Source organism: Cupriavidus necator N-1, assembly GCF_000219215.1.
In the GTDB taxonomy this organism is placed as follows: Bacteria; Pseudomonadota; Gammaproteobacteria; order Burkholderiales; family Burkholderiaceae; genus Cupriavidus; species Cupriavidus necator.
Genome location: NC_015723.1, coordinates 2,603,616 through 2,658,115 on the forward strand (window position 1 = coordinate 2,603,616; position 54,500 = coordinate 2,658,115).

Sequence of the window (54,500 nt, forward strand, 5' to 3'; positions counted from 1 at the left end):
ACGAAGGCCGCTTCCAGCAGCTGATCTTCCATCCCAATGCCAACTCCGAGATCCGCGACATGATCTCGTCGATCCTGGCCGGCTACGCGTGGGACCGCAGCAACCCCTTCGTGGCCGAGCCGCGCCGCCGGCTGGCGGTGCTGGAAGAATTCTGCCGCGTATGATGCGCCGCATCCGCATGCGTTCCGCATTCGCGCCCGCGCCCGCGCCCGCAGAGGACTTTTTTCAAGGACACCAGGTATGACCAATCCGACCGTGCTCGTTACGGGCTCGTCGCGCGGCATCGGTCGCGCCATCGCCCTGCGGCTGGCCCGCGACGGCTACGACGTGGTGGTGCATTGCCGCTCGCGCCGCGACGAAGCCGACTCCGTCGCCGACGCGGTGCGCGCCTGCGGCCGCAAAGCCCGCGTGTTGTGCTTCGACGTGGCCCGGCGCGAGGAAGCCGCCGCCGCGCTGCTGGCCGATATCGCCGCGCATGACTGCTACTACGGCGTGGTATGCAACGCCGGCCTGGCGCGCGACGCGGCCTTCCCGGCCATGAGCGGCGCCGAATGGGACGAGGTGGTGCATACCAACCTCGACGCCTTCTACAACGTGCTCAACCCGGTGGTGATGCCGATGGTGCAGCGGCGCCAGCCCGGGCGCATCGTCACGCTCTCGTCGGTCTCGGGCCTGGTGGGCAACCGCGGCCAGACCAACTACAGCGCGGCCAAGGCCGGCATCATCGGCGCCACCAAGGCGCTGGCGATCGAACTTGCCAAACGCGCCATCACGGTCAACTGCGTGGCGCCCGGCCTGATCGACACCGACATGGTCGAGCAGCACGTGCGCAACGAGGCGCTGCGCATGATCCCGGCGCGGCGGCTCGGCACGCCCGACGAAGTGGCCGCGACCGTGGCCTTCCTGATGTCGCCCGACGCCGGCTATATCACGCGCCAGGTGATCTCGGTCAACGGCGGGATGTTCGGATGAAGCGCGTCGTCGCCAGCGTGGTCCGATGAACGGCGTCAGCATCTTCTTCCTGCAGGCGATGCTGGTGGTCGCGCTGCCCTATCTGCTGTGGCGTGGTGCCGGCCTGCGCTCGGTGTTTCCGCTGGTCGGCGTGCAGGTGCTGGCCGGCATCGTGCTGGGGCCATCGGTGTTCGGGCAGCTGGCGCCGCAGGGCTGGACCGCGCTGTTCGGGCCCGACCGCCTGCCGATGCTGTCCGGCCTGCAGTGGCTGGCGGTGACGCTGTTCTGCTTCCTGACCGGCCTGCACCTGCGCGAAGACAGCGTGCCCGCGCACTGGCGCGCGACCCTGCAGATCTCGCTGGGCAGCATTGCCGCGCCGTTCGCGCTGGGAGCCGCTGCCGGCTGGTATATGACCACGGCCGGCTGGCCGGTCGCCGGGGAACTGGCCAGCCCCTACTGGTTTGCCTGCGCCATGGGCATCTGCACCGCCGTCACGGCGCTGCCGGTGCTGGGTGCGCTGCTGCGCGAAATGCGCCTGACCGGCACCCGCCTGGGCCAGCTGGCCTTGCGCTGCGCGGCCGTCAACGATGCCTGGGTGTGGCTGTTCCTGACCCTGGTGCTGCTGCAGCATGGCGGCCAGGACGGCGCCAGCGCCCTCACCGTGGCGGCACGCGCCGGTGCCTACCTGGCGTTCATGTTCCTGGCGGTGCGCCCCGCCCTGGCATGGCTGCTGCGCCGCCGCGCGCCGGAGACCGAGCTGCTGCTGGCGACGGCGCTGTTCCTGGTGCTGGCCTCGGCATTCCTAGGCGAACTGGCCGGGCTGCACCATGTTATGGGCGGCTTCGTCGCCGGGCTGGTATGGCCCGCACGCGAGGCGCAGCGTGTGCGCCAGCAGCTTGAACCGGTCACGGTGGTGGTGCTGCTGCCCTTCTTCTTCCTGGCCGCCGGGCTGCGCACCGAGATCTCGCTGGACAACCCGATGACGCTGTGGATCGCGGCGCTGTCGCTGGCCATCGCGATCGCCGGCAAGATGGCCGGCGTGGCGCTGCCCGCGCGCCGCGCCGGCATGGGCTGGCGCGAATCGCTGGCACTGGGCACGCTGCTGCAGACCAAGGGCCTGGTCGAGGTGGTGGTGCTAACCGTGCTGCTGGACGCGCGCATCATCAGCACTGCGGCGTTTTCCGGGCTGTTGCTGATGGCGCTGGCCAGCACGCTGCTGGCGCGGCCGTTGACGATGCTGGTGGCGCGGGGCCGGTTGCATTAAGCGCTATCCGGCCGCTCACACCGGGTTGACATCCTCCTCGTCCTCAGCCTTCGGCTGCCGCCTTACGGCGGAAAGGACGAGGATTCCTACGGCGCTACGTGATGCTCTACGTAGTCACTTCGGTGGGTTCCTGCTTCGTAGAGCGGCTTGACTACGCCGACTCTCCACAGGCTGCAACGCGGTGCCCCCGCGCCAAAATGTTGATCGCGCCGACCACGTCGGCGTGATTCGCATAGCCGCATGCCACACAGGCGAAGCTCGCCTGGCTCTGCCGGTTCTCGGCAGATACATGCCCGCAGCAAGGGCACGTGCGACTGGTGTGCTGTGGCGGCACAGCTATTAGCCAGCCGCCATTCCACGCTAGCTTGTATTCCAGTTGACGCCCGAACTCGTACCAACCCTGATCGAGGATGGCCTTGTTCAGGCCGGACTTGGCCCTGACGTTCTTGCCCGGTTGCCCGCTTGAACCGGCCGCTGACTTGGACATGTTCCGTACCTTCAGGTCCTCGATACACACCATCGCTTGATTTTCGCTGATCGTGGTCGTGGCTTTGTGCAGGTAGTCGAGGCGGGCGTTACCGATGCGTGCGTGGATACGCTGGATTCGGGCCTTGGACTTCTTCCAGTTGTTGCTGAATTTCGTCTTGCGGCTCATCGCCCGCTGCGCACGGCGCAGTCTGGCTTCGTGCTTCCTAAAGCTGTTGAGCGGCGCGAGGAAAGTGCCATCGCTCATGGTGGCAAAGCGAGCGATGCCCATGTCGATGCCGATGGCGCTGGTGGCTTTCGGCACAGGTCGCTCGACCTTCCGCTCAGTCTGGATCGAAACAAACCACTTGCCGCCCGAAAGGCTGACGCAGGCATTGCGTACCTCACCGAGTACGTCGCGGCTGTTCCTGTATCGCAGCCAGCCCAGCTTGGGCAAAAAGATACGCGAGTTGGTCTGATCAAGCTTGATTTGCTTCTGGTCGGGATAGCGGAAACTGTCGCCCAGACCCTTCTTCTTGAAACGCGGGAAGTCGGCCCGTTTTGCGAAGAAATTTGTGTAGGCCCGCTCCAAGTCCTTGAGCGTCTGTTGAAGAGGATGGACTGGTGCATCGGCCAGCCATGCTGTTTCCGTGCTGTTGCGCCACTCCGTGAGTTGCTTACACAGACCGGCATAGCTGAGCTTCTTTTCGCCTTGATCGTAACGCTGTTTCTGCAACGCCAGCGCCTTGTTATAGACAAACCGGCACGATCCAACATAACGGCGCATGTTGCGCTGCTGCTCGCCGTTCGGCATCAATTCGTATTTGAAGGCTTGAAGACGCTGCATGGCCCAATCATACTCTTGGCCTATGAGCGACGACAATGACATTCGGCAGAGGACCTGCGCGACATATTTACCGGCGTTTGCGCAGATTTCGAAGCTGAACTGGTGGAGTTCGATGGGGAGGACGATCACGTTCACCTTCTTGTGAACTACCCGCCAAAGGTCGCGGTGTCCGCACTGGTAAACAGCTTGAAAGGGGTATCCAGCCGTATGATCCGAAAGAAGAACTACCCGAGCATCAGCAAGAAGCTATGGGGCGGTGCGCTGTGGTCGCCGTCTTACTTCGCAGGGAGTTGCGGCGGTGCGCCCATCGAGATCATCCGCCAATACATTGAGCAACAACAGACGCCGCATTAGCCGCCGAAAGGACGCCGACGGCGTCCGCGCTATCCTTCCCCGGCCTAAAGGCCTGAGGATTACCCACAAATCCGGTTGTAAACTGGATTGAGCGGTGTTAACTTTCGCCCATCCTATTTATGTTGTTGCAGCGGATTGGCGATCAGAGACGACACGGCAGACTGGGCTAGCGAAGAATTCGCAGAGGCGAGTCTCGGCGATGCTCGCCTGTCGCAGCGACTGGTCGCGCTGGCCCGGCAGCTGGCCATCAGTCCACACACTTCGCTCCCCCAGGCCCTGTCACCAGCTGAACTGAAGGCGGCCTACCGCTTCTTCGATAACGATCAGGTCGATACCAACGGCGTGCTGGCGCCGCATATTGCACAGACGTTGCACCGCATGGAACAGTTGCCAGTGGTGCTGGCAATACAGGATACGACCGAATTCAATCTGACGCACCTGCACGCCACAGAGGGCTTAGGTCGCTGTACCGGTGGCAATGAGCGTGGTTTCCTGATGCACAGCCTGCTGGCAGTCAGTCCAGAGGGGCTGCCGCTTGGGGTGCTGGGCATGAAGACGTGGACACGCGCTGAAGCAACCAAAGGTAGTGCTGCGCAGCGCAAGTCCCGACCCGTCCACGAAAAAGAAAGCGCTAAGTGGATCGAGGGTCTTGCCCATCTGTCTGCGCTGAAGTCGCGCTGTGCACAGACCCAACTGGTAGGGATCGGAGATCGCGAAAGCGATGTGTATGAACTGTTTGCTGCCGAGCGACCAGACGGAGTGGACTGGCTGGTGCGCGCAGCATGGAATCGCTGTGCCCGCCATCCCCAGCGCTATCTCTGGCAAGCGGTATTGGACACCCCTGCGACAGGCTACACCGAGTTGCTGATTCCGGCCAGAGGTGCACGCACCCTACGCACGGCCCGCCTGACGCTGCGATACGCGCCCGTTCGCCTGCAACCACCTCAGACGCGGGCTGGCTTGCCCGAGCAGAATGTCTTCGCTGTGCATGTCATCGAGGACGAACCGCCCGCCGGTATCGAGCCGCTCGAATGGATGCTACTCAGTTCGGTGCCCACGCACTCGCCTGAGCAGGCTCTTGAGCGGCTTCAGTGGTATGCGCGGCGCTGGACCATCGAGACCTGGCACCGTGTGCTCAAGAGTGGCTGCCGTATCGAGGCCCGCCAATTCGGTACACTGGAACGCTTCGTGCGGGCCACCTCCCTGTTTGCCGTAATCGCCTGGCGCATTCTGTACACGACTCTACTGGCTCGCCTTGATGGCGAGTTGCCCTGCGAGGTAGTCCTTCAGCCCATCGAATGGCAGGCTCTGTATTGCCGCGTACACCGAACCACCCGGCCACCGGACAAAGCGCCATCGCTGAATCAGGCAGTACTGTGGATCGCCACGCTGGGTGGCTACCTGAATCGCCGCAGTGATCCTCCGCCCGGCGCCACGGTTATCTGGCGAGGCTTCTTCGTCCTCCACGAGATTACCGAAATGTTCCGCATCTTCAGTTCAGGTCCATAGGATGTGGGTAAAGCTCAGGCCTAAAGGCCGAGGCTTGCCGCGCACCTGGTCAACCCCGGCAACCCCGCAATCGCCTGCGCCAGGTAGTCCAGCAACACCCGCACCCGCGCCGGCTGGTAGCGCCGCGACGGATAGACCAGGAAGGCTTCCTGCGCCGGACCGCTCCAGCGTGGCAACACGTGCTGCAAGGCACCGCTGTCGAGCAGGTCCTGCACCAGCCATGCCGGCGTCATGCCAAAGCCGACGCCGGCCAGGAAGCTCTCGCGCATCGCCAGCGAGTTGTTGACGCGGTAGCGGCAGGGCGCGCTGACCGGCGCCTGCCCGCCGGGCCCGTCGAGCACGATCTCGTCGCCAGCGGCCAGCCAGGTGAAGCGCAGGATCTGGTGCCGCGCCAGGTCGGCTGGCTGCCGGATACGCGGATGGCGTGCGAGGTAATCGGGCGAGGCCACCAGCAGCCGCGGCGACACCGCGATGCGGCGCGCGACCACGTTGGGCGGCAGCGAGGCGCCGAGGCGCACCGCGATGTCGACGCCCTCCTCCACCAGGTCGACAAAGCGGTCGTCGAACAGCAACTCCACCTCCACCTCCGGATAGCGCTGCTGGAACGCCAGCACCAGCGCATTAAGCCGCAGCACGCCGAAGCTGGCCGGCGCGCTGACGCGCACCCGCCCGGCCGGGTGCCCGGACATGCCACGCGCATCACTGACCGCCTCGCCGTATTCATCCAGCACGCGGCGCGCGCGCTCATAGAAGCGCCGCCCCGCCTCGGTCGGCGACAGGCTGGTGGTGCTGCGCTCCAGCAGCCGCACGCCCATGTCTTTCTCCAGCGCGGCCACGACCTTGCTGATGGTCGGCTGGGTCGACTGCTGCTCGCGCGCCACCGCCGACAGGCTGCCCAGCTCCACGGCGCGCACGAAGACCTGCATTGCCCTGATGGTGTCCATGCCGTTCCTTGTGCCCATTCATTCCATCGCGGAATGAGCGATATGCCATTCTGCCTGCTACCTGTCATTTCTGGAATGCCCTACCTTGGGCGTCATCCCGGCACCAACGCCGGTCCACGAGCCGAGGCAAACCCATGTTCCGCATTCCCCGCATCCTGCGCTGCCTGACTGCGCTGACGTTCTCCGCCACCCTCGCCAGCACCGCGGCACTGGCCAGCCCCTTGCAGGACCCAACCTGGCTGACCAGCTGGATGGCAAGCCAGCAGCCGGTGTGGCAGCCCGGCGCCCAGCCGCTGCCGACCGGCGTGCCCACGGTGCTGTCCGGCCAGACGCTGCGCCAGGTGGTGCGGCTCAGCGTGGGCGGCAAGCGCGTGCGCGTGGTGCTGTCCAACCCCTACGGCCGCCACCCGGTCGCGGTCGGCGCGGCGCAACTCGCGCGCCATGCCGGCGGCGGCAGCATCGATGCGGCGGGCAGCCGCGCGGTGACGTTCGGCGGCAGCGCGTCGGTGATCATCCCGGCGGGCCAGTCCGTGGCAAGCGATCCGGTCGCCATCGACGCCCCGGCGCTGGGCGAACTGGCACTCAGCCTCTACCTGCCGCAAGCCACCGCGATCGAGTCGTTCCATTGGGATGGGCGCCAGACCGCGTGGCTCGCGGCCGGCAACGCGACCACGCAGGCCACGCTGCCTGCGCCGCAGTCGTTCAGCGCGCGCATCCTGCTCAGCGAGGTGCAGGTCGATGCGCCCGGGTATACCGGTGCCGTGGTGGCCGTCGGGGATTCGATCACCGAAGGCAACGGCTCCACCCCCGACACCAACCGCCGCTGGCCGGACGTGCTGGCACAGCGTGCGGCCGGCAACGGCGTGGCTGTGCTCAATGCGGGCATCTCCGGCGGGCGGCTGCTGCGCGATGGCATGGGGGTGTCCGCACTGGCGCGGCTGGATCGCGACGCACTGAGCCAGCCGCACGTGCGCACCGTGATCGCGGCGATCGGCATCAACGATATCGCCTGGCCGGGCTCCACCTTTGCACCGGGCGATGCGGTGCCGCAGGCCGCCGAGTTGATCGAGGGCTACCGCCGCCTGATCGCGCGCGCCCATGCGCGCGGCGTGCGCGTGATCGGCGCCACCATCACGCCGTTTGCGGGGGCGCTGCGCGATACGCCGATCCGCGGCTATGACAGCCCGGGAAAGGAAGCGGTGCGGCTGGCGGTCAACGACTGGATCCGCAACGGCGGCGCGTTCGATGCGGTGGCGGATTTCGACGCCGCGGTGCGCGATCCCGCGCGCCCGCAGGCGCTGCTGCCGGCGTTCGACAGCGGCGACCACCTGCATCCCGGCGACGCGGGCTATCGCGCCATGGCGGCGCAGATCGGGCTGACGCTGCCTGAGCTTGCCCGTCAGTCCCGGTCCGGCGCACCCGGCGGGAAGAGCCGGCGATAGGGCCGTGCCTCGTCCACCGCGCGCGCGAACGATGGCCGCGCCAGCAGCCGGTTGCGGTAGGCGCGCACGTTGCCGCACGCATCGGGGATCGGATGCACCCAGTCCGCATAGAACAGCGACGGCGCGGCCGAGCAATCGGCCAGCGTAAAGGCGTCACCCGCGGCCCATTCCCGGCCGGCCAGCGTTGACTCAAGCCACGCGTAGGCCGAATCGAGCAACTTGCGTGCCTCGGCCACGCCATAAGCATCGCGGTGCTCCGCCGGGCGCAGGTAGTCGGCCACGATGCGCTGCATCGGCGTCATCACATACTGGTCGAAGAAGCGGTCGAGCATGCGCACTTCCAGCGCGGCGTCGGGCGACTCCGGCAGCCAGCGCACGGGGCCGCGGTGATGCTGGTCCAGGTAGTCGATGATGATGCTCGATTCGAGCACCGTGCGGCTGCCGTCCACCAGCATCGGCATGCGCTTGAGCGGCCACAGCCTGGCGAGTTCGTCCATGTTCTGCGCGTGTTCTGGCGACAGCATCCTGAACTCGAAGGGAATGGCGTTCTCGTACAGCGCAACGAGAACCTTCTGGCAATAGGATGAAAACGGGTGGGCGTAAAGCTCCATCGTGGTCTCCGGTGGTGATCTTCGGTGGTGGTCGGCGCGCGACTACTGCTGCGCCGCAAAGCGATCGGTCGCGGCAATCAGCTGGTCCATGATGCCCGGCTCGGTCCACGCATGGCCGGCGCCTTCGATCAGGTGAAAATCGGCATTGGGCCACGCCTGGTGCAGCGCATAGGCATAGCGCACCGGGCACGGCATGTCATAGCGGCCGTGCACGATCACGCCGGGGATGTGGGCCAGCTTGTGCGCGTCACGCAGCAGTTGCCCGTCTTCCAGCCAGCAGCGGTGCGTGAAGTAGTGGTTCTCCAGCCGCGCGAACGCCAGCGCAAAGTGCCCGTCGTCATGCTTGGCGCTGTTGCCGGCGTCCGGCAGCAGCGTGATGGTCTCGCCTTCCCACACGCTCCATGCGCGCGCCGCTTCCACCTGCTTGTCCTGGTCGTCACCGGTCAGCAGCTTGCGGTAGGCGGCCATCATGTTGCCGCGCTCGGCCTCGGGCACCGGCGCCTGGAAACGCGCCCACTTGTCGGGGAACATCTCGGACACGCCGTATTGGTAATACCAATCCAGCTCCGCCTGCGACACCGTGTAGATGCCACGCAGCACCAGCTCGCTGACGCGCTGCGGGTGCTTCTGCGCGTAGGCCAGTGCCAGCGTCGAGCCCCATGAGCCGCCGAACACCAACCAGCGCTCCACGGCGGCCAGCACGCGCAGGCGCTCGATATCGTCGACCAGATGCCACGTGGTGTTGGCCTCCAGCCCCGCATGCGGCGTCGAACGCCCGCAGCCGCGCTGGTCGAACAGCAGCACGTCATAGCGCGCCGGGTCGAACAGCCGCCGGTGGTCCGCGGAAATCCCGCCACCCGGCCCGCCATGCAGGAACACCGCCGGCTTGGCACCGGGCGTGCCCACTCGCTCGTAGTAGATGACATGCCCGTCGCCGACATCCAGCGTGCCGGTTTCATAGGGCTCGATTTCAGGATAGAGGGTGCGCAGGGCAGGCATGGATATGGGTCTACGGAGATCGGGAGCCACAGTGTACGCCGGAGGGAACGGCAAACAGTAGCCCAGCCCTTAACCGGCGAACACCGTCTTCACCCAGTCCCTCAGCAGCCGCGTGGCGGGACGCTCCGCGGCGCGCTCGCTGTAGACAAGGTCATAGCGGAAGCTCTCCAGCGACAGCCCGAACGGCTGCACCAGCACGCCCGAGGCCAGCTCTTCCGCGACCAGCGTCAGGCTGAGCAGGCCGACCCCCTGCCCCGCGATGGTGGCCTGCACGGCGTGGATCTCGTCGGTAAAGCTGAGGCCGGCATGCGGATCGGTGACCTCGACGCCGGCGTGCGCCAGCCACTGGCGCCAGACCGGCGCGCGCTCGTTATCGCGTGCGCCGGCGCCCCACTCGAAGTGCACCAGCGTGGCGTGCTTCAGATCCTGCATGCTGGCCAGTTTCAGGCCCGGGCTGCAGACCGGCGCAAACCGGTCGCAGAACAACGGCTCGACCACCAGGCCCGGGTAGTCGCCGCTTCCGTAGCGGATGGCAGCGTCCGCATCGTTGTCCAGGTCGACGATCTGGTCCGACGCATCCAGGCGCAGCGTCCAGTCAGGGTAGGCCGCGCGGAACTGGCCGGCACGTGGTGCCAGCCGCTTGGCCATGAAGGCAACCGTCGATGTCAGCGTGGCAACGTTGGTCTGTCCGCTGCGCTGCACCGCCAGCACGGCGCGCTCCATCCCGTCCAGGCCGTCCCGCACCGCGGGGAACAACTGATGCCCGGCAGGCGTCAGGCGCACCTTGCGGGTCTGGCGTTCGAACAGCTTCACGCCAAGGCTCTCTTCCAGCAAGCGGATCTGGTGGCTGACCGCCGTCGGCGTGACGTGCAGTTCGTCCGCCGCGTGCTTGAAGCTGGCGCGCCGGGCGGCGGCTTCGAAGGTGCGCAGGGCACTCAGGGGCGGCAGTTTGCGCAAGCCTCCTCCTTAGATGAGATGTATTCATGTATCGACTGAAAAGCGACCATTTGTCGCGGCCTCGTCCCGCTCCGATACTCAACCTATCGGATGGCCCCTCAGGCGATCAGGTGAATTCTACTAAATCATCTACCGGAGTCAGCAATGCCACTGGAACAAGTCCACACCAAACCCGACCCCTATGCCCCCTATTTGCTTTCGCAAGCCATCCGGGCCGGCGGCTTCCTCTTTGTTTCCGGCCAGGCCGGGGTGGGCGACGATGGCGCCATCGTGGGCCGTGACGACTTCGATGCCCAGGCCGAGCAGGCATTCAGCAACCTCAGGCGCGCGCTGCAGGCGGGCGGCTCGGGGCTGGACCGCGTGGTGAAGGTGACGATCTTCCTGACGTCGATGGCACACTTCCCGAAGATCGTCGAACTGCGCCGCAAATGGTTCTCTGCCCCCTATCCGGCCGACACCATCGTCGAGGTCTCGGCGCTCTACTCGCCGGACGCGAAGATCGAGATCGAAGCCATCGCCCTGGCCACAGAGGCTGCGCGATGACCACGCCCGCCACCCCCTCGCTGTTCGATACGCTGGCGCTGAACGGCGTGCTGCTGCGCAACCGGCTCGCGGTGGCGCCGATGACGCGCATCAGCGCCACCGCCGCAGGCGTTCCCACCGAGGCCATGACCCGCTACTACGCAGGCTTCGCCCGCGGCGGCTTTGGCCTCATCGTCACGGAGGGCATCTATACCGACCGTGCCTACGCCCAGGGCTATGCGGGCCAGCCCGGTCTGACGGACGCGCAGCAAGTCGCCGCCTGGCGCCAGGTCGTTGCCGCGGTCCACCAGCAGGGCGGGCGCATCGTGGCGCAGCTGATGCATGCCGGTGCGCTGTCGCAAGCCAACCGCTTCCGCGACGACACGGTCGGGCCCTCGGCCGTGCAGCCCAAGGGGCAGCAGATGACCGTGTATGCCGGCAAGGGTCCATACCGGATGCCGCGCACCATGGAGGAGGCAGACATCCTGCAGGCCATCGAAGGCTTTGCGCAGGCCGCCCGGCTGGCCCGTGACGCGGGTTTCGACGGCGTTGAAATCCACGGTGCCAATGGCTATCTGCTGGACCAGTTCCTGACGGGCTATACAAATCAACGCCAGGACGCCTGGGGCGGCAGCATCGCGCAACGCATGCGCCTGCCGCTGGAAACCGTCCGCGCGGTGCGCGTTGCCGTGGGTACGGGCTTCCCCGTCGGCGTGCGCATCTCGCAAGGCAAGGTGAACGATTTCGTCCACAAGTGGCCGGAAGGCGCGGAGGGCGCGGCCGCCGTTTTCTCCGCGCTTGGGGCGAGCGCCGTGGACTACCTCCACGTGACGGAGTACGAGGCATGGATGCCCGCCTTCGCGGACGACGGCGCGACGCTGGTGCAGCTTGCACGCCGTGCCGCGCCCGGGCTCGCGATCGTGGCCAACGGCAGCCTGCATGAGCCATCGCGCGCGACCGGCCTGCTGGACGATGGCGCCACGCTGGTCGCGCTCGGTCGCGGCGCCCTTGCGAATCCGGACTGGCCGGTGCTGGTGCGCGAGGGTCAGCCGGTACGGCCATTCGATGCGGCCGTTCTCGCGCCGCTGGGCAACATCAAGGATGCCGAGCTGGCGCTGCGCGAAGCAGGCCGCCAGGCGGTGACGCCGGGCTGACGGTCACAACCGCCACGGCCTCCACCTCGACCTTCAGCCCGAAATGCAGCGGGCCGGTGGGCACCACGGCCCTGGCCGGCCGCGCGTCGCCAGCCCATGCGGCGTAGATCGCGTTGAAGGCGGGCCAGTTGTCCATCGTGTCCACGTAGACGCGCACCTGTACCAGCGCCGCGATGCTGCTGCCGGCGGCAAGCAGTGCGGCCTCGACGTTGGCCAGCGCCTGTTGCGCCTGTGCGGCGAACGACGCGTCGACCAGCTTGTGCCCGTCCGGTGCAATCGGCAACTGGCCGGAGATAAAGACCAGGCCGCCGGCGACCGTGGCATGGCTGTAGTGGCCGCCTGGTGCGGCGAGCGAAGCGGGACTGACTGTGCGTACCGCCCCGTGTTCATCGTTGTGCTTACCAGCCATGCAGACGGCTCCATTCGGTGGCCGCGCCATCCTCGGCAATGGCGTGGTAGGTGGGAAACTGCGCCCCGGTGGCGCAGGCGTGGTTGGGCAGGATGCGCAGCACCGTGCCGACGGGCAAGCGTGCAGCGATATCCGGATCAGCCGTGCCTTGGCGCGAGCTCCTGGTTGGCGCCGCTGAGAACGTAGCCGGGCATGACGGTGCCGTCGATGGCGCAGGCCTGGCCGTAGCCGAAGTCGTGCTTCTGCTTCTGCGTGCCACGGTCGCGGCTCATGGCCATCCAGCCGGCATCGACGATGGCCCAGCCCTTTTCCGGCTGGTGTCCGATCACGGTGGTCAGCACGCTCAGCGCCACCTCGTCTTCGGTGCAGACGCCGACATTGCGCATGACCAGGTCAAAGAACACATAGACCCCCGCGCGCACCTCGGTCACGCCCTCCAGGCTGGCTGCCGACAGCGCGGTCGGGGTCGAGCCCACGCTGACCTCCGCGCACGGCAGGCCCGCCTCGCGCAGCCGCGTGGCGGCGCGCACGCAGCCGGCACGCTCTTGCTCGGCCATGGCCGCAAGCGCCGCGAGCGTGTCCAGGTCATAGCTGGAGCCGGCGTGCGTCATCACCCCGCCCAGGCGCACATCGCCATCATGCAGGACGCGCGCCACGTCGATCAGCGCGGGGTCGTCGGGGAGGATGCCGGAGCGGTGGCCATCGGTATCGATTTCGATCCAGACCTCGAAGGCCTCGCGGTGTGCGTTGCAGAAGGCGACGATGGCGCGGGCGGACTCCACGCTGTCGGTCAGGATCTTGAGGTCGCAGCCGCGGCGGCGCAGCGCCAGCGCCTGGGGCAGCTTGCTCGCCACCGTGCCCACGCCGTAGAGGATGTCGGTGATGCCGGCGTCGAAGAAGTGCGCGGCTTCCTTCAGCGTGGAGACGGTGATGCCGCTCGCGCCCGCATCGATCTACGCGCGCACAACCGGCGTGCATTTGCTGGTCTTGGCATGCGGACGGAAGCGCACGCCGAGCGCATCCATGCGCGCCTGCATGCGGTGGATATTGCGCAGCATGCGCGGGGTGTCGATCACTGCCGCAGGCGTTTCCAGGCTGCGCAGCGTGGCGGAGGAATCAGGATGTTGTCGTTGGTGAGGCGACACTGGGCCTGGCGCTGGCGACCCGCACCGCCAGGCGGCTGAGCCTGACGCCGGAGGGTGAGCGCTTCGCGCGCGAGGGTGCGTCCCTGCTGGCACAGCTCGACGCCTTGCCTGAATCGTTCCGGCGCGAGGACAGCCGGCTGACTGCACGCTGCGCATTGCCGCGCCGTTCGGGTACGGGCGCCACCATGTGGCCCCGCTGCTGGCGCGCTTCGCCCAGTTGCATCCCGGCCTGCGCCTGCAGCTTGACCTACGCGAAACGCCCTGGCCCGACCGGCATGACTCGGACGCCGTCATCCATATCGGCGCCGTGCGCGACTCGTCCTGGATTGCGCGCACGCTTGCGTCCAATACGCGCTGGCTATGCGCCAGCCCTGCCTACCTGCGCCAGCGCGGCACGCCCGCCGTGCCGCGCGACTTGCTCGAGCATGCCTGTATCTGCATCCGCGAGAATGACGAGGACGTGACGCTTTGGCGCTTGCGCCGGGCTGGCACCCGGCGACGTGCATCAGCGCGCGAGAGCGTGCGCGTGGTGCCGGCCTACACCAGCAATGACGGCAGCGTGGCGCGGGCCTGGGCCGAACAGGGGCTGGGACTGGTGCTGCGCTCGGAATGGGACGCCGCCGACGCGGTGGCGCGCGGCGTGCTGGTGCGCGTGCTGGTAGACTGGGAATTCGACAGCGCACCGGTGACGCTGCTGGTTCCTTCGCGACGGGGACGCACGGCCCGCGTGCAGGCGCTGATGCAGTTCCTGGAAGAGGCACTGGGAAGCGGCAAGCAGGACCAGGTGCCAGCACGCCGGGCCCGTCCACCAGGCTGACGCCTTTTCCCGCTACCCCGCCGCATGATCCCTGCGCCAGTTGGCCGGCGCCATCCCGAACTGCGCCGAAAACCACCGTGTAAACGAACTGGCCGACCCATACCCCAGCAACTGCGACACCCGCAGCAGCGAATAGCGCGGATTCTCCACGTACCGTCGCGCCAGTTCGCGCCGCACGTCGTTCAGGATCTCCGTGAAGGTCTCGCCCGCGTCGTCGAGCTGGCGCTGCATGGTGCGCAGGCTCAGGCCCAGGCCTTCCGCCACGGCTTCACAGGTGGCGCGGCCCATCGGCAGCATCAGGTAGATCGCGGCGCGCACTTCATGGCCGATGGACTGCGGGTTGGCGCGGGGCAGCGTGTCGATGAACTGCTGCGCGTAGCGTGCCATGACCGGGTCCGCCGTCGGGTTCGGCGCGTCGAGATCGGCGGCGCGGCAGATGATGCCATTGCTGTCCGCGTTGAATTCCAGCGGGCAACCGAACAGGCGGCGATGGATGCGCAGGTCGGCCGGCGCCGCATGCGTGAAGCTCACGCCGATCGGCTGCCAGCGCGGGCCCAGCAGCAGCGCGCACATGCGGAAGACGACACCGATGGCCAGCTCAGTGGCCTGCCGCGAAGGCGCGTCGCTGAGCACTTCCTGCCGGATGACCACCGCGCTGCCGGCATCCTCAAGCAACAGCGCCACCGAATCGTTGACCAGGTGCCGGTAGCGGATGGTGGTGGCCAGCGCGGCACGCAGCGTGGGCTGCTGGCTGATCAGCAGGCTCATCACGCCAAAGTCCGACAGCTGGCGCGACTCCGCCATGCGCAGCCCGAAGGTCGGGCAGGCCGACGCCTGCGCGGCGGCTTCCAGCAGCGCCACGCAGGCGCTGACCGGGACGCGCTGGTCGGGATCGTCCAGCCAGGCCCGCCGCAGCCGCGCCTGGCGCAGCAACGGCTGCGGGTCCAGGCCGAGGTCGCGCGAAACCTCGAGGAAGTTGGTCAGTGCGGCAGCACGTATCAGGGTTTCCAAGCCAGAGTTGCCTTGCGATGAGATGTCAATCGGGGGCGCGGTCTGCCCGCCGCAGCAGCGATCATAGGGCCGCATGGCATGAAATGCAAAGTCATCGGGAGTTAATGCAACGCCGGCCGGGGCAGCAATCCCTACAGTTCTCTGCATGTGCAGCGTGTTCCGCACCAACGAGACTCCAGGAGACAAGACAATGGCAAATGTTGTCCGCATATACGAGACCGGCGGCGCTGAAGTGCTGCGCTACGAACACATGGAAGCGGGCGAGCCGGGCCCGGGACAGGTCGGTCAACGTGCGGCTGTCGGCGCAGCGGATCCTGTACACGCTGAACGATTCCGGCGCCGAGGTGGTGCTGCTCCATCCGGACTTCCTGCCGGTGATGGAAGAGATCCGCTGCCAGTTGACCAGCGTGCGCAGCTTTGTCCTGCTGGCCGACGGCCAGCACGTTCCGCCGACATCACTGCCGTTCGGCGGCGAGTATGAGGCCCTGCTGAGCGCGGCCTCGTCCGACTTCGACTTCCCCGAATTCGACGAGAACACCCGCGCGGTCACCTTCTACACGACGGGCACCACCGGCGATCCCAAGGGCGTGTGCTACAGCCATCGCGACATCAGCCTCGGATGAGGCTGCCCTTTTGCGTTGCCGGGAACGGACTCAGGGTTGGATATTGAACGCCTTGACGATGCCGGCATTGCGCTCGAACTCCGCGCGCACTGATTCGCTCAGTTGCGGCAGGGGCTGCGCTGACAACGGCTCATAGCCGAGCGCCTCCATCCGGTCACGCACCTTGGCGGAAGCCGCGGCCTTGTAGGCAGCCGCGTGGATCTTCTCGGCCAGTTCGGGCGACAGCTTCGACGACGCAATCACGCCCACCCAGTTGCTGAAGTCCATGTCGGGGTAGCCCAATTCCGCAAAGGTCGGCACCTGCGGCAGCAGCGCCGAGCGCCTTTTCGACGCCACGGCATAGACCTGCACCTTGCCGGCACGAATCATCGGCAGCGAGGTCACCATGCCGTCGTACATCACCGCGATCTGATTGCCCATCACCTGCGTCAGCGCCGGCGCGGAACCGGCAAAGGGCACATGCTGCAAGTCGATCCCGGCCTTCTGGTTCATGATCATGCCGGCGTAGTGCGAAGCGGTGCCGGCGCTGTACGAGGCAAAGCTGAGCTTGCCCGGATTGGCCCGGGCGTAGCTGACCAGGCTCTTCAGGTCCTTGGCCGGCAGACCAGGCGCGCCAATCATCACCATGCGCGAACGCGCCACGGCGGCGATGGGCCTGACGTCTTTCAGCGGGTCGAACCCCTGCTTGAGCACATGCGGGATCTCGGTCAGCACATTGCTGGCGGTGACCATGATGGTCTGGCCATCGGCGGGCGCAGCCAGCATGGTGGTGATGGCAATGCCGCCGCCGGCGCCCGGCTTGTTGTCGACCACCACGGGGTGGCCAAGGTCCGCCGACAGCTGGTCTGCCAGCAGGCGGGCGAGCACGTCCATGGTGCCGCCCGCGGGGGCGGGCACCAGCATCCGGACCGGCTTGCTGGTCCAGGCCATGGCAGCGGGGGCCGCCAGCGCCAGGCCGGCAGCCACGGCGGCGATGCGCAGCAGGAATGTAGGGTGGGTGGGCATGTTGTCTCCCTTATGTAGTATGGATCTTCTGTCCAGCGTTGCCGGCATGGCGTCACCGTGTGGTGAGCGCGATGCCTGGCAGGTGTGGGGAAGCGGGAGACGCGCGGGCCAGCGCCCGGAGCATTGCCTCCAGCAAGGCACGCGGCGGCCTGGCGCCGGCGATCGGCGGCGCACCGTTGATCACGAAGCGCGGCACGCCCAGGCCGGGATTGGGTAGCGGCACCTCCTCGCCATGCAGCGGCGGCAGCCACGCCAGGTCTTGCGCAATGGCCGGCGCCGCCGCTTGCGGCATCGGCATGCACAGGCGATCGCTGCCGCGTGCAGCACGCGCGGATCGCCGAGGTCCTCACCGCGCAGGAAGTACCCTTCAAACAACCAGTCGATCAGCGCGGATGCGGCCGCTTCGCCACCAGCCTGGCGCGCATACCGGATCAGGCGATGCGCAAGCACGGTGTTCGGCAGCACCTCGATGCGGTCGGGTTCCAGCGTGATGCCGGCCTCTCGCGCCGCGGCGCATACCTGCGCCTGCCGCAGCGCCACGGCTTCGGCGCTGCCAAGCCGCGCCAGTCTGAACTTGCGATTGGGGGATGCCGGCCGGCGGCAGCGTCGGAAACAGGGGACAGCTGCGCCATTCGACCGTGACCGCTACATCGGGCCGTTGCTGGGCCAGCTGCGCCAGCGCTGTTTCAAGATGGCGCTTGCCGATCATGCACCAGGGGCAGACCAGGTCGAACCCGACCTGGATGAAGAGGGAGGCGGGCTGGCTCATGACAGAGCGCCCGTAGCGGCACGCTGCCCGCGGCGGGCCGGCGCCGCCGCCAGCACTTGCGCGCGTTCGGCTTCGCTCATCTGCGCCCAGCGCCCGATTTCCAGCCGTGTCCTGGCGCAGCCCTGGCAATAGCGGTTGGCGAGGTCCATGCGGCAGATGTTGATGCAGGGATTGATGAGGGCGTCAGGGTGATGCATCACGAACTCCGGTAGTGCATGGCAAGGGCCGGCCGGTATGCCGGCCCCGCGGCCAGGGTCAGGCGGCTGCGCGCAGCGGCAGGTTCTTCTGCCCCGCCTTGCGGTTGGGCGCCATGCCATTGGCTTCCAGCGTGGCGTCAGCGCTGTCGTACCAGGTGCCGATGCGGTAGATCTCGCGGGCTTCCTTGCACGATGCGATCTCGCGGCCCAGTTCATGCGCCACGCGCACGCACTGCTCGATCTGCTGCACCGAGGTCATGCGGTTGCCGTACTGGTCGATGATGGTGTCTTCGATGCCGCAACGCGGGTGCAGGCCCATCGCCATCGCCATCATGTTGAACGGCAGCACGTTCTTCAGCAGCGACTCCGCGGTCAGCGTGCAGCCGTCCGGCGCGCGGTGCACGAAGTTGAAGAAGTTGAACGGGTTGGGGCCATCAAAGCCGCCGCCGATGCCGATCCAGGTCAGGTTCAGCGGGCCGGTGTAGACGCCGGCGCGCACCAGCCGTTCCAGCGTTTCCAGCGCGTGCATGCCGGTCAGCTGGAAATGCGGCTGGATGCCCGACGCCTGCAGCCGGCGCAGGTGCTCCTCAACCCAGCCCGGACCGGCCGGCACCGTCATCTCGCGATAGGCGGCCTGATAGGCCGGGTGTTCCAGCGAGGTGCCCTTCAGGTATTCCGGATAGAGCAACTCCATGATGTTCATCTGCGTGGTGTTGATCGCCACGGTCACCTGGTCGGGCTTGGGCTCCAGCTCTGCCAGCATGTGGCGGGTGTCGTCGGACAGCCACTTGGCCGCCTGGCCGTCGTCTTCCGGCGCAAACGAGATCGAGCCGCCGACCTGGATGATCATGTCCGGCACCGCGGCGCGCACGCCGGCGATCAGCTCGTTGAACTTGGACAGTCGCTTGGAGCCCTTGCCGTCGAGTTCGCGCACGTGCAGGTGCAGCACCGTGGCGCCGGCGTTGTAGCAGTCGACGGCTTTCTGGACCTGTTCTTCCATGGTGACGGGGATGTCCTCGGGAAAGTCCTGCGGCATCCACTCCGGGCCATACGGGGCCACGGTGATCACCACCTTGTCCATGTTCTCGGGGTGCAGGGAATCGTCAAGGAATTGCACGGATGGCTCCAGTTGGTTAGTGATTGGAGTATCGGCGAACGACTGCTCGCAATTTGACGATCCGGGACATTAGATTTACATTTCGGGAGACTCAGGGAAAGCACGGAATCTGCCCCCATGTCCTACTATCTGCGCAGTGCCAGCCTGACCAATTACGTGGAAGTCGCGCGTTCGCTGGGGCTGGATCCATACCAGCAGCTGAGGGCGGCAAAGATCAACCGCTCGGTCCTGCTCGATCCCGATATCCGCATTCCCGCGGCGTCGGTGGGCGGCTTGCTGACTGAGCGCGTTTTCGCGGTGGTTCAGCGAGCGTATTGGATGCAGCGTGTCGGCGAGGCGTGCGCAGGCGGCGCAATAGAAAAGCCGCCGGCGCACAAGCGGCGCGGCGGCGAAGACGAGCATCGGGCGGGCCGCTAAGCCCGGAATCGCGGTAGGAATGCCCATTACTGAGCACCCCCCGCACAGATCCGTACGAGCCCGATTCGGGCATACGGCTCCTACCTCGGGTGTTTGACGTCAAAGCGCCGGTCGGGCCATGGATGAAGGATTCGAGGCTGTGGGAGCCAGGCATCCGCGATCCGCTCGACCCGCGTCCACGTCATGTGATCCTTTTGGCTGCGGCGCCGGAGCGCCCGCCGCCAGAGGTCAACAATGTGGTAACGGAAGGCGCCGAGTGCTCGCGAGTTCGTTGGTACTGCGTGGTACGCGAAGTATCCGCGCACCACCTGCCTGAGCCATTTTCCTTGCGCAGGAATCGGTTCGTGCATGCGCCGCCGCAGGTCCTCCTTGATCTGCCTGAGCTTCGCCCGCATGCGATCACCTCGGGTCTTCCTCTGCAACTGGAAGGCACCCCGACGCGATCGTCCGCAGATAAAGATGAAACCCAGGAAGGCGAAGGTCTCCGGTCGGCCAAGACCTCGACGCTGGCGGTTGGCCGCTGCGTTGCGACCAAACTCCAGTAACCTCGTCTTGTCCGGATGAAGCACAAGCGAGAACTCCTCCAGCCTCTGTCGCATCGCGTCCCAGAAGCGCCGCGCGTCAGCTTCGTGCTCGAAGCCAACCACAACATCATCTGCGTACCGCAGAATAATGACGTTGCCTTTAGCTTCCCGCCGTCGCCACCGGTTGGCCCAGAGATCAAACACGTAGTGCATATACACGTTCGCGAACAGTGGCGACGCCACTGACCCCTGCGGTGTACCTGTTTCACTGACGTTCAGTTCTCCATTCTCCAAAACGCCCGCCTTGAGCCATTTCCGCACAAGACGAATGATGCGCTCGTCGCCGATCCGATGCTCCACGAATCGAACCAGCCAGTCCTGGCTGACCGAGTCAAAGAAACTCCGGATGTCGGCGTCTAAAATCCAGTTCACCGGGGTGCGGATGATGGCCGTTGCCAACGCGTCCAGCGCATCATGCTGACTGCGTCCGGGTCGGAACCCGTACGAGAAACCGAGAAAGTCTTCCTCGTAGATCGCATTTAGCACTTCAACCACCGCGCGCTGGACGACTTTGTCTTCCAGTGCGGCAATCCCCAATGGGCGCTGCTTGCCGTCCGGCTTGGGTATGTACTGCCGCCGAACGGGCAGTGCCCGATACGCTCCGCTGAGTACCTGCGTGTGCAGACGCTGAAGATGCTCTTCCAGTCCCGCTTCGTAGTACCGCCACGTCATGCCATCCACTCCTGGTGCCGCGTTGCGTTTGAGCGCATAAAACGACTCCCGAAGCCGGTCGACCGTGACGTGGTGCAGAAGCGCGGTGAACCGCTCCTTCTTCCGCTGCCTTGCAGCTTGACGTACACGTACCAATCCCTGTGGCACGCTTACCCGGTTCTGTGCCCGGCACGTGTTGGATTGACCCGTGTTCCCCTTGGTCCCCGCCCTTCGCTCCACCCACTCCGCAGTCGGTCTCCCGGCGTTGTTCGCAGGTTTCTTCGCTACTACGGCGGAGTCTGACTTCTCCCGTCCGTTCATCATCGGCTACGGCTCCTCGCCTTCCCGATGCGGACCAGCCCATGCTGCGACTGGCCAGACGCGAGACCTCCCGGTTCCCGCGCAAGGAGCGTCCGTGCGTGCCAGGGTCTTTGACCACGCCGGGTCGTCGAGGCACTCGCGTTCACGCGCCCCTTCATGTTGCCTTCCGCGTTCTGAACCGCGTCGGCACCCGGAACAACACAACTATCGCGGCTCAATGGCTGGCCCACACGCTCCCCTACCGACGCTTCGCCGACCACCTCACGGTAGCCTGCGCACGGCTCGGGGCCGATGTGGTTCGCTATTCCTTCATCGTAGTGGACTTTCACCACCTACTCCTTGCCGGTCTCCCGGCGCACTCAGAACTTGTGCCGCATCCCCAAAGCCACGCCAACCATGCTGCGCTGCCCGTTGGCCGCGGCATAGCTGTTGCCCAGCGACAGGCTGTTGGCATAGACCGTGGCAAGCGACTCCAGCATCAGGCCGGCATTGCGAGCATAGGCCGTCGACAGGTACACATCCGTGCGCCGCGAAAACGCATAGTTGGCGACAAAGGCAACCTGCCACGGATTGGCCACTTCCGTATTGCCAAACAGGCTCCTGACATTGTCGTAGTTGTACTCCAGCGTCAGCCCCACGGCCGGGGTGACCTGATAGTTGGCGCCGATCCAGTAGTAGTCGTCCCGCTGGATCACCACGTCGGCGGCATTCTTGTTCTGACCCCAGCGATAGCCACCCATGATCTTGGCCGGGCCAAAGGCGTAGCTGGCCGCCACGACGGCCTTGCGCACGGTGCCATTGCTGGTGCCGATGGTGGGGTTCCACTGGTCATAGCCGATGGTGGCGCCGAACGGCCCGGTGGCATACGCCAGCGAGGCCCCGTAGGCGGTGTCGCGCCGGAACTGTCCGGGCACTTCGCCATTGCCGCCGATCGGGGTGGCAATACCAACAGTCTGCGGCAGCGCCAGCCCGACGCCGAACGACCAGTGCGCCCGCGCCGTCAGCGGGCCGAACTGGCCGGTGTACTTGACCGTGTTGTCCTCGCGGAAATTGGCGCCCGCCTGCAGCACCACCGGTTCATATTGCGTGGCGTAGGCGGTAGGCGAGAAGTTCGCCAGCGCTTCAAAGATCGACGTGTACTGGCGGCCCAGGCTGAGCTGGCCGATGCCGGCGTGCTGCAGGGCGACAAAGGCCTGGCGGCCGAACAGGCGACCGCTCTGCTGCATGGTGCCGTTGTCCAGGCTGAAACCGCTTTCCAGCACGAACGACGCCTGCCATCCCGCACCAAGATCTTCCGCGCCGCGCAGGCCCCAGCGCGACCCGGACAGCCCGCCCGACGCCATCCGGAACACCTTGTCGCCCGGCCCTGGGTTGAAGCCGTTAGTGGCAACGGGCACAGCGCCGACGCGGTTCACGTATTCGACGTTGACGTCCGCCACGCCATACAGCGTGACGGACGATTGCGCGGCGGCCGCTAGCGGGCAGCCCAGCATCAAGGCCATCACGGTGCTTCTGGTTTTCATTCATCTCCTCCTTGGTTGCCCGGCCTTTGCGGCCGGATTCTTTTGTTGTGCCGCGGACGCGGCGGGTCACGAATCGTGCGTGACCAGGGTGCCCAGCTCCGCCAGCAAGTCATGGGCACGCGGCCACGGGCCGTAGCCCGCGGCAGGGTTGAGGTGGCCGACGTTGCCCAGGTCCACCAGCCGGCTGCCCCATGCGGCGGCCATCTCCGCGACACGCGCATGGCTGGCCAGTGGGTCGTTTCCGCTGGCAGCAACCAGGCTGGGGAACGGCAAGGGCGCGAGCGGCGTCGGCAGCCAGCCCCCCTGCACCAGCGTGTCCTGCGCCGGATAGCCGGGCGGCAGCGGCTGCGAAAAATCCGGCGGCGTCACCAGCAGCGCGCCCAGGATTCGGCGCTGGTGCCGCGCCGCCCAGTGCACGGTGATCATCACGCCGGCGCTGTGCGCGACCAGCACGACCGGCTTGTCGATGTCCGCCAGCGCGGCATCGAGCGCGGCGAGGCGGGCCGCGCAACTGAGCTTGTCGTGCTCCAGCGGCGGCACGCAGCGGACGTCGCGCCCCTGCGCCTGCAGTTCGGCTTGCAGCAGCGTTTGCCAGTGCTCGGCGACGTGGTCGCGCAGGCCCGGCACCATCAGGACAGTGTGGGTGGGTGTAGCAGTCATGGTCGGATTGGAAGGAGTCAGGCAGGAACAACGTCAGGCACAGCGTGGCCATCCAGGCGGCGCAGGTCCGCCGCATAGCGCCGGCGGCCGAGGCAGAACAGCAGGGCCGCGGCCGCACCGGCAAGCGGAATCCATTGCAGCGCGCCGGTCAGGCCGATGTGGTCGGCCAGCACGCCGGTGAGGAACGGACCCGGTGCCAGCCCCAGCAGGTTGTTGATCAGGGTCAGCGTGGCAAACGCGGTCGCATGGATGGCAGGCCGCGTCAGGTTGGCCACCATCGCGCTGGCTGGGCCGGCGGTGCCGCCCACCACCAGCATGCCCGCGCCGATCAGCACCAGCTGCGCATGGCCCGCGGGCAGCCGGAACGCCGTCATCAGCAAGACGCAGCAGATCACGCTGTAGGCGATGGCCATCTGCCATTTGCGCGCGGGCACGCGCCGCGCCACGCGGTCGGTCAGCGCTCCGCAGGCCACCATGCCCACGCCGGCCATCAGCACCAGCATTGCCGCAGCCACGCCGGCGCGTCCGGTCGCCATGCCGTAGTCGCGCGACAGGAAGCTGGGCAGCCAGCCCAGCAGCGCCGCCATCACCAGCAGCTGCAGCGCACTGCCGGCGCAGGCGCAGAGCATGGAAGGCACCGTCAGCAGCTCGCGCACGATCCGGCGCGGCTCCAGTTGCCGGGCCGGGACCGCCGCGTCGCCGTTGGCCGCGCTCACGCGTTGCTGGAGCCCGCGCAGCCGATGCTCGCTGATGGTCAGGTAGTAGAGCGCCACCATCACCAGGCCGAAGCCGGCGATCCCGGCAAAGGCAATGCGCCAGCCAAAGTGGGCCGACAGGACACCGCCCAGCCCCATGCCAAGCACCGAGCCGAAGGCACCGCCGGCAATGAAGGCCGCGCTGAGGCTGGCGCGCAGATGGCGCGGGAACACCGACACCACTACCGCGATACCCACGCTGCCATACGCCGCCTCGCCGATGCCAACGCAAAGCCGCGCCAGGAACATCTGGCCGAAGCTGTCCGCCACCGCGCAGCCCAGCGTGGCCAGGCTCCACAGCGCCGCCATCAGGATCAGGCTGCGCACGCGTCCCCAGCGGTCGGCCAGCAGCGACAGCGGAATCGCGAGCACGCCCACCATCAGCGCCACCACGCCGCCGAGCGCGCCCAGCTCCGTATCACCGAGCTGCCATTCGGCCTTCAGCAGCGGAAACACCGCGTTGAGCACCTGGCGCGACATATAGTCCGACAGCAGCAGCGCGAACGTCAGCGCAAAGACGAGCCACGCATAGCGCGGTCCGGCAGCAGCCGGCAGGGCCGGCGTGGCCGACTCTGCGGCAAGGGCAAGGCGGGGTCTGGACATGGGCGTCTCCGGAAGCAGACCGGCGGTCTTCGCGCCGCCGTGCGTTCACAGCCCGCCGCCGAAGGGTGACGAGCGCAGGCAGTATCTGGCGATCGGGACCGTGCGGTTTGATATTCCGGGACGTACGTTTGACATTCCGGGACAGCTGGGGAAAACGCCGAGACAAAAAAAACCGGCACCCGAAGGTGCCGGTTTCTCGCTGGCCCGCCGTCAGGCGAGGCGCGGCGAAGCTCAGTCTTCCAGCTTCGGCAGCGAGGCGCTGACCTTGGTCGACAGCAGGCCGCTCTTGGCATAAGTCTGCAGCTTCTCGCGCGTGTCGACGATATCCAGCGTGCGCATGGTCAGCTGGCCGATCCGGTCCAGCGGCGTGAACATCGACTCGCCCTTCTCCATGGTCAGCCGTTCCGGCTTGTAGGTCAGGTTGGGCGAGGTGGTGTTCAGGATCGAGTAGTCGTTGCCGCGGCGCAGTTCAATGGTGACTTCGCCGGTGATGGCGCCCGCCACCCAGCGCTGGGCGGTTTCGCGCAGCATGATGGCTTGCGGGTCGAACCAGCGGCCCTGGTACAGCAGGCGGCCCAGGCGACGGCCGTTGTCGCGGTACTGCTCGATGGTGTCTTCGTTGTGGATGCCGGTGATCAGGCGCTCGTAGGCGATGAACAGCAGCGCCAGGCCCGGGGCTTCGTAGATGCCGCGGCTCTTGGCTTCGATGATGCGGTTCTCGATCTGGTCGCTCATGCCCAGGCCATGGCGCCCGCCGATGCGGTTGGCCTCCATGAACAGGTCGACGCTGTTGGCGAAGGTCTGGCCGTTCAGCGCGACCGGCTGGCCTTCCTCGAAGCGCACGGTGACTTCTTCGCGCTTCACTTCCACGTCATCGCGCCAGAACTGCACGCCCATGATCGGCTGGACGATGCGGATGCCCGAATCCAGGTGCTCCAGGTCCTTGGCCTCGTGGGTGGCGCCCAGCATGTTGGAGTCGGTCGAGTATGCCTTTTCGGCCGACATCTTGTAGTCGAAGCCGTTCTGGCGCATGAACTCCGACATCTCGGCGCGGCCGCCCAGTTCGTCAATGAACTGCTGGTCCAGCCACGGCTTGTAGATCTGCAGGCCGGGGTTGGTCAGGAGACCGTAGCGGTAGAAACGCTCAATGTCATTGCCCTTGAACGTGCTGCCATCGCCCCAGATGTTGACGCCATCTTCCTTCATTGCGGCAACCAGCATAGTGCCGGTGACAGCACGGCCGATCGGGGTGGTGTTGAAGTAGGTGATGCCGGCAGTCGAGATGTGGAACGCGCCGCACTGCATGGCGGCGATGCCTTCAGCCACCAGTTGCGTGCGGCAGTCGACCAGGCGGGCTTCCTCGGCACCGTAGGCCTTGGCGCGGCGGGGGATGTCGTCGTAGTCGGGCTCGTCGGGCTGGCCCAGGTTGGCGGTGTAGGCGTAGGGGACGGCGCCCTTCTGGCGCATCCAGAGGAGCGCCGCGCTGGTGTCAAGGCCGCCGGAGAAGGCGATTCCGACGCGCTGGCCGGAAGGAATGTGCTGAAGGATGGTAGTCATCGCCAGAAAATCTAAGTGAATTTGTCGGCTCTTGGGCGGGCTTCCAATACGCGCGCCGGGGCGGCGGGAAGCACGGCGACGCGGCCGGCCGAGTCACGTGCCGAGTCAGTGCCAAACGCGAATTGTGACACGGCAGCGCCCACGCGCCAAACGCCGGGACTGGCGGGGGCGTCGGCGCCACCTGCATCCGGGCCCGCCGGACCATTCAAATCCCGCGAACGCGCCTTTCAAAACTCTCGACTGGTTCGCGCCTGGGCCCCTCCCTATACTCCGCCGCACTGTTGTCTGAAAGCGGAGTCGTCATGCTGCATCGCGCCCTGGAAGGAGTCCGGGTCCTGGACTTGTCGCGCATCCTGGCCGGTCCCTGGTGTACCCAGAACCTGGCCGACCTGGGCGCCGAGGTGACCAAGGTCGAGCACCCGGAGCGCGGCGACGATACCCGCGGCTGGGGCCCGCCCTACCTGGAAGCGCCCGAGGGCAGCGGAGACACGCAGCGCCTGTCTGGCTACTTCATCTGCTGCAACCGCGGCAAGCGCTCGGTCGCGATCGACTATGGCACGCCCGAGGGCGCCGCGCAGGTACGTGAGCTGGCGCGCGAGGCCGACGTGCTGGTCGAGAACTACAAGGTCGGCACGCTGCGCCGCTACGGGCTGGACTACGACACGCTCAAGGCGATCAATCCGCGCCTGGTCTACCTGTCGATCACCGGCTTCGGCCAGAGCGGGCCGATGGCGGACAAACCCGGCTATGACTATGTGTTCCAGGGCATGGGCGGGCTGATGAGCTACACCGGCCAGCCCGACGGCACGCCCGGCGCCGGGCCGCTGCGCACCGGCGTCGCCGTGGTCGACCTGAGCACCGGCATGTATGCCACCTCCGCCGTCCTGGCCGCGCTGTACCAGCGCCAGGCGACCGGGCTGGGTGCGCACCTGGATATCGCGCTGCTCGATGTCGCGGTGGCGATTAACGCCAACCAGGCTGCCAACTACCTGGTGTCGGGCCAGAACCCGCAGCGCAGCGGCAATGCCCATCCCAACTGCGCGCCCTATGAAGTGTTCCGCTGCGCCGACGGCCACCTGATCCTGGCGATCGGCAATGACAGCCAGTTCGCGCGCTTCTGCGCCGTGGCCGGCATGCCGGATCTTGCGCAGGACCCGCGCTACGCCACCAACTCCGCGCGCATTGAGCACCTGCCCGCGCTGCGCGCCGTGCTGACCGATCTATTCCCCACACGCACGCGCGCTGCGTGGACCGATGCCTTCGATGCGGCCGGCGTGCCCTGGGGGCCGATCCACACTATGGATGAAGTCTTCGCCCACCCACAGGTGCAACACCGCGGGCTGATGCAGGTGGCCGAACACCCCGTCATGGGCAAAGTGCCCATGGTGCGCAACCCGATGCTGGCCGGGCACGACCTGCCGCTGCCACCGCCGCCGCTGCTGGGCGAACACAGCCCGGCAGGCTGAACGGCGCGCAGCGACCCACAAGACCGAAAACACTGACACGGAGACACCGATGAAACCAACCTTCACCGCCATCGCGCTGCTGGCTGCATGCGCAAGCGGCGCCGCGCATGCAAGCGCGTATCCCGACCGGCCGATCAAGATGATCGTCCCCTATGCCGCCGGCGGCACCACCGACATCATCGCGCGCATCGTCGGCACGCGCCTGGGCCCGGTGCTGGGGCAACCGGTGGTGGTCGAGAACCGCCCGGGCGCCGGCGGCGCGGTCGGCAGCGCCTACGCGGCCAAGCAGCCGGCCGACGGCTACACGCTGGTGATGGAGGTGGAGAGCTCGCACGCGGTCAACCCCAATGTCTACCTGAAGACCGCCTATGACCCGGTCAAGGACTTCGCTCCGGTCAGCAACCTGGCCGACGTGCCCAACGTGCTGGTGGTCAACCCGGCGTTCCCGGCCACGGACCTGCAGTCGTTCATCAAGCTGCTGAAGGCCAACCCCGGCAAGTACTCGTTCGGCTCGTCCGGCAACGGCGGACTGAGCCATATGAACGGCGAGCTGTTCATGAACGCCACCGGCACGCGCATGCTGCACGTGCCGTACAAGGGCCTGGGCCCAGCGCTCAACGATGCGGTGGCGGGCCAGATCCAGGTGGTGTTCGACAATATCCCATCGTCGTCGGGCCTGATCCAGGGTGGGCGCCTGAAGCCGCTGGCGGTCGCCGCGAAGCAGCGCCTGAAGGTGCTGCCCAATGTGCCGACCTATGCCGAGGCCGGGCTGCCGGCGATGAACAACCCGTCGTGGTTCGGCCTGGGCGCACCGGCGGGCACGCCCGCTGCCATCCTCGACAAGCTCAACGACGCGGTGCGCCAGGTATTGGCCGAGCCGGAGGTGATCGCCGCCATCGAGAAACAAGGCGCGGTCCCGGCACCGACATCGCGCAAGGCCTTCGGCGACCTGATCCGGGCGCAGAATGCGCACTGGAAGCAAGTCGTCGAGGACATCCACTTCACCAAGCTCCAGTAAGCCACAAGGAACGACATGAGCGCACTTCAGCAAGAACCGCACGCCGGCGTCGAGATCGACGCGCGCGGCATCGCCACCGTCACCATCCGCGAGGCGGGCTCGCTCAATATCCTGAGCACGCCGGTGATCGCATCGCTCACGCGCGCCATCGAAGCGCTGGCCGGCAATGACGCGGTACGCGTGCTGGTGCTGCGCGGCGCCGGCGAGAAAGGCTTTGTCGGCGGTGCCGACATCAAGGAAATGGCCGCGCTGGACCGCGCCAGCGCCGAGGCCTTCATCAGCGGCCTGCGCCGCCTGTGCGACGCCGTGCGCCACCTGCCGGTGCCCGTGATCGCGCGCATGCCGGGCTGGTGCCTGGGCGGTGGGCTGGAACTGGCGCTGGCGTGCGATATCCGCATCGCCGCCGACAACGCGCAGCTGGGCATGCCGGAAGTGAAGGTCGGCATCCCGTCGGTGATCCACGCCGCGCTGATGCCGCGCCTGATCGGCAATGCGCGCACGGCATGGATGCTGCTGACGGGCGAGATCTCCGATGCCGCCGAGGCGCTGCAGTGGGGGCTGGTGAGCCGCGTGGTGCCACTGGCGGAGCTGGACCTGGAAATCGAACGCGTGGCCGCGCTGCTGGCCGGCTTCGGCCCGGTCGCGGTGCGTCAGCAGAAGCGCCTGCTGCGCGAGTGGGAAGATGCGCCGCTGGAAGTGTCGATCAACAACAGCGTGACCGAGTTCGGCAGCGCCTTCGACACCGGCGAGCCGCAGCAGCACATGGCCACCTTCCTGAACCGCAAGCGCTGAAGCGCGGGGAAGTGCTTACGGCGCCGTGGCCGCGACGGCGCCGCCTTCGCGCGTGGCCACCACGCGCGGATCGTTCAGCAGGAACTGCGCAAAGGCCTCGGCAAACGCCGGCAGCTTGCCGTCGGCGCGCACGATCAGGTTCAGTTCGCGCAGGGCCCACGGCTCTGCCAGCCGCACCCCCACCACGCGCGCCTCACGCAAGGCCTGCGCCGCCACGCTGCGCGGCACCAGCGCCACCCCCACGCCGGCCTCGGCCAGCGACAGCACCGCATCGAAGCTGTGCGCATGCAGCCGCACGTTGGGCCCCTTGCCCGCGCGCTGCGCCATGTCGCGCAGGAACAGGAAGTTGCTGCTGGTGCGGCTCATGCAGACAAAGTCGAAGGCCAGCGCCGCGCCGAAACGCACTTCAGGCTCGCGCGCCAGCGGGTGATCCGCGGCCACCGCAAGGATCAGCTCGTCGCGCGCATAGCGCACCGAGCGCACGCCGGTGGCTTCGCCGCCCGCCTGGAAATCTCCCGCCAGGATGCCGACATCGGCTTCGTGCGCCGCCACCGCCGCCAGGATCGACTGGCTGGCGCGCTCCTCCAGGTCGATGTTCACATCCGGGTTGGCCAGCAGGAAGCGGCTCACGCTCGGGATGATGAAACCGTTGAGCGAACTGCTGTTGGCCAGCAGCCGGATATTGCCCTTCAGCCCGGCAGAAAAGCGTCCCACCTCGCCATGCATGCGCTCCACGCCAAGCAGCAGTTCGCGCACATGGACCAGCAGGGTTTCACCGGCGGGCGTCAGTTCCATGCCGCGCGCGGTGCGCACGAACAGCGGCGTGCCCATCGCGTGCTCCAGGTTCTTCAGCCGGTAGCTCGCCGCCGACGCGGTGATATGCGTGGCCGAAGCGCCACCTGACAGGCTTTGCGCATCGGCAATGGCCTGGAACAGGCGCAGGTCGGTCAGTTCGTAACGCAAGGCAACTCCGCTTAGGTCGGGACGGTCGAAGGGATTGGCGCTGGTGGTGTCGCGGCCATTCTAGTGCAGCACTGTGGGCTCCCGCCCGCCACCCGGTCCGCACACACTCCACTCACTTGATGTGGACGTCGTCCATTTTCTTTGCTAAGGTATTGTGGACGGCGTACACAAGAGCGTGCGCCAGTTGCCAGCGCGCCGCCTGACTCGCGCGCCATGCCGATATCCACGGCCGCCCGAGCGGCGGCCTACCTACAGGAGTTGTCATGCAAGTCCAACCCTATCTGTTTTTCGAAGGCCGTTGCGATGAAGCCGTTGAGTTCTACAAGAAGATTCTCGGCGCCAAGGTCAACATGCGGATGACGTTCAAGGAAAACCCGGAGGCCGACAAGGCCAGCCCGGGGTGCCAGCCCGGCGCCGGCACCGAAGACAAGGTCATGCACATGGAGTTCCAGATCGGCGACAGCGTGATCATGGCCTCCGACGGCCGCTGCTCGAACCAGCCCAACTTCCAGGGATTCGGCCTGTCGATCAACTACCCGGACAAGGCCGCGGTCGAAAAAGCCTTCAACGGCCTGAAGGAAGGCGGCCAGGTGGTGATGCCGCTGGACAAGACCTTCTTCGCCGAGCAGTTCGGCATGGTCACCGACCGCTTCGGCATCATGTGGATGCTGCTGACGGCACCGAAGTAAGCAAGATGTAACGCCGTTTCCCGGCCGGCGGAGCGCCATGTGGGCCGATAGGCTTACAATGCGCCGCCTGCCGGAGAAACCACGCCATGGACGATCGCATCAACGAACTCGAAATCAAGCTCGCCTTCCAGGAAGACCTGCTTGATACCCTGAACAGCACCGTGGCGCGCCAGCAGCAGCAGATCGACCTGCTGCAGGAACAGTTCCGCGCGCTGTACCAGCAGGTGCGCAGCGCCGCCACCACCGCGGCCGAAGCCGATCCCCAGCAGGAAATCCCGCCGCACTACTGATGGACGCGGGCCGATCGCCGATGTGACGGAACGCCACCCCGCCCGCGCGGTCTGACAGGCTGACCCATCCATCGCTGCCCTCGACAGGCGCGCCCCATCCGCCACATGCGTGTGAAACCTTCCCTGCTGATTGCCGCCGCCTGCGTCGCTGGTGCCTCCTCGGCGCTGGCCGGCTACAACATCTGGACCGGCGAGTACTCCCTCTCCCGGCAGGAACTGCAGACCGCCCTGGACCAGCGCTTCCCCGCCACGCTGCGCTACGCCGAAGTCGTCAGCGTGCAGCTCAGCCATCCCCGGCTGGTGCTGGACGAAGCCAACAACCGCGTCACCACCCACGTCGACGCACGCCTGACCAACGCCTTGCTGCCCTCCCCGCCGGTAGACGGCAAGCTCGCGCTGAACAGCGGCGTGCGCTATGACCCGGCCAAGCGCGCGGTGCTGCTAGACAACCCGACCGTGCAGCAGGTGGAAGTTGCCGGCATGGGGCAATACCGCGAACAACTCAATGCGATCGGCGCCGTGGTTGCGCAGCAGCTGCTGAAGGACTATCCGGTCTACACCTTCAAGCCCGAGGAGCTGCGCGTCGGCGGCAAGGATGTGGAGCCGGGGGCGATTACCGTGGGCAAGGATGAAGTGCGGGTGGAGGTGAAGCAGCGGTAGGCATAGCCTGCGGGCCAGGCTCGCTCCTTCTTCCTCTACCTCATCCCCGCCCACCTCTGAACACCACCCCCAACCCCGCCAGCACCGCCCCCATTCCCGCCATCGCCAGCGGCGCCATGCGGTTGCCCAGCAGCAGGTAGTCGAGCACCGCCGTACCCGCCGGCACCAGGTAGAACAGGCTGGTAACGTTGACCAGGTTGCCCGCGCGGATCAGGCGGTAGAACAGCAGCGTCGCACCGATCGAAATGACCAGTGCCAGCCACAGCAACGGCGCAGCGAACGCCAGCGAAGCATCGAAGGCGAAGGGCTGGAACGGCAGGCACAGCAGGCAGGCCGCGAGGCTCGCGCCGTACTGCAGCGGCAGCACTTCAGCCGGTGCACGCGTGATGCGCTTCTGCAGGATGGCGCCGACGGTCATGCTGGCGAGCGAGGCCAGCGCGCACAGCATGCCCGCCAGCGACAGTCTGGCCAGCAGCAGGCTGTCCGCCACCACCATGGCCAGCCCGGCGAGCGCGAAGGCCAGGCCCGCCATGCGTGCGGCGCTGAAGCGCCGCTCGGTCAGCAGCAGGGTCAGCATCGGCTGGGCGCCAAGCACGGTGGCGAGCACGCCGGGTGTCATGCCGTGGTCGAGCGCAAGGAAGTAAAAGACGGAGTAGCCGCCGATCAGCAGCAGGCCGGTCACGGCGGTGTACAGCCGCTCGCCGCGCGGCGGCAGCAGGCGGTGCCTGGCCAGGCCGATCGCGCCCAGCACGGCGCAGACCAGCGCGAAACGCAGCGTCAGCAAGGCGAAGGGCGTGGCGTGGTCGAGGGCCAGCCGGGCGGCGATGGCGCCGCTGCTCCACAGCAGCACGAAGAGGGGCGTGGCCCAGGCGAAGGAGTTGGTGGTGCGTGTGCCGGTGGCGGCGTCGAATTGCGCCACGCAGTCTTTGTCGGTTGTCATGGATGTCACCTGTCGTCAGCTTGGCAGGCTCCGGCGACGCGCATCGGCATGCGGCCATGGGACGGCGGCAGACGCGTACAGGCGTGCGGCTGCCGTGCGCGCAGGCACACGGATACGGGACTACCGGAGACGAATGAGGCTGGGGGGCGTACCCGTCAGCCGCGCGGCGGCGGCGGCGGGTGCGCACCGCCGATGAACGGCGGCGGCGCGACAGATGTGAACGCAGGCTGGCGACGCACGCATGGCAACGCGCGGCCCGGGGGCGCGGCGTTGATGGGGCGTTGGCGGTCTGCGGTCATGGTGGGAATCGAAGACTTTGAAGAAGCAATCTGGCGATGCTATGCCTGTGCGGCCATCGCGTCAACGAGGTTTTGTCGTGCCCTGCTCCAGCCGGGACACCAGCGCCTGCAGTGTCGGCGCGCATCCGGCTTCCACCTTCAGCGCGAACATCGCGTCCGCGCGCGTGGTGCCCAGGTTGAGCGCGGCCACGGGCTTGCCCATCTGTCCGGCCCAGACGCAGAAGCGGTAGCCGGAATAGACCATCAGCGACGAACCGACCACCAGCATGGCATCCGCTGCTTCCAGTGCCGCACGCGCGGCATCGACCCGCGGACGCGGCACGGATTCACCGAAGAACACCACGTCCGGCTTGAGGATGCCGCCGCAGCGCCCGCACTCGGGCACGCGGAACTGCGCGAACAGCGGCGATTCGAAATGCACGTCGCCATCGGCGGCGGGCTCGGCGATCACGTCGCGCAGCGCGGCGTTCTGTGCCAGCAGCCAGTCCTGCAGGCCGGCGCGGTCATGGCGCGTGCCACAGTCCAGGCAGATGGCGCTGGCCAGGCTGCCATGCAGTTCGATCACACCCTCGCTGCCGGCGCGCTGGTGCAGGCCGTCGACATTCTGCGTGACCAGCGCCGTGAGCCGGCCGTGCGCGCCAAGGCGCGACAGCGCATGGTGCGCGGCATTGGGTCGCGCCTGCCACGCCACCGGCCAGCCAAGCATGCTGCGCGCCCAGTAGCGCTGGCGCGCCGCGTGCGAGCCCAGGAAGGCCTGCAGCGTGATGGGCTGCGAGCGCTGCCACTGGCCGCGCGCGTCACGGTAGCCGGGAATGCCGGAATCGGTACTGATGCCCGCGCCGGTCAGCACGAACAGGCGCGGGTGGCGCTGCACGAAATCGAACAGCGCGGACGTCGGGTGCGGGGGTTGCAGCGGCTCGCTCAACTTGCCGGATCCTCGGCATGGCGCGCCGCCTGGCGCGCCTCCCAGGCGCGCAGCTCCTCGCGGTAGCGGTCCATCTCCTGGTAGTAGTAGTCGAAGATGCAGGGATCGCAGCCGGAGCCGCAGCACTCGTCGTCGCCGGGCCGCTCTGGCGGCACCGGGCGGGGGTCGTCGGGGGGCATGGCGGGGGACGCTTGGGACACTGACAGTTCGCGAACAGGCGCAATGGCGGATCAACCGCCAGTATATTCCCGCCAGCCCCGGCCTGCCGCCGGACCCCTCAGTGGCTGAGCAGCCCCTCGCCGACCGGGATCACCAGCGCCGTGCCCGCCAGGCAGGCGATGTCGTCCTCGGCAAGCCGGCGCGACACCACGCTGGCCAGCCTGGCGCCGATGCGGGCAAGTTCGGCGGCGTCGGCCAGGTAGACGGCGTCGATCACGCTCTGGTCGAACTGCAGGGCCGCGCTCAGGCGACAGCGCCCGGGCGAGCCGGCCGGCTCGGCCTGCCAGCTGACCTGCACCTGGTTGCCGTCGCTGCGATGGTATTCGGCCGACATCGGAAACAGCCGGCAGGTATGCTCGCGGGTCCACTCGACCAGGGCAGTCATGGCGATTCCCCCTTTGGCGGGACAGCGCGTCCGCCGGTGCGCCGCGTCAGCGGCTCAGTACATGGTAGAGCCAGTCGTGCGCGCGTGCCGGCACGCCCAGCGCGCTGGCATCGATGCGCTGCCCCTGCACCCGCAGGGTGCCTTCGTGCAGGGCATCCACCGCTGCCTGGGCATCCGGGAACCTCCCCATCACGCCATTGCCCAGCATCAGCATCCAGTCCTTCTCGCGGGGAATGAGCGTGAGCTGTCCCGCGGCGGTCTGGCAAAAGAAATAACCGTACATGCAACCCCCAAGCACCTCGCCTGTATCCATCCTAGTGCAGGGCACCGCGGGGTCGCGTGCCGATCTGCACGCTTCCGAACGGCGTGATGAATTGTTTTTGCACGGCCGCGAGCGGGCGGCCTGCATGCGGCATTTTGCCCGAAGATAGCCGGATGTCCCGCCCGGCGGCCGCCGGGCGGGGCCACTGCCGCGCGCTGCGGCCGTCAGCGAACCGATTGCGAACCCCACGGTGCCATGAAGGCAGCCCCATTCCATTGCTTGCGCGAACTGCTCGTACCGGCGGCCCTGGCGCTGGCTGCGGGCGCGGTCCTGGCCGCTGAGCCGGCCTCCATGCCGGCGGCGCCGGCGATTGAGCCGCCCGCGAACCAGGCCGCGGCAGCCACGCCGCAGCGGGCCGCGGGCGCGCGCCCCCGCATCTGCCTGGTGCTCTCGGGCGGCGGCGCGCGCGGCGCGGCGCATATCGGCGTGCTCAAGGTGCTGGAGGCGATGCGCGTCCCGGTCGACTGCATCGCAGGCACCAGCATGGGTTCACTGGTGGGGGGTGCCTATGCCACCGGCATGGCGCCCGCCGAAATGGAGCGGCTGGTCGGCGGCCTGAGCACCGACAAGATCTTCAAGGAACGCCCGCCGCGCCAGGACCTGACCATCCGGCGCAAGCAGGACGATTTCACCAACCTGTTCACGCCGGAGATCGGGGTGCAGGCCAGCGGCCTCTTGCTGCCTAAGGGCGCGGTCTCGGGCGTGCAGCTGGAGACCGTGCTGCGCCAGCTGGCAAACGCGCCCGGCTACCGGGACTTCGACCATCTGCCGATTCCCTACCGCGCCGTGGCCACGGACCTGGTGGCGGGCACGCCAGTAGTGTTCAGCCAGGGCGAGCTGGCCAACGTGATGCGCGCCAGCATGTCGGTGCCGGGCGCGGTGGCGCCGGCCGAGTATGAGGGCCGGCTGCTGGTCGACGGCGGCCTGACCGACAACCTGCCGGTGGACGTGGCGCGCAAGATGGGCGCCGATGTCGTGATCGCGGTGAACCTAGGCACGCCGCTGATGAAGCGCGAGGAGCTGACCTCGATCATCGGCGTGACCGGCCAGATGCTCAATATCCTGACCGAGCAGAACGTGCGTGCGTCGCTGGCCTCGCTGCGGCCCACCGACGTGCTGATCGAGCCGGCGCTGGGCGATTTCTCCGCGACCGACTTCGACCACCTTCCGGCAACCATCCCCATCGGCGAGGCCGCCGCGCGCAAGGTCGCCGACCGCCTTGCGCCGCTGGCACTGCCGCCGGCGCAATATGCGCAACTGCGCGCCAGGCAACAGGCGGTACAGCCGCCCGACACCCGCCCGGTCGACGAGATCCGGCTGGCGCCGCTGCAGCGCGTCAACCCGGACTACGCCACCGCGGTGATGGAAACCAAGCCCGGGCAGCCGGTCGACCAGGCCACGCTGGACCAGGACATGCGCCGCCTGTTCGGCACCGGCGACTTCGAGCACGTCAACTACGGCATCCTGGAAGAGCCCGGCAAGCGCGTGCTGGCGGTCAATGCGGTGGAGAAATCCTACGGTCCCGACTACCTGCGCTTCGGGCTCGGGCTGAGCTCGGATTTCCGCGGCGATGCCTATTTCAACCTGGTGGGCAGCTACCGGCGCACCTGGCTCAATGCGCTTGGCGCCGAATGGCGCACCGATGCGCAGGTGGGCCAGACCTCGTCGCTGATCAGTGAGTTCTACCAACCGCTGGATACGCGCCAGTACTTCTTTATCGCGCCACGCATCGAGCTGGAGCGGCGCCCGGTCAATGTCTTCCAGGGCAGCACGCGCATCGCCACCTACGACCTGCGCCGCTTTGACATCGCGCTGGACGCGGGCAGCCAGTTCACCAAGTACGGCGAGCTGCGCGTGGGCGTGCAGACCGGCTCGGAACACGCCACCCTGAGCACCGGCCCCGAGTCGCTGTCGCCAGGCCCGGGCAATATCCGGCGCGGCGCCATCACCGGGCGGCTCTTGTTCGACCAGCTCGACAGCGTCGACTTCCCGCGCTTCGGCTATGCGGCCCGGCTGCACATCTACGCCTCGCAGCCGGGGCTGGGTGCCGACCAGGCTTATGTCAAAGCGCAGGCGGAGGGCATCTATGCCCACTCGTTCGGTGACAACACGGTCTCGCTGGCCTTCAAGGTCGGCAGCAATCTTGGCGGCAAGCCGCTGCCGCGCTATGACCTGTTCCAGTGGGGCGGCTTCCTGCAGCAATCCGGTTATGCCACGGGACAGCTGCTGGGCGGCAACCTGCAGTTTGCGCGGCTGGTGTACTACAACAAGCTTGCGCGCCAGACCCTGCTGCAAGGCGTGTACGCAGGCTTTTCGCTGGAGGCGGGCCGCATGGGCGACCCGCTGGTGCCGGGAAGCCCGACCGGGCTGCTCAAATCCGGCTCGGTCTTCCTGGCGCTGGATAGTCCGCTGGGCCCGCTTTACCTGGCCTATGGACGCGCCGCCGCAGGCACATACAGCTTTTACCTGTTCCTGGGCAAACCCTTCTGAGCCGGCCAGCATAAGCGCTCACCAAATGTGAACCCGCCGTACCCTACCAAAGTTGTATGTAATGTCTTAATTCAAATATCTATACTTTTTACGTCACCAAGACCCCCTCTTGAATGACGACCTTCCCCGGTCGCCGCTCCCCAGCGGCGACATTTTTTTTGGGCGCCCGCTTGGCATGCGGCGCCCATAACCCGGGCCTCGGTCTGCACTTGCGGCCGCTCCGCGCCCCTTCGCGCGCCTCCTCCCATGCAGATTGATTTCACCCATTTCACGCCGTGGCTGTCGCTGGCCGGCGGGCTGGTCATCGGCCTCGCGGCGGCGCTGATGATCCTGAGTCTCGGCCGATTGCCGGCATCAGCGGCATTGTCGGCGGCCTGCTGAAGCTGCCGCACGGCGACAGCGCCTGGCGCGCCGCCTTTGTGATCGGGCTGTTGCTGGCGCCGTGGCTGGCGGGCGCGTTCGATGCCATGCCCGCGGCGCAAATCGATGCCGGCTGGGCCGAGGTGCTGGCGGCCGGGCTGCTGGTAGGCATCGCTGGTGCTGGGCAGCGCGGCGTTCGCACTGGTAGCGCTCGGTGCCGGCTATGCCAAGGCCTGGGGCTTTGTCGGCGCCATGCTGGCAGGCATGGCGCTCTACGAGATCGCGGAGCGGCGCGGGCGCTGACGCAGCGCAGCATCCGGCCCTCGTGCCGTGCGGGCGATGCGCGAATGCAGCAAAGGCTGGCCCCTGGCGGCCAGCCGGTTTAAGATTGCGCGATTATCGGACAACAAGCCCAGACAACACACCTCCCAATGGATGTCCTCCGCCCCCTCGGTCTTGGCCATGCACAGGCCGACACCGTCCGCGTTGCCCGGCCCCAGGCCGACCTGCTCGCCAGTTTTGCCGGCGATCCCAACTTCATGCTGTCGCTGGCGCGCGGGCTGACCGTGCTGGAGGCCTTCTCGGAACGCAAGCGCCCGCTGACGATCTCGCAGGTGGCGCAGCGCACGCAGCTGTCGCGCGCCTCGGTGCGCCGCTGCCTCTATACGCTGGAACAGCTCGGCTACGTCAGCCAGCAGGATGGGCAGTTTGCGCTGCGGCCGCGCGTGCTGCACCTGGGCCACGCCTATTTCTCGTCGACCTCGCTGGTGTCCCTGGCGCAGCCGATCCTGGACAACCTGAGCGCACGCATCCACGAGACCTGCACGCTGGCGATCCTGGACGGCACCGACATCCTGTACCTGGTGCGCTCCGAAGTGCAGCGGGTGCTGAACTATTCGCTGGGCATGGGCAGCCGCCTGCCGGCCTACTGCACCTCCAACGGCCGGCTGCTGCTGGCGCACCAGCCCGCCACGGTGCTGGACGGCTTCTTCGAGCATGCCGAGCTGCGCCCGCGCACGCTGCAGACCAAGGTCTCGCGCCAGGAGCTGGAAGCATGCTTCGAGCGCGCCCGCGAAGTGGACTACGTGATCGTCGATGAAGAGCTGGAACCGGGCCTGCGCGCGATGGCCGTGCCGGTGCGCTCGGCCTCCGGCATCGTGCTGGCGGGGCTGAGCGTGAGCGTGCGCGCCGCGCGTGTCTCCGAAGCGGAGATGATCTCGCGGCTGCTGCCGCCGATACGCGAAGCCGCGGCGGCAATCGGCCGGCTGATCGGCTCCTGATTGCCGCTGACTAGTCCGCTAACTACCCGCGCAGCCGCGCGGGTCTGAGCATGGCCGCGGTCACGCCGTGGCCGGCAATATGCCGCGGCATCCGCTACGGTGCATCAGCCCCGGTGCGCCAGTTCCAGCGCAAATACCAGCCGCTGCAGGAAGTTCTCTATGCGCCCGTCCGGATGGATGAAGGCGCAGCCGAAATGGTGGATGGCGCTGTCGTCATGGCCCACCAGCCAGTGGCCAACCACCTGCAGGTCCAGCTCAAGCTTGCCCAGCTCGCGGAAGTCCAGCCGGCACTTGCCGACCGTGGTGCCGACCGGCAACTGCTCTGCCGAGACCGTCTTCGAGCGCAGCCCCACGCCCGACAGCGACAGGTCGGCGATATCGAGCCCCAGCACGGTCTTGTCTGACATGTGGATCTCGCAGCGGTAGCCCCTGGTCACCAGCGTGCGCGCGCGGAAATGACGGCGGCGCTGGAAGTGGTAGAGCTTCTCCGGGAATTCGACAACGAAGGCCGGGCCTTCCTCATAGCGCGTGGCGCCCGGCTGGCCCACCACGAAGTTGACCGGCACGCCGCGCAACAGCCCCGAGAAGGCGTTCTCCTCCGAGGTCAGCAGCGACATCCGTTCGGGCTCTGTATTGCACCAGTCAAACACGAAGGTGCGGTCGACCGGGTCGACGTGCAGGACCGACGTGACGAACTGGTGCCCGGTGCGGGTGCGCACGCTCAGCATGCACTTCTGCCAGGACAGGTCGCGCAGCACGGTGCCGATCTGCGAGTTGTGCGTCAGGCGATAACGCTCATCCGCCGGCTCAATGTCGGATTCGGCGCCGTTATCGGCTGGCCCGGAGGCATCGTGCTGATTCATGGATTCACGCAACGTCTGAAGTGGCTGGGATCGCCGGGTAAGGGGGCTTGGGCCTGCCGGCCGCGCGCATGTTAAGCGCCTGCCCCATTGCCCGGCAAGACTCATGGTCTCACTTCGGCAGATCTGTGGCAGAACTTAAGCACAGACTTCCGGGGGGTAGCGCGCACGCCGCTTTCAGGCGTCCAACGGCGATGGCGGCGGCGCAGCAAGCGTTGCCTGCGCCTCTTCGCGCAACCAAGCCAGCAGCACCAGCCGGCGCGTGTCGTGTTCAAACGGTGCGGGCGACAGCAGATGATAGGCCGATCCGTCGGCCACAAAGTCGAATGGCGCGGCCAGCCGGCCATCGGCGATCTCGTCGGCGGCCATCAGCTGCGAGGCCATGGCCCAGCCCAGCCCCGCGGCGGCGGCCTGCAGGCTGAGGTAGAAATGCTCGTACCAGGCGTCGCCTTCGCACTGCACGACGGCGGCGGCATCGCCGCGCACCGCCTGCCAGCGCTGCCATGCCTCGGGCCGCGTGCGCGTATGCAGGCGCGCCGGGACCGTGGCGCCCCCTGCGCAAGCTCGGCCGACACACCGGCCCTACCCGTTCCTGCGCCACCTCGCGCGCGTGCCAGCGCGCATCGAAGGCAAAGTCATTGCGCCGCAGTGCCAGGTCGGCGCCGCTGCGGGTGAAGTCGATCGGCCCGCCCGCGGCCATCAGGTGCAGCGGGATATCGGGATGGCGCGCGGCAAAGCGCGGCAGCCGCGGGATCAGCCAGCGCATGGCGATGGTCGGCTCGCATGACAGCACCAGCGCCCGCCCCGGCGGCTGTGTGCGGATGCGCGCGGCGGCGCCGGCCAGCACCTCCATCGATTGCGTGGACGCCGCAAACAGCGTGCGCCCCGCCTCGGTCAGGAAAACCCCGCGGTTGCGCCGCTCGAACAGCGCCACACCCAGCGTGTCCTCGAGCTGGCGGATCTGCCGGCTGACCGCGCCATGGGTCAGGTGCAGTTCCTCCGCCGCCCGGACAAAGCTTTCGTGGCGCGCCGCGGCCTCGAAGAATCGGATCCAGCCCAGCCAGTGCATCAGTCAGTTTTTCTCACGTAATTGCGCGAGTATATATCGGTTGTGGCGGTCCTTTCCGGCCCGCAGAATTGGGTACGCCCGGATCTCCCGATGTGGCGATCTCCGGATAACTGCAACGTAATGTGACAGAAAATGCCCCCAATCGCCGAATCCCTGGCGGTCGCCGCCGTGACCGTGCTGGCCGTTGTCAGTCCGGGCCCGGACTTCGCCATGGTGACCCGCAACAGCTACCTGTACGGTCGCCGCGCCGGCCTGCTCAGCGCGTTCGGGATCGCGCTGGGGGTACAGGTGCATGTGCTCTATACGATGTTCGGGGTGGCGCTGCTGATGACCCATGCGCACAGCGTGCTGACGGTGGTGAAGATGCTGGGCACGGCCTACCTGGTGTGGATCGGTATCCAGACGCTGCGCAACCGCGAGGCGCTGGCAGTAGACCTGCAAGGTGCGCGCACGCTGCGGCCGTGGGCGGCGCTGCGCATGGGCTTCCTGACCAATGCGCTGAACCCGAAGACCACGCTGTTCGTGGTCAGCACTTACACCCAGGTGGTCGATGCGCACACGCCGGTGCCGGTGCAATGGGCTTATGGCGGGTTCATGTCGATGGCGCACCTGGCGTGGTTCAGCCTGGTGGCGTGCGTGTTCACCGCGCCCGCGCTGCGCGCGGCGATGCTGCGGCGCCAGCGCCTGCTGGACCGCACCATCGGCTCGGCCTTGTGCGGGCTGGGCGTGGCGCTGGGGCTCAGCAACCTGGCGTAGGGCCAGCCTGCGTCAGTGGCCAGGCCTGGCGCACGAGATGCTGGGGGCCTTGCGGGCCGAGCCGGCTTTCGAACAGCACCAACCGCCGCACGTGCCAGGACTCGCTTGCCAGCGTGCGGTGCGTATCGAGCCAGGCGCGCAGCACGCTTTCCGGCACGGACGGCTTGCAGCGCGCCAGCGTCAGGTGCGGATGGAAGCGCCGCCGCTCCGGGGTAATGCCCGCGGCCTCGGCCAGCGCCTGCCCGACATCCGCGTGCAGGGCGCGCAGCGCGTCCAGGCCGGGACCTGGCGCCAGGCCTGCCCACAGCACCGAACCCTGGCCGCTGCGAAAGCGCCCGGTGCCGGCCACCTGAAGCAGGAAGGCGGGCGCGCGGATGCTGTCGAGCGCGGCCTCCAGCGCTGCGCCAGGCACGTTGCACTCACCCAGGAAGTGCAGGGTCAGGTGGACCTGTTCTGGCGCTGCCGGCCGCACGCCGTGCGCGGGCGGCAGGGTCGACAACAGCCATGCCGCCTGCGCGGGCGGGACTTCCACGGCAATGAACAGGCGCGGCATGGCAGCGCAGCCAGCGCGATCAGCCTGGCGTGGTGCCGATGCCTTCGCGTTGCAGCAAGGCGCGCTTGCGCTCGATGCCGCCGGCGTAGCCGGTCAGTGCGCCGGCACTGCCCAGCACGCGATGGCAGGGCACGATCACCGACAGCGGGTTGCGTCCCACCGCGCCGCCGACTGCGCGCGCATGCGTGGGCGGCAGCCCCAGGGCGCGGGCCAGTTCGCCGTACGACGCGGTCTCGCCGCAGGGGATGGCCAGCAGCGCCTCCCACACGCGCTGCTGGAACGGGCTGCCGGCAAAGCGCACCGGCACGGTGAAAGTATCGCGGCGGCCGGCGAAATAATCGGCCAGTTCCGACGCGGCGCGGTCGAGCACGGCGGCATCGGCCGGCCGCACGTCGCGGCTGTCGGCAATGCCCGTGGGGTGGTATTTCTGCCCGGCGAAGAAGAGGCCGGTCAGGTGTGCGCCTTGCACGCGCAGCAGGATGGTCCCGAGCGGGCTGTCAATATGGCGATAGCTGGTCATGTGATCGTCTCCGGTTCGGCCGCGGCGCTGGCCGCGTCCTTCATCGCTTCATAGCGATGCCACAGGTGGATGGCGGCGTAAGCACGCCACGGCGCCCATTGCGCGGTGCGCTCGTGCATCGCACGCACGGTACTGACGCCCAGCACCTTGCGCAGCGCATAGTCAGTGCCCGGGAAGGCATCGGGCCAGCCCAGCGCGCGCATGGCGACATACTGCGCGGTCCAGTCGCCGATGCCGCCGACCTCGCGCAGCGCCGCCACGGTCTGCTCAGGCGGCGCGTGCGCATCGAGCGCCAGCGTGCCGTCGGCCACGCGCTGCGCCAGCGCCAGCAGCGTGCGCGCCTTGCCAGCTGAGACCCCGGCATCGCGCAAGGCTTGCCCTGGCAGGGTGGCAATGGCGGCGGCAGTCGGGAACGTGTAGCGCAGGCCGTCGGGGGGCGTGCCGTCCAGCGCCTGCCCCGCATGCTGCGCCAGCGCGCCCAGGATGCGCCGCGCCTGCACCACCGAGATCACCTGCCCCACCACCGCGCGCACGGCGATCTCAAAACCATCGACGCTGCCCGGCAGGCGCACGCCCGGCATTGCCTCGGCAAGCTCGCCCAGGTGCCGGTCCACCACGTCCGGGCGGCAGCCCAGGTCGCACAGGCGGCGCACCTTGCCCAGCGCCTGCGGAATCACGCGCGCCAGCGAGGCCGACAACGTGACGCGCAGCACCAGCCGGCGCGGCACGTGTTCGATGCGTACCCAGCCGGTGTGCGTGCTGCCGCCGGCATCCACCAGCAGCGTGCGCATATAGGTGCCGTCCCCGATGGCCTCGATGCCGTCCACCGCGCGCGTAGCCAGGAAGCGCAGCCATGCGTCCCAGGCAAACGGCGGACGGTAGCCCAGGTCGAACACCAGCCGGTCGGCCACGCCGTCGGCGGCGCGGCGCCGCAGCGCCAGCGGCGTCAGGCCGTAGCGGGTCTTCAGCACATCGTTGAAGCGGCGCACGCTGCCGAAACCCGCCGCCAGCGCCACTTCGGTCACCGGCAGCGCGGTGTCGGCCAGCAAGCGCTTGGCCAGCAGCAGCCGCTGCGTCTGCGCGTACTCCAGCACCGACACGCCGAACTGTGCATCGAACAGGCGCCGCAGGTGGCGCTCGGTCACGCCGATGCGCGCTGCCAGTGCGGCCACGCTGCCTTCCGCCATGAAGCCCTCGTCGATCAGCGTGGCCGCGGCCTGCGCCAGCCGGCCTGAAATATCGGCCAGCCCATGCCCGGGCGCCAGCTCCGGACGGCAGCGCAAGCAGGGGCGGAAGCCATGCTTCTCCGCCGCCGCGGCGCTCTCGTAGAACGTGCAGTTTTCGCGCTTGGGCGTGCGTACTGCGCACACCGGCCGGCAGTACACGCCCGTCGACGACACGCCCACGAAGAAGCGTCCGTCGAAGCGGCGGTCGTGCGAGGCCACGGCCTTGTAGCAGGTATCGGGATCGAGGTGCATGACGGCATGCTACCGCTACCTGCAACGACTTACCCGCTGGATTCGGACATTTCCCTCTGGCGCGCAGGCGTGGGCTGCGGCACAGTTCCTGGCAGGGGCGGCGGCTAGAATGCGCTTCGTGCCTCACCCACCAACTCACTGCCACCGCCCGCCCGGAGACGCCATGCGCCGCACTGCCCTGCACCTGTCCTTGCTTGCTTCGCTTGCCTGCGCGCCGGCGTTGGCGCAGCCAGTGCAGACCGCCCCCGCGGCGACGCCTGCCAGGGCCACGCAGGTGGCGTCGGTCGAAGGCATCACCGAATACCGCCTGCCCAACGGCTTGCGCATCGTACTGGCACCGGACGCGGCCAAGGCCACCACCACCGTCAACATCACCTACCTGGTCGGCAGCCGCCATGAGAACTATGGTGAGACCGGCATGGCCCACCTGCTCGAGCACCTGCTGTTCAAGGGCACGCCAGCGCTGCCGGACAAGACCATCCCGACCGAGTTCGCGCGGCGCGGCATGAGCGTGAACGGCACCACCGCGCAGGACCGTACCAACTTCTTCGGCACCTTCAGCGCCAACGACGACAACCTCGACTGGGCGCTGCGCATGGAAGCCGACCGCATGGTCAACAGCGTGATCTCGCGCACCGACCTGGACAGCGAGATGACGGTGGTGCGCAACGAGATGGAAATGGGCGAAAACAGCCCCGGGCGCATGCTGATGCAGCAGACCATGGCCGCCGCCTACCGCTGGCACAACTACGGCAAGGCCCCGATCGGCGCGCGCAGCGACGTGGAGCAGGTCAGCATCGACAACCTGCGTGCCTTCTATCGCCGCTACTACCAGCCCGACAACGCGGTGCTGGTGGTGGCCGGCAAGTTCGATCCCGCCGCCACGCTGGCACGCATCGAGCGCTACTTCGGGCCGATCCCGCGCCCGACGCGCGTGCTGCCGCCCGAGCATACCGTCGAGCCCGCACAGGAAGGCGCGCGCGAGCTGGTAGTGATGCGCCCCGGCGACAACAGCCTGGTCGCCGCGCAGTACCACGTCAGCCCGGGCGCGCATCCGGACAGCACGGCACTCTCGCTGCTGACCATCATCCTCGGCGACACGCCGGGCGGGCGGCTGTACAAGGCGCTGGTCGAGCGTGGCCAGGCCGTGTCGGTCGGCACCGCGCTCTATGCGATGAAGGACCCGGGCGCGCTGCTGCTCATGGTCGAGACGTCCAAAGACCAGCCGCTCGCGGCCGCGCGCGCCGGGCTGATCACGCAGGTCGAGGGCTTTGCCGAGGCGCCCGTGACCGAGGCCGAGCTGGAACGTGCGCGCGTGCGCATGCGCAACGCGTACGAACACTACATGAACGATCCCGGCGCGCTCGGCATTGCGCTGTCCGAGGCCATCGCCAAGGGCGACTGGCGCCTGTTCTTCCTGGCGCGCGATCGCATCGAGACCACCACGCTTGCCGACGTGCAGCGCGTGGCGCTGAACTACCTGCAGGCATCGAACCGCACCGTGGGCGTGTTCCTTCCCGTCGAGCAGCCGTCGCGCACGCAGGTGCCGCCGGCGCCCGATGTCACCGCCATGGTCAGCGGCTACCAGGGCAGGCAGGCAATGGCCGCGGTGGCGGCGTTCGATCCCAGCCCCGCCAATATCGAGGACCACACCACGCGCCAGACGCTGGCCAACGGCATGCAGCTGGCGCTGCTGCCCAAGCCCGCGCGCGGTGAAGTGGTGCACGGCACGCTGGTGCTGCGCATGGGCGACGTGCAGAGCCTGCAGGGGCTGACCACGGTGGGCGCGCTGACCGCCTCCATGCTCCGGCGCGGCGCGGCTGGCATGGACCGCCAGCAGATCGCCGACCGCATCGAGGCGCTGCGCGCGCGCGTCGGCATCTCTGGCGGCTCTGAGCGCGTGACCGTCAGCTTCGATACGCGCCGCGCGCACCTGCCGGAACTGCTGGCCCTGCTGCGCGACCTGCTGCGCGCACCGACCTTCCCCGAGGCGGAGTTAGAAACGCTGCGCAAGACCAGCATCGCGGAAATCGAAAGCATCCAGCGCGAGCCCGGCGTGATGGCGTCCAATGCGCTGGGCCGCCATGGCGACCCCTACCCCGCGGGCGACCCGCGCCATGCGCGCACCTTTGCCGAGAACATCGACGACCTGCAGGCCGTCACGCTGGCGCAGGTGCGTGATTTCCACGCGCGCTTCTACGGCGCGGGCCACGCGCAGCTGAGCCTGGTGGGCGACTTCGATGCCCCGGCCGCGGCCGCGCAGGCAGCGCAGTTGTTCGGCGACTGGAGCGCGCCACAGCCCTACGCGCGCGTCGAGCGCCCCTATGTGCCGATCCCGCCGGCGGAGTTCACGCTGCCCGCTCCGGGCAAGGCCAATGCCATCTACCTGGCCGCCGCGCCGATCGACCTGACCAACGACGCGCCGGACTATGCGTTGATGATGATTGCCAACCGCGTGCTCGGCGGCGCCAGCCTGCGCGGCCGCCTGGCTGACCGGCTGCGCCAGCGGGAAGGCCTGAGCTATGGCGCGAGCAGCTGGGTGCAGGTGGGCGCGCTAGACCGCGCGGGACGCTTCGGCCTGCAGGCGCAATACGCACCGCAGAACCTGGCGCGCCTGCAACGCGCCATGGCCGAGGAGCTGGAGCGCTTCGTGCGCGACGGCATCACCGCGCAGGAACTGGCCGAGGCCGTCAGCGGCCTGCTGCAGCAGGGCATGGTCAGCCGCAGCAACGATGCCGCGCTGGCCGGCGCGCTGGCCAACCAGCTCTACCTGGGCCGCACCATGGCCTTCACCGCCGAACTCGAAGAGCGCCTGCGCAACGCCACGCCGGAAGCCGTCAACGCGGCCATTCGGCGCTACATGCAGCCAGGCACGCTGTCGCGCGTCTATGCCGGCGACTTCAGCGGCGCACCGGCGCAGGCGGGCACGACCGGCAGCGGAAGTGGCGCCGGCGCGCCCGGGAGCACAGGCAACGAAGCGGCCGGCGCGGCACCGCAGGCGCAGCCCTGACATACGCGGGAAACAATATTCGGCTGCACTGGCGAAAGGCCGCAGGCGCGGCCTGCGCAACATCGCGGCGGCAAGGCAGGGAGCGGTCGGCAGGCGTCCGGTGCAAGCCCCTTGCCGCGACCCCGGGTTGACTGTATATTCGTACAGTATAAGTCGATATAAGAGGTGTGGATGTCAATCGTGCGAGCTGGCAGCAAGGCAGAAGCGCTCAGGCTTCTGGCCTCGGAAGGCGTGCTGGCGCTTGAGCTGGACTACGAGACAGGATGGCAGGATGCCGTCGAACTCGGCAGGCTCGGAGAAAAGCGCGGTATCAAGGTGCAGTATCGCGGACAAGAAAGCATCGCCGTCCGTTCCCGCGAAGCCCTGATCGAAGGGCTGGCCAAACCCAAGGCCACGTTCCGTCAACGCAATCTCTATTGCCAGTTCGATCTGGGCACGCTGGCGGACCATGAACTGCTCGACCTCGAGGCCAAGGCCACGCGGCTCGGGGACTATATCCTCGCCGGCCACCTGCTGCGCGATGTCGATGGCGTGTGGCCGCAATAAGCGGCTTGCGCGCACGTCAGACCATTAGAAGAGAAAAAAGCCGCCATGCAGGCGGCTTCCGTCACATTGCGCTGAGCCCGTTCTTCGTGCCCGGTGCCCCGGTCAATGCCACACCCGCGTGGCGTTGGCCCAGCGCGCCGCGCACGACGACTGCGCCAAGGCTGCGTCGATCACTTCGTTGGCGGCCTCCGCCGCTGGCACCGCCGCGGCAGTATCCAGCGCCGCGCGCCACAGCACCGCCGACACCAGCGTCTTGCATTGCCGCCGTTCGCCATGCGCAAGCGCCAGCAGCCGCTCATAGCCGTCCAGCACGATCAGCCGGTCACCACGGCGCGGATGCAGCGACAGCGTGTAGAGGTGGTCAAACTCGCATTGCAGGCTGCCGCCGTTGACCGCGACCACGATGGCACCCGGCAACGCAATGCCGCTGGCCTGGACCTCGCCACGCAGGCGCGCCAGGTGCGCGTGCGCGCGTGGATCGCAGGTGCCGCCCACGCCGCCCGCCATCTCTGCCGGCAGCGCGCTGAGTGCCATCAACTCGGCCGGCGACACCGCCAGCGTATAGGCCTGCAGCGTGGGACGATAAGTTGCCACCACGGCGCGCAGCCGGTGCGGCGCGTCGCCATCATGCCCTGCCTGCAGCGGGCTGTCCGGCCCGCGTAACTGCATCGTGTTCACGTCGACTCCTGCCGCGCGGGGCGTTTACTGGGTCAGTCGCGCAGCAGTTGCTTGGCGATGATCAACTGCTGGATCTGCGTGGTGCCTTCATACAGGCGCAGCAGGCGCACGTCGCGGTAGAAGCGCTCGGCCTTGTACTCGGCGATATAACCGGCGCCGCCATGGATCTGCACCGCGCGGTCGGCTACGCGGCCCACCATCTCGGTACAGAACATCTTGGTGCACGAGGCCAGCATGCTGACTTCCGGATCGCTCTTGCCGGCGGGCTTGGCATCGTAGCGCTGGGCGCAGTCGCGCACCATCGACAGGCCGGCGTACAGCTCGGCCTGGCTGTCAGCCAGCATGCCCTGGATCAGCTGGAAGTCGCCGATGGGCTTGCCGAACTGCTTGCGCTCCTTGGCATACGCCACCGCGTCGGTGATCAGGCGATGCGCCATGCCGCAGGCCAGCGCCGAGAGATGCAGGCGGCCGCGGTCGAGCACCTTCATCGCGGTCTTGAAGCCGACGCCCGGCACGCCGCCGATGATGTTGGCGGCCGGCACGCGCGCGTTCTCAAGCACCACGTCGCAGGTCTTGGTGCCGCGCTGGCCCATCTTCTTGTCCGGCTTGCCCAGCGAGATGCCCGGGGTGTCGGCCGGCACGATGAAGGACGAGATGCCCGAAGCGCCCGCACCGCCGGTGCGCGCCATCAGCGTGAAGGCGCCGGCGCGCGGCGCGTTGGTGATGAAGCGCTTGGTGCCGTTGATGACGTAGTGGTCGCCGTCGAGCTCGGCCTTGGTCTGCAGCGAAGCCGCATCGGAGCCGGCGTTCGGCTCGGTCAGCGCGAACGAGATGATCAGCTCGCCGCTGGCGATGCGCGGCAGGTACTGCTGCTTCTGTTCCTCGGTGCCATCCATCAGGATGCCCTGCGAGCCGATGCCGACGTTGGTGCCGAACACCGAGCGGAAGGCAAAGGCGGTATGGCCCAGGTCATAGACCACATCGCATTCCTGCGACATCGACAGGCCGATGCCGCCGTAGTTCTCGGGGATGGAGATGCCGAACAGGCCCATCTCCTTCATGTCCGCGACGATCTCGGCGGGCACGTCGTCGGTTTCCTCCAGCGTGTCTTCGGCGGGCTTCAGGCGTTCGTCGATGAAGCGCTGCACCGAGGCGCGCAGCAGGGCAAAGGATTCTTGGTCAAGGGCCATGGTGATTCTCCGGGTCAAGCCAGTGCGTCAGTCTGGCCGCCTATGGTACGCCGGTCGCGAGATTTGACAATCCACTGAAACTTGGACAGAAGCGTCAATAAAATTTGACAATCGCAGCGGGCCTCAACCCCATGTGGCGGATAACAGGCCCGCCACACCGATGGCCAGCGCCGCCAGCGCATCGCCCGCGATCAGGCCGCCACCGACCAGCGATGCGGTGCTCATGTCCTGCGGCAAACCCTGGGCCGGCCTTGCGGGTCTGGCCACGGCAGCGGCCAGGCTCGCCATCACTCCGCCGGCCGCCATCCACCCGGCCGCCGCCAGGTTGACGAAGCCACCGAATGACGACGCATAGGGCGAGGGCAGGATCACCGCATCGAGCAGGAAATCGGCCACCCGCCCGCGCCGGCTGGCTTGCGCAAAGCGCTGCCATGCCGGCCGGCCGAGGATGGCCTTGCGCAATACCGCGGTGGCCAGGCCGAGCCCCAGGCCCGTTGCCACCGCCACATGCTGGCCGGCACGGCTTTGCGCCAGCCCGTGCAGCACGCCCACGATCTTGTATGTCATGGCCGAGGTCCAGCGCGCCGGCTGCTGGTCGGCCGGCAGGCTGGTCTGGTCCAGCGCCAGCACCGGGTAGGCATGCATGAACAGCCGTGCCATCGCCACCGCAACCAGCGCACCCACAACGATGCCCGCCACCTGGTAGCCGAACTGCACTATGCGGTCGCTGCCCAGGCGCCAGCCGGTGGAGCGGTCCTGCTGCATGTCGCTCGCCTCGGCCGTGGCCACCAGCAAGACCGTGGCGGCGATCAGCCCGACATGGGGCGCGCGCAGCCCGGCGGCGGCCATCAGGATCACGGACAGCACGAAGGCGGATGAGATCGGGTTCTGGTCGACCATGCCGACCGAGATACCGTTGACCAGCGCAAACACTAGCACCAGCAGCACCGCCATCAGCTGGAAGCCCAACGGCTGGCCGAACCAGGCAACGCCCGCCGCCACCGTGGCCGCGCCCCATAGCAGCGCCCAGGCCGCCACCCAGCCCATGCCCGGCCCGCGCCGCGGCGCAGAGTGCCGCGGCGCGGGCCCCGCACGCCACTGGCGGCACGCCTGCGCCAGCAGCAAGGCCACATCGACGGCTGCCGCCCCCATGATCATGCCCAGGGCTACCAGGAAGGTTGCCTTGCGATAGGGCTCGCCAGTCGCCATCCAGCCCGCGGCGACAAACCACGGGGTCATGGCCCAGCCGGCCAGCCCGCCCACCAGCGCGGCAATGCCCACGCGCGCGCCGACAATCATCCCCGCGCCGAAGGTCGCAGCCGACAGGTCCAGCGCCGCCAGCCACGGCATGCGCGCCGCGCCCAGGCCGCAGCCCAGGCCCAGCGCCATGCCGCCCCCAAGCCGGGCCACCGAACGCCGCAGCAGCGCCGGATCGGTCAGCGCGCGCAGGATATTGGCCACGGCCAGCCCCGACGGAAAGGTCAGCTGCATCCGGTCCACCAGCAATGGCGTGTACAGCATGCCCACGCCCACCCCGAACATGCCGATGCACAACATGTACAGCACCAGCTGCCACAGCGGCGGCTGCGCCATGCCCAGCCACGCCATCGCCTGCAGCACCACGGCCATGCCGCCCATGCCCGCCACCGACGCCGCGGCGGTCTGGATGTAGTTGGCGCCGTGGCGCCCGGGCGCGCCATAGCCCGCCGTCACCACCGAGCCGAGGATGCCCGCCAGCACCTGCCCGCCGACAAAGAAGCCCAGCGAGAAATTCATATACGCGGCAGCGATGCCGCCCAGCGGCCCCAGCACCAGCATGCCTGCCGCGCCCAGCAGCACGTGATACTGCCAGCTGCCCGGCGAGGGCAGCCAGGTGGCACGGGGTGCGGCATCGGTCGGGAGCGTTGGCATGGCGCGGCGCGCGGGCTGAGGCAGTGTGCCTCTTGCGAAGCATAGGCCAAGGCCGCCCTGCGGCGATGTGCGACTTGTCTCCGACTTTCGCCGGACGGTCGATGCCCGGCCGGGTTAACACTAGTTTCGTGCGCAACCATCCGGCCGATATAGTTGCGTACACAACTACATCGCAGAGACACCACAGCCCCGCCATGCCAGACTCCACTGCACCCCACGCGGCCGTGCCGCCGGCACCGCCGCCCTCGTCATCGCGCCCATGGCCGCAGCGCGTGCCGGTACTGATTGCCGGCGGCGGCCCGGTCGGCCTGACGCTGGCCGCGTTGCTGGCGCGACAGGGCATAGCCGCGCTGGTGGTGGAAGCCGACGACGGCTACTGCGCCGGCAGCCGGGCCATCTGCATGGCGCGGCGTTCACTGGAGATCCTCGGCTGGGTGGGCGCGGACCGCACCACCATCGAAACCGGCCTGCCGTGGGTAGGCGGGCGCAGCTACTACCGCGATGCCGAGGTGCTGCATTTCCGCATGCCCAGCGAGCCCGGCGAGCGCTTCGCGCCGATGGTCAATATCCAGCAGTACTACCTGGAGGCCTTCGCCCATGACGCCGCGCTGCACGGCGCCGCGCCGGCGGATGTGCGCTTCGGCGCGCGCGTGCAGGCAGTGCGCCAGCACGGCAGCGGCGTCGTGGCCGAGATCCAGACAGGCGCAGGCGTGGTGCAGGTCGACGCGCAATGGCTGGTGGCCTGCGACGGCGGGCGCAGCACCGTGCGCGAGCAACTGGGCCTGCGCATGGAAGGCACCCAGTACGAAGGCCGCTACGTGATCGTCGATATCGTGCAGAAGACGCGGCGCGAGGTGGAGCGGCTGGCCTGGTTCGACCCGCCCTCCAACCCCGGATCGACCATCCTGATGCACCGCCAGCCTGACGACGTCTGGCGCATCGACTACCAGATCCGCGACGACGAAGACCCCGACGAAGCCGTCAAGCCGGAGAACGTGCTGCCACGCGTGCAGAGCCACCTCGACATGATCGGCGAGACCGAGCCGTGGCGCCCGCTGTGGATCTCGATCTACAACGCCAAGTGCCTGACGCTGCAGGACTACCGCCACGGCCGCGTGCTGTTCGCCGGCGACGCCGCGCACCTGGTGCCGATCTTTGGCGTGCGCGGGCTCAACTCCGGGCTGGACGATGCCGGCAACCTGGCCTGGAAGCTGGCGTGGGTGCTGCGCGGCCAGGCGCCCGACAGCCTGCTCGATTCCTATTCGACCGAACGCGTGCATGCCACGCGGCAGAACATCGCCTACGGGGCCAAGAGCACCGAGTTCATGGCGCCGCCCGACTTCGCCTTCCGGCTGATGCGCGAGGCCACGCTGCGTCTGGCGCAGCATGAGCCCGCGGTGCGGTCGCTGATCAATCCGCGGCAGTCCGCACCGATTGCCTATACGGATTCCGCGCTGAACGGTCCCAGCGACTTTGGCGACGACTGCCCTGGCACCGCGCCCGGCCTGCCCGCGCCGGAAATGCGCGTGGCAGGCCCCGACGAGGTCGTGCACCTTACCCAATGCTTCGGCCAACGGTTCACGTTGCTGTACTTCAGCGATGCGCCCACGTTGCCCGAGCCGCTGGCCGCGTTCGCGCACGCGCATCCGGACGCCGTGCAGGCACGCGTGGTGGTCACCGGCGGCAACGTCGCCGGCGCCACGGCGCTGGCCGACGTCGCCGGCCAGGCCCACGCCCGCTACGGCGCACGACCCGGCACGCTCTACCTCATCCGCCCCGATGGCTATGTCCTGGCACGCTGGCGCGAACCGTCATGGGACGCCGTGCGCGCCAGCCTCGACCCCCTGTTGCAAACCGGAGCCCGACATGCAAGCTGAAGACCTCGACCTCGCCTACACCCGCCTTTGCGAGGCCATGGGCCGTGCCGGCGAAGCGCACACCCCGCTGCTATTGGCAATGGTGTGCCTGGGCCTGATGAGCCGGCAGGAGGCGCTGGCGCCGGTGCTGGCGCTGATCGACGAAGCCGAGGCGCACAGCCGGCAATAGGGAACATAGGACACTAGAATGCCGACGCCTGACAAGGACACGCCATGAAGCCACTGCCACGCCTCGAACAGTTCCTGACCTACCGCCTGCACCAGGTCAACAAGCTCAGCGACAAGGACAGCGCCGCCGCCTACCTGGAGCAATGCGGCCTGCCGCTCAGCGAGGGCCGCTGCCTGGCCGCGATCGGCGCCTTTGCGCCGCTGTCGGTCAACGAGCTGGCGCAGGGCGCCAACCTGACCAAGGGCCAGGCCAGCCGCTCGGCGCAGGCGCTGGTGGCGCGCGGGCTGGTCAGCAAGGAGGCCAGCGAGGCCGACGGGCGCGGCGTGGTGCTGTCACTGACTGCACAGGGCAAGCCGCTCTACCGGCAGGCGATCGCGATGATCGCCAGGCGCAATGCGGAGATCTTCGGCTGCCTGAGCGACGCCGAACAGGCGCTGCTGGGCAGCCTGCTCGACCGGCTGGTCGCGCACGCCGGCCAGCAGCACGAAGACGGCGCCGAAGACGCCGGCGCCTGAGCCTTCAGCGGCGCAGGTTGTCCACCTGCACGCGTGCGCCATCGCGGCGCGCGGCGTCGGCCACCTCATTGGTGACCACGGTCTGGC

Annotated in this window: 54 protein-coding genes and 6 pseudogenes (2 of these 60 cut by a window edge); 27 read left to right on the forward strand and 33 right to left on the reverse strand. The window is 67.9% G+C overall.

Features of this window, described 5'->3' with window-relative positions:
- The 3 genes from CNE_RS29820 to CNE_RS29830 all read left to right on the forward strand — a co-directional run.
- A protein-coding gene (locus tag CNE_RS29820) for an NAD(P)/FAD-dependent oxidoreductase (RefSeq protein ID WP_013954025.1) crosses the window boundary here: on the forward strand, positions 1-164 show its 3' end. Its footprint begins 1,066 nt before the window's first position; only the last 164 of its 1,230 coding nucleotides appear in the window; its start codon lies off the left edge, out of view; it ends in the stop codon at positions 162-164.
- Positions 165-240: 76 nt separating this feature from the next.
- Positions 241-972: a 3-oxoacyl-ACP reductase FabG gene (gene fabG / locus CNE_RS29825; RefSeq protein ID WP_013954026.1), complete on the forward strand. Its 732-nt coding sequence runs from the start codon at positions 241-243 to the stop codon at positions 970-972.
- A 25-nt stretch (positions 973-997) separates the two neighbouring features.
- Entirely contained in the window at positions 998-2,215 is a 1,218-nt protein-coding gene (locus CNE_RS29830; RefSeq protein WP_013954027.1) for a cation:proton antiporter, read from the forward strand.
- A gap of 151 nt (positions 2,216-2,366) precedes the next feature.
- On the opposite strand, the gene CNE_RS29835 is transcribed toward CNE_RS29830, so the two are convergent.
- Positions 2,367-3,527, reverse strand: coding sequence for an RNA-guided endonuclease InsQ/TnpB family protein (locus CNE_RS29835; RefSeq protein ID WP_049800690.1), 1,161 nt, complete (start codon positions 3,525-3,527; stop codon positions 2,367-2,369).
- Positions 3,528-3,581: 54 nt separating this feature from the next.
- Between CNE_RS29835 and tnpA the strand changes: the two are divergent.
- A pseudogene (gene tnpA / locus CNE_RS29840) lies at positions 3,582-3,881 on the forward strand (IS200/IS605 family transposase); the annotation flags it as partial.
- A 135-nt stretch (positions 3,882-4,016) separates the two neighbouring features.
- The gene (locus tag CNE_RS29845; protein ID WP_041228751.1) at positions 4,017-5,390 is read left to right on the forward strand and encodes an IS4 family transposase; all 1,374 of its coding nucleotides are present in this window, start codon (positions 4,017-4,019) and stop codon (positions 5,388-5,390) included.
- 20 nt (positions 5,391-5,410) lie between these two features.
- Here the strand turns inward: CNE_RS29845 and CNE_RS29850 are convergent, their stop codons facing one another.
- Entirely contained in the window at positions 5,411-6,334 is a 924-nt protein-coding gene (locus CNE_RS29850) for a LysR family transcriptional regulator (RefSeq protein ID WP_013954030.1), read from the reverse strand.
- Positions 6,335-6,468: 134 nt separating this feature from the next.
- Here CNE_RS29850 and CNE_RS29855 point away from each other — a divergent pair, with 134 nt between their 5' ends.
- Positions 6,469-7,776: an SGNH/GDSL hydrolase family protein gene (locus CNE_RS29855; RefSeq protein WP_013954031.1), complete on the forward strand. Its 1,308-nt coding sequence runs from the start codon at positions 6,469-6,471 to the stop codon at positions 7,774-7,776.
- Here CNE_RS29855 and CNE_RS29860 read toward each other — a convergent pair.
- The 3 genes from CNE_RS29860 to CNE_RS29870 all read right to left on the reverse strand — a co-directional run bounded on the left by CNE_RS29860 (position 7,734) and on the right by CNE_RS29870 (position 10,343).
- Positions 7,734-8,387: a glutathione S-transferase family protein gene (locus tag CNE_RS29860; protein ID WP_013954032.1), complete on the reverse strand. Its 654-nt coding sequence runs from the start codon at positions 8,385-8,387 to the stop codon at positions 7,734-7,736. The two genes, CNE_RS29855 and CNE_RS29860, sit on opposite strands and share 43 nt — an antisense overlap.
- A 42-nt stretch (positions 8,388-8,429) precedes the next feature.
- Positions 8,430-9,386, reverse strand: coding sequence for a prolyl aminopeptidase (gene pip / locus CNE_RS29865; protein ID WP_013954033.1), 957 nt, complete (start codon positions 9,384-9,386; stop codon positions 8,430-8,432).
- A 69-nt stretch (positions 9,387-9,455) separates the two neighbouring features.
- Positions 9,456-10,343, reverse strand: coding sequence for a LysR substrate-binding domain-containing protein (locus CNE_RS29870; RefSeq protein ID WP_013954034.1), 888 nt, complete (start codon positions 10,341-10,343; stop codon positions 9,456-9,458).
- A gap of 144 nt (positions 10,344-10,487) precedes the next feature.
- On the opposite strand from CNE_RS29870, the gene CNE_RS29875 reads away from it, so the two are divergent.
- Entirely contained in the window at positions 10,488-10,886 is a 399-nt protein-coding gene (locus CNE_RS29875; RefSeq protein WP_013954035.1) for a RidA family protein, read from the forward strand.
- Positions 10,883-12,019 carry an NADH:flavin oxidoreductase gene (locus tag CNE_RS29880; RefSeq protein ID WP_013954036.1) on the forward strand — a complete coding sequence of 379 codons (1,137 nt, stop codon included), beginning with the start codon at positions 10,883-10,885 and terminating at the stop codon, positions 12,017-12,019. The genes CNE_RS29875 and CNE_RS29880 overlap by 4 nt, the downstream gene beginning before the upstream one ends.
- On the opposite strand, the gene CNE_RS29885 is transcribed toward CNE_RS29880, so the two are convergent.
- Both CNE_RS29885 and CNE_RS29890 read right to left on the reverse strand, forming a co-directional pair.
- Positions 11,961-12,428, reverse strand: coding sequence for a RidA family protein (locus CNE_RS29885; protein ID WP_013954037.1), 468 nt, complete (start codon positions 12,426-12,428; stop codon positions 11,961-11,963). The genes CNE_RS29880 and CNE_RS29885 overlap by 59 nt on opposite strands.
- Positions 12,418-13,486, reverse strand: a pseudogene (locus CNE_RS29890) (alanine racemase). Before CNE_RS29890 ends, CNE_RS29885 begins: the two are co-directional and overlap by 11 nt.
- Positions 13,487-13,563: 77 nt before the next feature.
- On the opposite strand from CNE_RS29890, the pseudogene CNE_RS29895 reads away from it, so the two are divergent.
- A pseudogene (locus CNE_RS29895) lies at positions 13,564-14,390 on the forward strand (LysR substrate-binding domain-containing protein); the annotation flags it as partial.
- Positions 14,391-14,402: 12 nt separating this feature from the next.
- Here CNE_RS29895 and CNE_RS29900 read toward each other — a convergent pair.
- Positions 14,403-15,401 carry an AraC family transcriptional regulator gene (locus CNE_RS29900; protein WP_041228752.1) on the reverse strand — a complete coding sequence of 333 codons (999 nt, stop codon included), beginning with the start codon at positions 15,399-15,401 and terminating at the stop codon, positions 14,403-14,405.
- 281 nt (positions 15,402-15,682) lie between these two features.
- Here CNE_RS29900 and CNE_RS29905 point away from each other — a divergent pair.
- Positions 15,683-16,018 (forward strand): annotated as a pseudogene (locus CNE_RS29905) (AMP-binding protein); the annotation flags it as partial.
- Positions 16,019-16,054: 36 nt separating this feature from the next.
- On the opposite strand, the gene CNE_RS29910 reads toward CNE_RS29905, so the two are convergent.
- The 5 genes from CNE_RS29910 to CNE_RS29925 form a co-directional block, all read right to left on the reverse strand.
- Positions 16,055-17,029, reverse strand: a complete 975-nt coding sequence (locus tag CNE_RS29910) for a tripartite tricarboxylate transporter substrate binding protein (RefSeq protein ID WP_013954042.1) — start codon at positions 17,027-17,029, stop codon at positions 16,055-16,057.
- 52 nt (positions 17,030-17,081) lie between these two features.
- Entirely contained in the window at positions 17,082-17,327 is a 246-nt protein-coding gene (locus tag CNE_RS42290) for a hypothetical protein (RefSeq protein ID WP_228772797.1), read from the reverse strand.
- Positions 17,328-17,396: 69 nt separating this feature from the next.
- The gene (locus CNE_RS42935) at positions 17,397-17,798 is read right to left on the reverse strand and encodes a DsbA family protein (RefSeq protein ID WP_330995910.1); all 402 of its coding nucleotides are present in this window, start codon (positions 17,796-17,798) and stop codon (positions 17,397-17,399) included.
- Positions 17,795-17,995, reverse strand: a complete 201-nt coding sequence (locus CNE_RS29920) for a DUF1289 domain-containing protein (protein WP_013954045.1) — start codon at positions 17,993-17,995, stop codon at positions 17,795-17,797. The genes CNE_RS42935 and CNE_RS29920 overlap by 4 nt, the downstream gene beginning before the upstream one ends.
- Positions 17,996-18,053: 58 nt before the next feature.
- The gene (locus CNE_RS29925) at positions 18,054-19,112 is read right to left on the reverse strand and encodes a BKACE family enzyme (protein ID WP_013954046.1); all 1,059 of its coding nucleotides are present in this window, start codon (positions 19,110-19,112) and stop codon (positions 18,054-18,056) included.
- A gap of 117 nt (positions 19,113-19,229) precedes the next feature.
- On the opposite strand from CNE_RS29925, the pseudogene CNE_RS40815 reads away from it, so the two are divergent.
- Positions 19,230-19,391 (forward strand): annotated as a pseudogene (locus CNE_RS40815) (AraC family transcriptional regulator); the annotation flags it as partial.
- A 218-nt stretch (positions 19,392-19,609) separates the two neighbouring features.
- On the opposite strand, the gene ltrA reads toward CNE_RS40815, so the two are convergent.
- The 5 genes from ltrA to argG form a co-directional block, all read right to left on the reverse strand.
- Complete coding sequence (ltrA, locus tag CNE_RS29935) at positions 19,610-21,088, reverse strand: group II intron reverse transcriptase/maturase (RefSeq protein WP_013954048.1); 1,479 nt, start codon at positions 21,086-21,088, stop codon at positions 19,610-19,612.
- Between the two features lie 356 nt (positions 21,089-21,444).
- On the reverse strand, positions 21,445-22,608 hold the full coding sequence (locus CNE_RS29940) for a porin (RefSeq protein ID WP_013954049.1): 1,164 nt from the start codon (positions 22,606-22,608) through the stop codon (positions 21,445-21,447).
- Between the two features lie 66 nt (positions 22,609-22,674).
- Complete coding sequence (locus CNE_RS29945; RefSeq protein ID WP_013954050.1) at positions 22,675-23,268, reverse strand: RBBP9/YdeN family alpha/beta hydrolase; 594 nt, start codon at positions 23,266-23,268, stop codon at positions 22,675-22,677.
- 17 nt (positions 23,269-23,285) lie between these two features.
- On the reverse strand, positions 23,286-24,626 hold the full coding sequence (locus tag CNE_RS29950; RefSeq protein WP_013954051.1) for an MFS transporter: 1,341 nt from the start codon (positions 24,624-24,626) through the stop codon (positions 23,286-23,288).
- Between the two features lie 231 nt (positions 24,627-24,857).
- Positions 24,858-26,183, reverse strand: a complete 1,326-nt coding sequence (argG, locus tag CNE_RS29955) for an argininosuccinate synthase (RefSeq protein WP_013954052.1) — start codon at positions 26,181-26,183, stop codon at positions 24,858-24,860.
- A 302-nt stretch (positions 26,184-26,485) separates the two neighbouring features.
- Between argG and CNE_RS29960 the strand changes: the two genes are divergently transcribed.
- Genes CNE_RS29960 through CNE_RS29970 form a run of 3 tightly spaced genes read left to right on the forward strand, consistent with a single transcriptional unit; the run spans position 26,486 to position 29,459 of the window.
- Complete coding sequence (locus tag CNE_RS29960) at positions 26,486-27,649, forward strand: CaiB/BaiF CoA transferase family protein (RefSeq protein ID WP_013954053.1); 1,164 nt, start codon at positions 26,486-26,488, stop codon at positions 27,647-27,649.
- Positions 27,650-27,698: 49 nt separating this feature from the next.
- On the forward strand, positions 27,699-28,667 hold the full coding sequence (locus CNE_RS29965; protein ID WP_013954054.1) for a tripartite tricarboxylate transporter substrate binding protein: 969 nt from the start codon (positions 27,699-27,701) through the stop codon (positions 28,665-28,667).
- 15 nt (positions 28,668-28,682) lie between these two features.
- Positions 28,683-29,459 carry an enoyl-CoA hydratase gene (locus tag CNE_RS29970; RefSeq protein WP_013954055.1) on the forward strand — a complete coding sequence of 259 codons (777 nt, stop codon included), beginning with the start codon at positions 28,683-28,685 and terminating at the stop codon, positions 29,457-29,459.
- A 15-nt stretch (positions 29,460-29,474) separates the two neighbouring features.
- Here the strand turns inward: CNE_RS29970 and CNE_RS29975 are convergent, their stop codons facing one another.
- Complete coding sequence (locus tag CNE_RS29975; RefSeq protein WP_013954056.1) at positions 29,475-30,422, reverse strand: LysR family transcriptional regulator; 948 nt, start codon at positions 30,420-30,422, stop codon at positions 29,475-29,477.
- Between the two features lie 263 nt (positions 30,423-30,685).
- On the opposite strand from CNE_RS29975, the gene CNE_RS29980 reads away from it, so the two are divergent.
- The 3 genes from CNE_RS29980 (at position 30,686) to CNE_RS29990 (ending at position 32,061) form a co-directional block, all read left to right on the forward strand.
- Positions 30,686-31,111 (forward strand): VOC family protein, encoded by a 426-nt coding sequence (locus CNE_RS29980; RefSeq protein WP_013954057.1) that lies wholly within the window; start codon positions 30,686-30,688, stop codon positions 31,109-31,111.
- Between the two features lie 86 nt (positions 31,112-31,197).
- Positions 31,198-31,401: a SlyX family protein gene (locus CNE_RS29985; RefSeq protein WP_010811191.1), complete on the forward strand. Its 204-nt coding sequence runs from the start codon at positions 31,198-31,200 to the stop codon at positions 31,399-31,401.
- Between the two features lie 105 nt (positions 31,402-31,506).
- Positions 31,507-32,061: a DUF1439 domain-containing protein gene (locus tag CNE_RS29990; protein ID WP_013954058.1), complete on the forward strand. Its 555-nt coding sequence runs from the start codon at positions 31,507-31,509 to the stop codon at positions 32,059-32,061.
- Between the two features lie 40 nt (positions 32,062-32,101).
- Here CNE_RS29990 and CNE_RS29995 read toward each other — a convergent pair whose 3' ends face one another.
- From CNE_RS29995 to CNE_RS30015, 5 genes are all read right to left on the reverse strand, one after another.
- A complete protein-coding gene (locus tag CNE_RS29995; RefSeq protein WP_013954059.1) occupies positions 32,102-33,001 on the reverse strand; it encodes a DMT family transporter in 900 nt (299 codons plus the stop codon).
- Positions 33,002-33,361: 360 nt separating this feature from the next.
- Positions 33,362-34,225: an NAD-dependent protein deacetylase gene (locus tag CNE_RS30000; protein ID WP_013954061.1), complete on the reverse strand. Its 864-nt coding sequence runs from the start codon at positions 34,223-34,225 to the stop codon at positions 33,362-33,364.
- Positions 34,222-34,404 carry an oxidoreductase-like domain-containing protein gene (locus CNE_RS30005; RefSeq protein WP_153954290.1) on the reverse strand — a complete coding sequence of 61 codons (183 nt, stop codon included), beginning with the start codon at positions 34,402-34,404 and terminating at the stop codon, positions 34,222-34,224. The genes CNE_RS30000 and CNE_RS30005 overlap by 4 nt, the downstream gene beginning before the upstream one ends.
- A 98-nt stretch (positions 34,405-34,502) precedes the next feature.
- A complete protein-coding gene (locus CNE_RS30010; protein ID WP_013954063.1) occupies positions 34,503-34,829 on the reverse strand; it encodes a hypothetical protein in 327 nt (108 codons plus the stop codon).
- Between the two features lie 46 nt (positions 34,830-34,875).
- A complete protein-coding gene (locus CNE_RS30015) occupies positions 34,876-35,112 on the reverse strand; it encodes a hypothetical protein (protein ID WP_013954064.1) in 237 nt (78 codons plus the stop codon).
- A 234-nt stretch (positions 35,113-35,346) separates the two neighbouring features.
- On the opposite strand from CNE_RS30015, the gene CNE_RS30020 reads away from it, so the two are divergent.
- From CNE_RS30020 to CNE_RS30030, 4 genes are all read left to right on the forward strand, one after another.
- Positions 35,347-37,641 (forward strand): patatin-like phospholipase family protein, encoded by a 2,295-nt coding sequence (locus CNE_RS30020; protein ID WP_013954065.1) that lies wholly within the window; start codon positions 35,347-35,349, stop codon positions 37,639-37,641.
- A gap of 246 nt (positions 37,642-37,887) precedes the next feature.
- A complete protein-coding gene (locus tag CNE_RS42940) occupies positions 37,888-38,022 on the forward strand; it encodes a hypothetical protein (protein ID WP_013954066.1) in 135 nt (44 codons plus the stop codon).
- Between the two features lie 156 nt (positions 38,023-38,178).
- Complete coding sequence (locus CNE_RS42770) at positions 38,179-38,304, forward strand: hypothetical protein (protein WP_013954067.1); 126 nt, start codon at positions 38,179-38,181, stop codon at positions 38,302-38,304.
- Positions 38,305-38,432: 128 nt separating this feature from the next.
- Positions 38,433-39,281 (forward strand): IclR family transcriptional regulator domain-containing protein, encoded by an 849-nt coding sequence (locus tag CNE_RS30030; RefSeq protein WP_013954068.1) that lies wholly within the window; start codon positions 38,433-38,435, stop codon positions 39,279-39,281.
- A 104-nt stretch (positions 39,282-39,385) separates the two neighbouring features.
- On the opposite strand, the gene CNE_RS30035 is transcribed toward CNE_RS30030, so the two are convergent.
- Positions 39,386-40,144 carry a flagellar brake protein gene (locus tag CNE_RS30035; RefSeq protein ID WP_041228754.1) on the reverse strand — a complete coding sequence of 253 codons (759 nt, stop codon included), beginning with the start codon at positions 40,142-40,144 and terminating at the stop codon, positions 39,386-39,388.
- Positions 40,145-40,318: 174 nt separating this feature from the next.
- Positions 40,319-41,210, reverse strand: a pseudogene (locus tag CNE_RS30040) (LysR substrate-binding domain-containing protein).
- A 132-nt stretch (positions 41,211-41,342) separates the two neighbouring features.
- Between CNE_RS30040 and CNE_RS30045 the strand changes: the two are divergent.
- Positions 41,343-41,966 carry a LysE family transporter gene (locus CNE_RS30045; RefSeq protein ID WP_013954071.1) on the forward strand — a complete coding sequence of 208 codons (624 nt, stop codon included), beginning with the start codon at positions 41,343-41,345 and terminating at the stop codon, positions 41,964-41,966.
- Here the strand turns inward: CNE_RS30045 and thpR are convergent.
- The 3 genes from thpR to CNE_RS30060 are packed head-to-tail and all read right to left on the reverse strand — an operon-like array spanning position 41,950 to position 44,517.
- Complete coding sequence (gene thpR / locus CNE_RS30050; RefSeq protein WP_013954072.1) at positions 41,950-42,519, reverse strand: RNA 2',3'-cyclic phosphodiesterase; 570 nt, start codon at positions 42,517-42,519, stop codon at positions 41,950-41,952. The genes CNE_RS30045 and thpR overlap by 17 nt on opposite strands.
- Before the next feature lie 19 nt (positions 42,520-42,538).
- On the reverse strand, positions 42,539-43,039 hold the full coding sequence (locus CNE_RS30055) for a methylated-DNA--[protein]-cysteine S-methyltransferase (RefSeq protein WP_013954073.1): 501 nt from the start codon (positions 43,037-43,039) through the stop codon (positions 42,539-42,541).
- Positions 43,036-44,517 carry an AlkA N-terminal domain-containing protein gene (locus CNE_RS30060; protein WP_013954075.1) on the reverse strand — a complete coding sequence of 494 codons (1,482 nt, stop codon included), beginning with the start codon at positions 44,515-44,517 and terminating at the stop codon, positions 43,036-43,038. The genes CNE_RS30055 and CNE_RS30060 overlap by 4 nt, the downstream gene beginning before the upstream one ends.
- Positions 44,518-44,680: 163 nt before the next feature.
- Here CNE_RS30060 and CNE_RS30065 point away from each other — a divergent pair, with 163 nt between their 5' ends.
- Both CNE_RS30065 and CNE_RS30070 read left to right on the forward strand, forming a co-directional pair.
- Positions 44,681-47,527 (forward strand): M16 family metallopeptidase, encoded by a 2,847-nt coding sequence (locus tag CNE_RS30065; RefSeq protein WP_041228755.1) that lies wholly within the window; start codon positions 44,681-44,683, stop codon positions 47,525-47,527.
- Positions 47,528-47,698: 171 nt separating this feature from the next.
- Positions 47,699-48,073 carry a hypothetical protein gene (locus CNE_RS30070; RefSeq protein ID WP_010811174.1) on the forward strand — a complete coding sequence of 125 codons (375 nt, stop codon included), beginning with the start codon at positions 47,699-47,701 and terminating at the stop codon, positions 48,071-48,073.
- 102 nt (positions 48,074-48,175) lie between these two features.
- Here CNE_RS30070 and CNE_RS30075 read toward each other — a convergent pair whose 3' ends face one another.
- The 3 genes from CNE_RS30075 to CNE_RS30085 all read right to left on the reverse strand — a co-directional run bounded on the left by CNE_RS30075 (position 48,176) and on the right by CNE_RS30085 (position 51,852).
- A complete protein-coding gene (locus CNE_RS30075; protein ID WP_041228757.1) occupies positions 48,176-48,751 on the reverse strand; it encodes a hypothetical protein in 576 nt (191 codons plus the stop codon).
- A gap of 32 nt (positions 48,752-48,783) precedes the next feature.
- The gene (locus tag CNE_RS30080; protein ID WP_013954077.1) at positions 48,784-49,941 is read right to left on the reverse strand and encodes an acyl-CoA dehydrogenase family protein; all 1,158 of its coding nucleotides are present in this window, start codon (positions 49,939-49,941) and stop codon (positions 48,784-48,786) included.
- 123 nt (positions 49,942-50,064) lie between these two features.
- A complete protein-coding gene (locus tag CNE_RS30085) occupies positions 50,065-51,852 on the reverse strand; it encodes an OPT/YSL family transporter (protein ID WP_013954078.1) in 1,788 nt (595 codons plus the stop codon).
- Between the two features lie 194 nt (positions 51,853-52,046).
- Between CNE_RS30085 and CNE_RS30090 the strand changes: the two genes are divergently transcribed.
- Genes CNE_RS30090 through CNE_RS30100 form a run of 3 tightly spaced genes read left to right on the forward strand, consistent with a single transcriptional unit; the run spans position 52,047 to position 54,413 of the window.
- Positions 52,047-53,729 carry an FAD-dependent oxidoreductase gene (locus tag CNE_RS30090; RefSeq protein WP_013954079.1) on the forward strand — a complete coding sequence of 561 codons (1,683 nt, stop codon included), beginning with the start codon at positions 52,047-52,049 and terminating at the stop codon, positions 53,727-53,729.
- Positions 53,719-53,898, forward strand: a complete 180-nt coding sequence (locus tag CNE_RS30095; protein WP_013954080.1) for a hypothetical protein — start codon at positions 53,719-53,721, stop codon at positions 53,896-53,898. The genes CNE_RS30090 and CNE_RS30095 overlap by 11 nt, the downstream gene beginning before the upstream one ends.
- Positions 53,899-53,942: 44 nt before the next feature.
- A complete protein-coding gene (locus CNE_RS30100) occupies positions 53,943-54,413 on the forward strand; it encodes a MarR family winged helix-turn-helix transcriptional regulator (protein WP_013954081.1) in 471 nt (156 codons plus the stop codon).
- Between the two features lie 4 nt (positions 54,414-54,417).
- Here the strand turns inward: CNE_RS30100 and CNE_RS30105 are convergent, their stop codons facing one another.
- A protein-coding gene (locus CNE_RS30105) for a YccF domain-containing protein (protein ID WP_013954082.1) crosses the window boundary here: on the reverse strand, positions 54,418-54,500 show its 3' end. Its footprint extends 373 nt past the window's final position; the window shows 83 of its 456 coding nt (coding positions 374-456); the start codon falls outside the window, past its right edge — the gene reads right to left on this strand; it ends in the stop codon at positions 54,418-54,420.

Coding starts and splice junctions, on each gene's coding strand:
- fabG (WP_013954026.1), top strand. CDS start 241: ATGACCAATCCGACCGTGCTCGTTACGGGCTCGTCGCGCGGCATCGGT.
- CNE_RS29830 (WP_013954027.1), top strand. CDS start 998: ATGAACGGCGTCAGCATCTTCTTCCTGCAGGCGATGCTGGTGGTCGCG.
- CNE_RS29835 (WP_049800690.1), bottom strand. CDS start 3,527: ATGCAGCGTCTTCAAGCCTTCAAATACGAATTGATGCCGAACGGCGAG.
- CNE_RS29850 (WP_013954030.1), bottom strand. CDS start 6,334: ATGGACACCATCAGGGCAATGCAGGTCTTCGTGCGCGCCGTGGAGCTG.
- CNE_RS29855 (WP_013954031.1), top strand. CDS start 6,469: ATGTTCCGCATTCCCCGCATCCTGCGCTGCCTGACTGCGCTGACGTTC.
- CNE_RS29860 (WP_013954032.1), bottom strand. CDS start 8,387: ATGGAGCTTTACGCCCACCCGTTTTCATCCTATTGCCAGAAGGTTCTC.
- pip (WP_013954033.1), bottom strand. CDS start 9,386: ATGCCTGCCCTGCGCACCCTCTATCCTGAAATCGAGCCCTATGAAACC.
- CNE_RS29875 (WP_013954035.1), top strand. CDS start 10,488: ATGCCACTGGAACAAGTCCACACCAAACCCGACCCCTATGCCCCCTAT.
- CNE_RS29880 (WP_013954036.1), top strand. CDS start 10,883: ATGACCACGCCCGCCACCCCCTCGCTGTTCGATACGCTGGCGCTGAAC.
- CNE_RS29885 (WP_013954037.1), bottom strand. CDS start 12,428: ATGGCTGGTAAGCACAACGATGAACACGGGGCGGTACGCACAGTCAGT.
- CNE_RS29910 (WP_013954042.1), bottom strand. CDS start 17,029: ATGCCCACCCACCCTACATTCCTGCTGCGCATCGCCGCCGTGGCTGCC.
- CNE_RS42290 (WP_228772797.1), bottom strand. CDS start 17,327: ATGCCGATGCCGCAAGCGGCGGCGCCGGCCATTGCGCAAGACCTGGCG.
- CNE_RS42935 (WP_330995910.1), bottom strand. CDS start 17,798: ATGAGCCAGCCCGCCTCCCTCTTCATCCAGGTCGGGTTCGACCTGGTC.
- CNE_RS29920 (WP_013954045.1), bottom strand. CDS start 17,995: ATGCATCACCCTGACGCCCTCATCAATCCCTGCATCAACATCTGCCGC.
- ltrA (WP_013954048.1), bottom strand. CDS start 21,088: ATGATGAACGGACGGGAGAAGTCAGACTCCGCCGTAGTAGCGAAGAAA.
- CNE_RS29940 (WP_013954049.1), bottom strand. CDS start 22,608: ATGAAAACCAGAAGCACCGTGATGGCCTTGATGCTGGGCTGCCCGCTA.
- CNE_RS29945 (WP_013954050.1), bottom strand. CDS start 23,268: ATGACTGCTACACCCACCCACACTGTCCTGATGGTGCCGGGCCTGCGC.
- CNE_RS29950 (WP_013954051.1), bottom strand. CDS start 24,626: ATGTCCAGACCCCGCCTTGCCCTTGCCGCAGAGTCGGCCACGCCGGCC.
- argG (WP_013954052.1), bottom strand. CDS start 26,183: ATGACTACCATCCTTCAGCACATTCCTTCCGGCCAGCGCGTCGGAATC.
- CNE_RS29960 (WP_013954053.1), top strand. CDS start 26,486: ATGCTGCATCGCGCCCTGGAAGGAGTCCGGGTCCTGGACTTGTCGCGC.
- CNE_RS29965 (WP_013954054.1), top strand. CDS start 27,699: ATGAAACCAACCTTCACCGCCATCGCGCTGCTGGCTGCATGCGCAAGC.
- CNE_RS29970 (WP_013954055.1), top strand. CDS start 28,683: ATGAGCGCACTTCAGCAAGAACCGCACGCCGGCGTCGAGATCGACGCG.
- CNE_RS29980 (WP_013954057.1), top strand. CDS start 30,686: ATGCAAGTCCAACCCTATCTGTTTTTCGAAGGCCGTTGCGATGAAGCC.
- CNE_RS29985 (WP_010811191.1), top strand. CDS start 31,198: ATGGACGATCGCATCAACGAACTCGAAATCAAGCTCGCCTTCCAGGAA.
- CNE_RS29990 (WP_013954058.1), top strand. CDS start 31,507: ATGCGTGTGAAACCTTCCCTGCTGATTGCCGCCGCCTGCGTCGCTGGT.
- CNE_RS29995 (WP_013954059.1), bottom strand. CDS start 33,001: ATGACAACCGACAAAGACTGCGTGGCGCAATTCGACGCCGCCACCGGC.
- CNE_RS30005 (WP_153954290.1), bottom strand. CDS start 34,404: ATGCCCCCCGACGACCCCCGCCCGGTGCCGCCAGAGCGGCCCGGCGAC.
- CNE_RS30010 (WP_013954063.1), bottom strand. CDS start 34,829: ATGACTGCCCTGGTCGAGTGGACCCGCGAGCATACCTGCCGGCTGTTT.
- CNE_RS30015 (WP_013954064.1), bottom strand. CDS start 35,112: ATGTACGGTTATTTCTTTTGCCAGACCGCCGCGGGACAGCTCACGCTC.
- CNE_RS30020 (WP_013954065.1), top strand. CDS start 35,347: ATGAAGGCAGCCCCATTCCATTGCTTGCGCGAACTGCTCGTACCGGCG.
- CNE_RS42940 (WP_013954066.1), top strand. CDS start 37,888: ATGCAGATTGATTTCACCCATTTCACGCCGTGGCTGTCGCTGGCCGGC.
- CNE_RS30030 (WP_013954068.1), top strand. CDS start 38,433: ATGGATGTCCTCCGCCCCCTCGGTCTTGGCCATGCACAGGCCGACACC.
- CNE_RS30035 (WP_041228754.1), bottom strand. CDS start 40,144: ATGAATCAGCACGATGCCTCCGGGCCAGCCGATAACGGCGCCGAATCC.
- CNE_RS30045 (WP_013954071.1), top strand. CDS start 41,343: ATGCCCCCAATCGCCGAATCCCTGGCGGTCGCCGCCGTGACCGTGCTG.
- thpR (WP_013954072.1), bottom strand. CDS start 42,519: ATGCCGCGCCTGTTCATTGCCGTGGAAGTCCCGCCCGCGCAGGCGGCA.
- CNE_RS30055 (WP_013954073.1), bottom strand. CDS start 43,039: ATGACCAGCTATCGCCATATTGACAGCCCGCTCGGGACCATCCTGCTG.
- CNE_RS30060 (WP_013954075.1), bottom strand. CDS start 44,517: ATGCACCTCGATCCCGATACCTGCTACAAGGCCGTGGCCTCGCACGAC.
- CNE_RS30065 (WP_041228755.1), top strand. CDS start 44,681: ATGCGCCGCACTGCCCTGCACCTGTCCTTGCTTGCTTCGCTTGCCTGC.
- CNE_RS30070 (WP_010811174.1), top strand. CDS start 47,699: ATGTCAATCGTGCGAGCTGGCAGCAAGGCAGAAGCGCTCAGGCTTCTG.
- CNE_RS30080 (WP_013954077.1), bottom strand. CDS start 49,941: ATGGCCCTTGACCAAGAATCCTTTGCCCTGCTGCGCGCCTCGGTGCAG.
- CNE_RS30085 (WP_013954078.1), bottom strand. CDS start 51,852: ATGCCAACGCTCCCGACCGATGCCGCACCCCGTGCCACCTGGCTGCCC.
- CNE_RS30090 (WP_013954079.1), top strand. CDS start 52,047: ATGCCAGACTCCACTGCACCCCACGCGGCCGTGCCGCCGGCACCGCCG.
- CNE_RS30095 (WP_013954080.1), top strand. CDS start 53,719: ATGCAAGCTGAAGACCTCGACCTCGCCTACACCCGCCTTTGCGAGGCC.
- CNE_RS30100 (WP_013954081.1), top strand. CDS start 53,943: ATGAAGCCACTGCCACGCCTCGAACAGTTCCTGACCTACCGCCTGCAC.